General features: G+C 66.6%; 50 protein-coding genes. 24 read left to right on the plus strand and 26 right to left on the minus strand.

Annotated features, from left to right (window positions below; all coding sequences use genetic code 11):
* The 5 genes from DQP56_RS07080 to DQP56_RS07100 all read right to left on the minus strand — a co-directional run.
* The coding region (locus tag DQP56_RS07080) for an MCE family protein (protein WP_112684295.1) at positions 1–1,154 on the minus strand (1,154 nt) is incomplete at its 3' end.
* Positions 1,151–2,179 carry a virulence factor Mce family protein gene (locus tag DQP56_RS07085; protein ID WP_112684254.1) on the minus strand — a complete coding sequence of 343 codons (1,029 nt, stop codon included), beginning with the start codon at positions 2,177–2,179 and terminating at the stop codon, positions 1,151–1,153. The genes DQP56_RS07080 and DQP56_RS07085, both read right to left, overlap by 4 nt.
* A gap of 31 nt (positions 2,180–2,210) precedes the next feature.
* Positions 2,211–3,590, minus strand: a complete 1,380-nt coding sequence (locus tag DQP56_RS07090; protein WP_112684255.1) for an MCE family protein — start codon at positions 3,588–3,590, stop codon at positions 2,211–2,213.
* 4 nt (positions 3,591–3,594) lie between these two features.
* A complete protein-coding gene (locus tag DQP56_RS07095) occupies positions 3,595–4,449 on the minus strand; it encodes an ABC transporter permease (RefSeq protein WP_165824928.1) in 855 nt (284 codons plus the stop codon).
* Between the two features lie 9 nt (positions 4,450–4,458).
* Positions 4,459–5,232 (minus strand): MlaE family ABC transporter permease, encoded by a 774-nt coding sequence (locus DQP56_RS07100; RefSeq protein WP_112684296.1) that lies wholly within the window; start codon positions 5,230–5,232, stop codon positions 4,459–4,461.
* A 493-nt stretch (positions 5,233–5,725) separates the two neighbouring features.
* On the opposite strand from DQP56_RS07100, the gene DQP56_RS07105 reads away from it, so the two are divergent.
* Positions 5,726–6,259 carry a TetR/AcrR family transcriptional regulator gene (locus DQP56_RS07105; protein ID WP_286167720.1) on the plus strand — a complete coding sequence of 178 codons (534 nt, stop codon included), beginning with the start codon at positions 5,726–5,728 and terminating at the stop codon, positions 6,257–6,259.
* 194 nt (positions 6,260–6,453) lie between these two features.
* On the opposite strand, the gene DQP56_RS07110 is transcribed toward DQP56_RS07105, so the two are convergent.
* The 3 genes from DQP56_RS07110 to DQP56_RS07120 are packed head-to-tail and all read right to left on the minus strand — an operon-like array spanning position 6,454 to position 8,540.
* The gene (locus DQP56_RS07110) at positions 6,454–6,900 is read right to left on the minus strand and encodes a limonene-1,2-epoxide hydrolase family protein (RefSeq protein ID WP_112684258.1); all 447 of its coding nucleotides are present in this window, start codon (positions 6,898–6,900) and stop codon (positions 6,454–6,456) included.
* Positions 6,901–6,906: 6 nt separating this feature from the next.
* Positions 6,907–7,728: a hypothetical protein gene (locus DQP56_RS07115; protein WP_112684259.1), complete on the minus strand. Its 822-nt coding sequence runs from the start codon at positions 7,726–7,728 to the stop codon at positions 6,907–6,909.
* The gene (locus DQP56_RS07120; RefSeq protein WP_112684260.1) at positions 7,725–8,540 is read right to left on the minus strand and encodes a hypothetical protein; all 816 of its coding nucleotides are present in this window, start codon (positions 8,538–8,540) and stop codon (positions 7,725–7,727) included. The genes DQP56_RS07115 and DQP56_RS07120 overlap by 4 nt, the downstream gene beginning before the upstream one ends.
* 263 nt (positions 8,541–8,803) lie before the next feature.
* Here DQP56_RS07120 and DQP56_RS07125 point away from each other — a divergent pair, with 263 nt between their 5' ends.
* On the plus strand, positions 8,804–9,859 hold the full coding sequence (locus DQP56_RS07125) for an LLM class F420-dependent oxidoreductase (RefSeq protein WP_112684261.1): 1,056 nt from the start codon (positions 8,804–8,806) through the stop codon (positions 9,857–9,859).
* Here DQP56_RS07125 and DQP56_RS07130 read toward each other — a convergent pair.
* The gene (locus DQP56_RS07130) at positions 9,834–11,093 is read right to left on the minus strand and encodes an acyl-CoA dehydrogenase family protein (RefSeq protein WP_112684262.1); all 1,260 of its coding nucleotides are present in this window, start codon (positions 11,091–11,093) and stop codon (positions 9,834–9,836) included. The genes DQP56_RS07125 and DQP56_RS07130 overlap by 26 nt on opposite strands.
* A 278-nt stretch (positions 11,094–11,371) precedes the next feature.
* Between DQP56_RS07130 and DQP56_RS07135 the strand changes: the two genes are divergently transcribed.
* Genes DQP56_RS07135 through DQP56_RS07160 form a run of 6 tightly spaced genes read left to right on the plus strand, consistent with a single transcriptional unit; the run spans position 11,372 to position 16,559 of the window.
* Positions 11,372–11,833 (plus strand): ketosteroid isomerase-related protein, encoded by a 462-nt coding sequence (locus DQP56_RS07135; RefSeq protein WP_112684263.1) that lies wholly within the window; start codon positions 11,372–11,374, stop codon positions 11,831–11,833.
* Between the two features lie 20 nt (positions 11,834–11,853).
* On the plus strand, positions 11,854–12,369 hold the full coding sequence (locus DQP56_RS07140) for a ketosteroid isomerase-related protein (RefSeq protein WP_112684264.1): 516 nt from the start codon (positions 11,854–11,856) through the stop codon (positions 12,367–12,369).
* Positions 12,370–12,401: 32 nt separating this feature from the next.
* Entirely contained in the window at positions 12,402–13,973 is a 1,572-nt protein-coding gene (locus DQP56_RS07145; protein WP_112684297.1) for an AMP-binding protein, read from the plus strand.
* A 17-nt stretch (positions 13,974–13,990) separates the two neighbouring features.
* The gene (locus DQP56_RS07150; RefSeq protein WP_112684265.1) at positions 13,991–15,493 is read left to right on the plus strand and encodes an aldehyde dehydrogenase family protein; all 1,503 of its coding nucleotides are present in this window, start codon (positions 13,991–13,993) and stop codon (positions 15,491–15,493) included.
* A 2-nt stretch (positions 15,494–15,495) separates the two neighbouring features.
* The gene (locus DQP56_RS07155; RefSeq protein ID WP_133258896.1) at positions 15,496–16,041 is read left to right on the plus strand and encodes a hypothetical protein; all 546 of its coding nucleotides are present in this window, start codon (positions 15,496–15,498) and stop codon (positions 16,039–16,041) included.
* Positions 16,038–16,559, plus strand: coding sequence for a flavin reductase family protein (locus DQP56_RS07160; protein ID WP_112684267.1), 522 nt, complete (start codon positions 16,038–16,040; stop codon positions 16,557–16,559). The genes DQP56_RS07155 and DQP56_RS07160 overlap by 4 nt, the downstream gene beginning before the upstream one ends.
* Before the next feature lie 4 nt (positions 16,560–16,563).
* On the opposite strand, the gene DQP56_RS07165 is transcribed toward DQP56_RS07160, so the two are convergent.
* Together DQP56_RS07165 and DQP56_RS25180 are read right to left on the minus strand one after the other, a co-directional pair.
* Entirely contained in the window at positions 16,564–17,742 is a 1,179-nt protein-coding gene (locus DQP56_RS07165) for a LuxR C-terminal-related transcriptional regulator (protein ID WP_112684268.1), read from the minus strand.
* Positions 17,739–18,728, minus strand: coding sequence for a LuxR C-terminal-related transcriptional regulator (locus DQP56_RS25180; RefSeq protein WP_234825540.1), 990 nt, complete (start codon positions 18,726–18,728; stop codon positions 17,739–17,741). Before DQP56_RS25180 ends, DQP56_RS07165 begins: the two co-directional genes overlap by 4 nt.
* Before the next feature lie 425 nt (positions 18,729–19,153).
* Between DQP56_RS25180 and DQP56_RS07175 the strand changes: the two genes are divergently transcribed.
* From DQP56_RS07175 to DQP56_RS07195, 5 genes are all read left to right on the plus strand, one after another.
* Positions 19,154–20,089 (plus strand): NAD(P)H-dependent flavin oxidoreductase, encoded by a 936-nt coding sequence (locus DQP56_RS07175; protein WP_112684269.1) that lies wholly within the window; start codon positions 19,154–19,156, stop codon positions 20,087–20,089.
* A gap of 126 nt (positions 20,090–20,215) precedes the next feature.
* Complete coding sequence (locus tag DQP56_RS07180) at positions 20,216–21,814, plus strand: acyl-CoA carboxylase subunit beta (protein WP_112684270.1); 1,599 nt, start codon at positions 20,216–20,218, stop codon at positions 21,812–21,814.
* Between the two features lie 8 nt (positions 21,815–21,822).
* On the plus strand, positions 21,823–23,829 hold the full coding sequence (locus DQP56_RS07185) for an acetyl/propionyl/methylcrotonyl-CoA carboxylase subunit alpha (RefSeq protein ID WP_112684271.1): 2,007 nt from the start codon (positions 21,823–21,825) through the stop codon (positions 23,827–23,829).
* Positions 23,829–24,626, plus strand: a complete 798-nt coding sequence (locus DQP56_RS07190; protein WP_112684272.1) for a TIGR03084 family metal-binding protein — start codon at positions 23,829–23,831, stop codon at positions 24,624–24,626. Before DQP56_RS07185 ends, DQP56_RS07190 begins: the two co-directional genes overlap by 1 nt.
* On the plus strand, positions 24,626–25,780 hold the full coding sequence (locus tag DQP56_RS07195) for an acyl-CoA dehydrogenase family protein (protein ID WP_112684273.1): 1,155 nt from the start codon (positions 24,626–24,628) through the stop codon (positions 25,778–25,780). Before DQP56_RS07190 ends, DQP56_RS07195 begins: the two co-directional genes overlap by 1 nt.
* Before the next feature lie 22 nt (positions 25,781–25,802).
* Here the strand turns inward: DQP56_RS07195 and DQP56_RS07200 are convergent, their stop codons facing one another.
* Both DQP56_RS07200 and DQP56_RS07205 read right to left on the minus strand, forming a co-directional pair.
* Positions 25,803–27,230 carry a wax ester/triacylglycerol synthase domain-containing protein gene (locus DQP56_RS07200; RefSeq protein WP_112684299.1) on the minus strand — a complete coding sequence of 476 codons (1,428 nt, stop codon included), beginning with the start codon at positions 27,228–27,230 and terminating at the stop codon, positions 25,803–25,805.
* 180 nt (positions 27,231–27,410) lie between these two features.
* Positions 27,411–27,731: a GYD domain-containing protein gene (locus DQP56_RS07205; RefSeq protein ID WP_112684274.1), complete on the minus strand. Its 321-nt coding sequence runs from the start codon at positions 27,729–27,731 to the stop codon at positions 27,411–27,413.
* A gap of 266 nt (positions 27,732–27,997) precedes the next feature.
* On the opposite strand from DQP56_RS07205, the gene DQP56_RS07210 reads away from it, so the two are divergent.
* Genes DQP56_RS07210 through DQP56_RS07220 form a run of 3 tightly spaced genes read left to right on the plus strand, consistent with a single transcriptional unit; the run spans position 27,998 to position 30,663 of the window.
* Positions 27,998–29,041, plus strand: coding sequence for an enoyl-CoA hydratase/isomerase family protein (locus DQP56_RS07210; RefSeq protein ID WP_112684275.1), 1,044 nt, complete (start codon positions 27,998–28,000; stop codon positions 29,039–29,041).
* Positions 29,042–29,050: 9 nt separating this feature from the next.
* The gene (locus tag DQP56_RS07215) at positions 29,051–29,824 is read left to right on the plus strand and encodes an enoyl-CoA hydratase (RefSeq protein ID WP_112684276.1); all 774 of its coding nucleotides are present in this window, start codon (positions 29,051–29,053) and stop codon (positions 29,822–29,824) included.
* Between the two features lie 23 nt (positions 29,825–29,847).
* On the plus strand, positions 29,848–30,663 hold the full coding sequence (locus DQP56_RS07220; RefSeq protein WP_112684277.1) for an enoyl-CoA hydratase/isomerase family protein: 816 nt from the start codon (positions 29,848–29,850) through the stop codon (positions 30,661–30,663).
* Positions 30,664–30,751: 88 nt separating this feature from the next.
* Here DQP56_RS07220 and DQP56_RS07225 read toward each other — a convergent pair whose 3' ends face one another.
* The 4 genes from DQP56_RS07225 to DQP56_RS07240 are packed head-to-tail and all read right to left on the minus strand — an operon-like array spanning position 30,752 to position 35,587.
* Positions 30,752–31,396 (minus strand): CoA transferase subunit B, encoded by a 645-nt coding sequence (locus DQP56_RS07225; RefSeq protein WP_112684278.1) that lies wholly within the window; start codon positions 31,394–31,396, stop codon positions 30,752–30,754.
* On the minus strand, positions 31,393–32,139 hold the full coding sequence (locus DQP56_RS07230) for a CoA transferase subunit A (protein ID WP_112684279.1): 747 nt from the start codon (positions 32,137–32,139) through the stop codon (positions 31,393–31,395). The genes DQP56_RS07225 and DQP56_RS07230 overlap by 4 nt, the downstream gene beginning before the upstream one ends.
* A 2-nt stretch (positions 32,140–32,141) precedes the next feature.
* Complete coding sequence (locus tag DQP56_RS07235) at positions 32,142–34,043, minus strand: 1-acyl-sn-glycerol-3-phosphate acyltransferase (RefSeq protein WP_165824929.1); 1,902 nt, start codon at positions 34,041–34,043, stop codon at positions 32,142–32,144.
* Complete coding sequence (locus tag DQP56_RS07240) at positions 34,040–35,587, minus strand: bifunctional HAD family hydrolase/lysophospholipid acyltransferase family protein (protein WP_234825542.1); 1,548 nt, start codon at positions 35,585–35,587, stop codon at positions 34,040–34,042. The genes DQP56_RS07235 and DQP56_RS07240 overlap by 4 nt, the downstream gene beginning before the upstream one ends.
* A gap of 221 nt (positions 35,588–35,808) precedes the next feature.
* Between DQP56_RS07240 and DQP56_RS25185 the strand changes: the two genes are divergently transcribed.
* From DQP56_RS25185 to DQP56_RS07250, 3 genes are read left to right on the plus strand one after another with little or no spacing between them, the layout of a single operon-like run.
* On the plus strand, positions 35,809–35,958 hold the full coding sequence (locus tag DQP56_RS25185) for a hypothetical protein (RefSeq protein ID WP_234825543.1): 150 nt from the start codon (positions 35,809–35,811) through the stop codon (positions 35,956–35,958).
* Complete coding sequence (locus tag DQP56_RS07245) at positions 35,955–36,896, plus strand: alpha/beta fold hydrolase (protein ID WP_234825544.1); 942 nt, start codon at positions 35,955–35,957, stop codon at positions 36,894–36,896. Before DQP56_RS25185 ends, DQP56_RS07245 begins: the two co-directional genes overlap by 4 nt.
* 8 nt (positions 36,897–36,904) lie before the next feature.
* Complete coding sequence (locus tag DQP56_RS07250; protein ID WP_112684283.1) at positions 36,905–37,798, plus strand: alpha/beta hydrolase-fold protein; 894 nt, start codon at positions 36,905–36,907, stop codon at positions 37,796–37,798.
* A 122-nt stretch (positions 37,799–37,920) separates the two neighbouring features.
* Here DQP56_RS07250 and DQP56_RS07255 read toward each other — a convergent pair whose 3' ends face one another.
* Together DQP56_RS07255 and DQP56_RS07260 are read right to left on the minus strand one after the other, a co-directional pair.
* Entirely contained in the window at positions 37,921–38,568 is a 648-nt protein-coding gene (locus tag DQP56_RS07255; protein ID WP_112684300.1) for a L,D-transpeptidase family protein, read from the minus strand.
* Between the two features lie 43 nt (positions 38,569–38,611).
* Entirely contained in the window at positions 38,612–39,145 is a 534-nt protein-coding gene (locus DQP56_RS07260; RefSeq protein WP_112684284.1) for an HAD family hydrolase, read from the minus strand.
* Between the two features lie 303 nt (positions 39,146–39,448).
* On the opposite strand from DQP56_RS07260, the gene DQP56_RS07265 reads away from it, so the two are divergent.
* The gene (locus DQP56_RS07265) at positions 39,449–40,099 is read left to right on the plus strand and encodes a response regulator (protein ID WP_112684285.1); all 651 of its coding nucleotides are present in this window, start codon (positions 39,449–39,451) and stop codon (positions 40,097–40,099) included.
* Positions 40,096–41,382: a GAF domain-containing sensor histidine kinase gene (locus DQP56_RS07270; protein WP_112684286.1), complete on the plus strand. Its 1,287-nt coding sequence runs from the start codon at positions 40,096–40,098 to the stop codon at positions 41,380–41,382. The genes DQP56_RS07265 and DQP56_RS07270 overlap by 4 nt, the downstream gene beginning before the upstream one ends.
* A 79-nt stretch (positions 41,383–41,461) precedes the next feature.
* On the opposite strand, the gene DQP56_RS07275 is transcribed toward DQP56_RS07270, so the two are convergent.
* The 4 genes from DQP56_RS07275 to secY are packed head-to-tail and all read right to left on the minus strand — an operon-like array spanning position 41,462 to position 44,692.
* A complete protein-coding gene (locus DQP56_RS07275; RefSeq protein ID WP_013830225.1) occupies positions 41,462–41,968 on the minus strand; it encodes a MarR family winged helix-turn-helix transcriptional regulator in 507 nt (168 codons plus the stop codon).
* A 55-nt stretch (positions 41,969–42,023) separates the two neighbouring features.
* Positions 42,024–42,812, minus strand: coding sequence for a type I methionyl aminopeptidase (gene map / locus DQP56_RS07280; protein WP_112684287.1), 789 nt, complete (start codon positions 42,810–42,812; stop codon positions 42,024–42,026).
* On the minus strand, positions 42,813–43,364 hold the full coding sequence (locus DQP56_RS07285) for an adenylate kinase (protein ID WP_112684288.1): 552 nt from the start codon (positions 43,362–43,364) through the stop codon (positions 42,813–42,815). It abuts the gene before it with no gap.
* A complete protein-coding gene (secY, locus tag DQP56_RS07290) occupies positions 43,361–44,692 on the minus strand; it encodes a preprotein translocase subunit SecY (protein ID WP_112684289.1) in 1,332 nt (443 codons plus the stop codon). Before secY ends, DQP56_RS07285 begins: the two co-directional genes overlap by 4 nt.
* Before the next feature lie 310 nt (positions 44,693–45,002).
* Here secY and DQP56_RS07295 point away from each other — a divergent pair, with 310 nt between their 5' ends.
* Entirely contained in the window at positions 45,003–45,959 is a 957-nt protein-coding gene (locus tag DQP56_RS07295) for a class I SAM-dependent methyltransferase (protein ID WP_112684290.1), read from the plus strand.
* The gene (locus tag DQP56_RS07300; RefSeq protein WP_112684291.1) at positions 45,959–46,885 is read left to right on the plus strand and encodes a class I SAM-dependent methyltransferase; all 927 of its coding nucleotides are present in this window, start codon (positions 45,959–45,961) and stop codon (positions 46,883–46,885) included. Before DQP56_RS07295 ends, DQP56_RS07300 begins: the two co-directional genes overlap by 1 nt.
* Positions 46,886–46,887: 2 nt before the next feature.
* Here the strand turns inward: DQP56_RS07300 and DQP56_RS07305 are convergent, their stop codons facing one another.
* Positions 46,888–48,312 carry an alkaline phosphatase family protein gene (locus tag DQP56_RS07305; protein WP_112684301.1) on the minus strand — a complete coding sequence of 475 codons (1,425 nt, stop codon included), beginning with the start codon at positions 48,310–48,312 and terminating at the stop codon, positions 46,888–46,890.
* Between the two features lie 139 nt (positions 48,313–48,451).
* On the opposite strand from DQP56_RS07305, the gene DQP56_RS07310 reads away from it, so the two are divergent.
* On the plus strand, positions 48,452–49,684 hold the full coding sequence (locus DQP56_RS07310; RefSeq protein WP_112684292.1) for a serine hydrolase domain-containing protein: 1,233 nt from the start codon (positions 48,452–48,454) through the stop codon (positions 49,682–49,684).
* An 11-nt stretch (positions 49,685–49,695) separates the two neighbouring features.
* Here DQP56_RS07310 and DQP56_RS07315 read toward each other — a convergent pair whose 3' ends face one another.
* Together DQP56_RS07315 and sppA are read right to left on the minus strand one after the other, a co-directional pair.
* Positions 49,696–50,001: a DUF732 domain-containing protein gene (locus DQP56_RS07315; RefSeq protein ID WP_205868815.1), complete on the minus strand. Its 306-nt coding sequence runs from the start codon at positions 49,999–50,001 to the stop codon at positions 49,696–49,698.
* An 87-nt stretch (positions 50,002–50,088) separates the two neighbouring features.
* Positions 50,089–51,861, minus strand: coding sequence for a signal peptide peptidase SppA (sppA, locus tag DQP56_RS07320; RefSeq protein WP_112684294.1), 1,773 nt, complete (start codon positions 51,859–51,861; stop codon positions 50,089–50,091).
* Positions 51,862–51,981: the final 120 nt, after the last annotated feature.

Here is a 51,981-nt window from a genome sequence, read left to right on the forward strand (position 1 = left end):
TGGGCGGGCAGGTTGGGGTCCTGGTTGCCGGTGATCGCATCGGGCAGGGTCAGCCGGGGCTCGCCGCCCTGGCCGGTCCGCGGGTAGGGCACCGGCAACGGCGGGGTCGCGGGCTGCCCGGTAGGCGGATCGCTGCGCTGCGAGGGCAGCAATACGTTCGGGTCCAGCCCGAGGTCGGAGAATGCGGCGTCGACGAACGGCTGAACGAACTGGCCCGGCAGCAGGTTCACCACATATGCCATGAAAAACGGCCCGTTGGCGACGCATTCACCCAGCGACATGGCGAAGCTGTTGAGCAGTTTGATCGCCTTCTGCACCCGCTCCTTGCGGTTGTCGACGATCCCGAGGACCACGTTGAGTTTGTCCAGCGCGGGCTTGAGCTGCTGTTGGTTCTCGGCGATGAAGCCTTTCAGTTGCTGCGCCGCGGCCGACATGTTGCCCCAGATGTGGTCGAGGGCGGCGTTCTGTGTCCGCAGCTGCTCCAGCAGTGCGTTGGAGTCCTTGACCAGGCTGACCACCTGGTCGGTGCGCTTGGCGAGCACCCCGGTGGCTTTGGCCGCGTTGTCGAGCAGGTTGCGCAGCTGCGCGTCGCGGGTGTCGAGGGTGCGGGCGAACCGCGCCACGCCCTGCATGGCGTTCTTGAGATCCTCCGGGGTGTCGGCGAAGGTCTCCGCGAGGGTGGCCAGCGAAATCGAGAGCTGGTCGGTGTTCAGCCCGCTGATCGTGGTGGTCAGATCCCCCAGAGCGTCCGGGAGCTGATAGGGCGAGACCGTCCGGTCCAGCGGTATGGCGCTCTCGAGCCGGCCGGCGCCCCGGGGCCTGATGTCGAGGATCTTGGTGCCCAGGAAGCTCTTGGTCTTGATCGCCGCCTCGGTGCGCTCCCCCAGCTGGATGTTCTTGGCGACGTTGAACGTGACCCGCACGCCCGGCCCTTCGAGCTCGATGGCCGACACCTTGCCCACCCCGTAGCCGGACACCTCTACACCGGCACCGCTGAACAACCCACCGGCGTCGGCGAAATATGCTGAGTAGGTTTTGTTTTGGTTGAAGATCGGCAGCCTCTGGTAGTTCAGCGCCGTCAGCACCAGCGCCGCCACGGCGGCGATCCCGATCATGCCGATGAGGACGGGGTTGCGTTTGGAGAACGATTTCATTTCGGCGCGCACCGCCCGGTGTCCTGGCCGACGACTTTGACGTACACCGGCTGGCCCCCTTTTCCGTTCACCTTGAGTACGACGTTGCAGATGTAGAACGAGAACCAGCCGCCGTCGGTCGCCTGGCGGTTGAGCACCTGGTACTTGTCCGGCAGCGTGTTGATCAGGTTGTCGAGGTACTCGTGGTCGTCCGCGGCGATGGTCGCGGTCCGGTCGGTCTCGTTGACGACCTTGCGGAACGGCTCGCGAGCCTGAGCCAGCAGGTCGGCGACCGAGCCCGCCGCGGCGTTGGTGTAGGCGACCGCGTTGGAGATGTCGGTCTTGCGTTCGGCCAGGCCGCGGACCAACTGGGACAGCGACGTCACCGCCTTGTCGAACTGATCGGTCTGGTTGCCCAGCGAACCCAGCACCACATTGAGGTTGTCGATCACCTGTCCGATCAGCTGATCCCGGTCGGCCAACGTGTTGGTCACCGCCGCCGCCTGGTCCAGGAACATCCCGATCGTGGGCCCCTGGCCCTGAAAGGCCTTGATGAACACCTCGCTGAGCTCGTTGACCTGCTCGGGGTTCAACGCGCGGAACAGCGGACGGAAACCGCCCAGCAGCGCGTCCAGATCGAGGGCGGGTTTGGTGCGCGCCAACGGAATCGTCTGGCCGGCGTGCAGCGGCTTGACTCCCCCGGTCCCTTCCTCCAGTGCCACGTAGCGCCCGCCGAACAGGTCGTCGTAGCGGATCGCGACCTGGGTTCCCTCGGTGAGGATCACCGAGTTGTCGGCGGAGAAGGCGACCCGGACGGTCGCGTCGGGATTGACCGAAATCTCTTTGACCTTGCCGACCTCCACACCGGCGATCCGAACGAGGTCGTCCTTCTTCAGCCCGGTGACGTTGCTGAACTCGGCGTTGTAGGTCGTGCCGGCACCGAACCGGAACTCCCCGAAGATGGTCAGCAGCACGAACGAGCCGAACAGGCAGACGGTCAGGAAGACAGCCAGGCGCCACATCACGCCTTTGATGTTTTCCTGCACGGCTGTTCTCCTGTCTCGAGGTCGTCGGCGATCACGGTGGCGGTGGTGGACCCGGTTCGGCGGGCGGGGGCGGTGGGCCGGGCTCGGCCGGCGGCACGCCCGGCCACAGTGGGACACCACCCGGCCCGTACAGCGGCGCGCCGTAGGGCGGGGCCCCCGGGTAGGGGATCGGTCCGGGTGCCGGCCCGCCGAAGTAGCGAATGCTCGGCGGCTCCGGCACCGCACGGGTCACCGGGAAGTAGTCGGCCCAGCCCGGGAAACCGATGCCCCAGTTGGGTCGGAGGTCCAGGCCGGTACCCCAACCGACATTCATGATTTGCTTGCGGACCGGCCAGTTCTGGGTCGGGTCGGGCAGCGATCCGCACCCCGGCTTGCCGCCGGGGCCGCCCTTGGCGGCGACGATGGGCAAGTTGTCCGGATACTTGTAGGGTTCGTTGCCCCCCAGCAGCCCGATGTCGAACTCGAACCCCTGGCCGCTGGTGCCGCCGCCGAACCCTCGACGCCCACCGTTGTCGAGGAACCACTGGGCGCCCTGCATCATGCAGGTGTATGCCGGGCTGTACTTGTGCAACAGCTCGGTGGTCGGTTCCAGGGTGTTGACCGCGGAGACCAGATTGTCCTTGCTGGCGCCGAGCAGGTCGGTGCCGGCTCTGGAGAACCCGATCGTGTGGAGCAGCAGGCTGTCCAGCGAGTTTGAGTGGTCCACAATCGTGGTGCTGGTGGTGCTGGCGGCGTTGAGGATCGTCACGATGTCCTCGGCGGCCGCGGCGTAAGTGTCGCTGAGCTTGCCGAAGGCCCGCCAGTCCTGCCGGAAGGTCTCGTTGCGCGAGTTCAGCGCCTGCAACACCTCGTTGAGGTCGGTGGTGGCCTGACCCATCCGCTCACCTTGTCCGCGCACGCCATCGGCCACCGCGGTCAGTACGGCGTTCAGCTTCAGCGGGTCGATCATCTTGAGCAGGTCGACCACGTTCTCGAAGACGGTGTTGACCTCGGTGCTGGCATTCTTCGAATGCAGCACCGCGCCGGCGGCCAGCCGGGCGGGGCTCGGCTTGTCGGGATAGACCAGCTCAACGAATTTGGCGCCGAACGCCGTGGTGGCCTTGACCCGCGCCTCGATGTTGGCCGGGATGTAGCGAATCTGGTCGGGGTCGATCTCCAACGTCAGGCTGGCAGATTCCTTGCCGCCACTGATCGCAGCGACCCGGCCCACCTGGACCCCGCGCAGCGCGACCTTGGAGCCGGGCTCCATCACCAACCCCGCCCGATCCGATTTCAGGGTCACCGGGACAACGGACTGGAAAGTGTTGTTGAACGTTGCCGCCGTGACGAACAGGAACACACCGATGGCCGCGAGCAGGATCAGCGTCCACCATGCGGTGTGGATGCGATGCTCTCCGGGACGGGTTTCCATGTCGCTAGCTCGCCAGGTGGAAGTTGCCGGACTGGCCGTACACAGCGAGCGTGATCATCACGATCACCATGGCCGCGATCACCATCGAGGTGCGCACAGCTCGACCCACTGCCTCTCCGACGCCGGCCGGTCCGCCGCCGGCGGTGTAGCCGTAGTAGGTGTGCACCAGCATGATCACGACGGTGATCGCAACCGACTGGAAGAAGGACCAGATCATGTCGCGGGAGCTGAGGAAGGTGTTGAAGTAATGGTCGTAGACACCGGATCCCTGCCCGTAGATGGCTACGGTGCCGGCACGGGATGCCAAGAACGCCATCATGATCGCCACGCAGTACAGCGGGATCACCACCACCACGCCGGCCACCACCCGGGTAGAGGCCAGGTAGCTGACGCTGCGGATGCCGATCACCTCCAGCGCGTCGATCTCCTCGTTGATCCGCATCGCCCCGATCTGGGCGGTGGCTCCGGCACCGATGGTGGCCGACAGTGCGACCGAGGCCGTTCCGGGAACGATGAGCCGGACATTGAAGTATGCCGACGCGAAGCCCGTCAAAGCCTCAAGCCCGATAGAGGCGAACTGGTTGTATCCCTGCACTGCCACCAGCGCTCCGGTAGTCATCGTCAGGAAACCAACGATCACGATGGTCCCGCCGATCATCGCCAACGCCGCTGTGCCCATACCCATTTGGGCGATCAGGCGCAATAGTTCGCTCGGGTAACTCCGGACGGCGTCGGGAATCGCCTGCAACGTGGTGGCATAGAACCGGGTCTGCGATCCGACCCTGTTCCACTCGTGCACCAGGTTGTCGATTCTGCGCCGCACTTGCGGATGGAGACTGCTGGGGATGGAAAGCGTCATGGGTTCGCCTCACTGCACCGTGAACTGAATGCCGACGGCGGTCACGATGATGTTGATCAGGAACAACACCATGAAGGTGAACACCACGGTCTCGTTGACCGCGTTGCCGACACCGGCTGGGCCGCCACCGACGGAAATGCCCTTGTAGCAGGCGATCAAGCCCGCTGCCATTCCGAACAGTGTCGCCTTGACCATCGAGACGATGACATCGCCAGCTCCGGTCAACGTCGTCAGTCCGGTCACGAACGCTCCCGGCGAGATGTGCTGGATGTAGACACTGAACAGGTACGAGCCGGTCAGTCCCATCATGGTGACTGCCCCGCCCAGCGCCAGGGACACGGTGGTCGCGGCCAGCACCCGCGGAACAACAAGCGATTGAATCGGATTGACGCCCATGACACGAAGCGCGTCGAGTTCCTCGCGGATGGTCCGCGCCCCCAGGTCGGCGCACATCGCCGTGGACCCGGCCCCAGAGACCACCAAAACCGTTACTACCGGGCCGATCTGGTTCACCGTCGCGATCGCCGAACCGGTTCCGGAGAAGTCCCCGGCGCCGATATCGGTCAGCAGGATGTTGAAGATGAACGTCAGCAACACCGCGTACGGGATGGTCATCATTACCGCCGGCAGCACCGAAACCCTTGCCACGAACCAGGTCTGCAGCAGGTATTCGCGCCAGGCGAAGGGCGGCCGCACCATCAATACGAAGGTGTCAAGTGTCATCGCGAAGAAGTCACCCACCGCACGCAGCGGTTTGGCCAGCGGATCCAGCGTCGGCAACATCGTCGACAACGCGCCGCCGGTGTCGTCGGGGCATGGCCCCGCCACTTCGATCGCCGCGGTGGTGTGGATTGCGGCGTCCGTGGGTATCGGGCCGGTGGGGGCATCCTCACCCGCGGCTACCGTCAGAGAGTCACGCTCGGTCAATGACACATTACGAGACGCTATCGGCGCGCGCAGACCGTAACCACATACCAAAGGAGGAGGTTCGGCTACCGTTGGAGATAACTTCTTCGATGGTCTCCGGATCCGCGCGTAGGCGGTCGGCTGCTTGACCTCAGATTACGGCACGCGCCGCTGCCGTGGCGACATCGTTCGGCGTAACCTTCGTCACCAGAGTGCATCGTGATTCACAGACTGACTCGTTAACACGCAGGTGGTGTTCGGTGCATAATAAGCGTCGAACCACTTAGGAGGTGTAACCATCGTCGCTGCACCGCGGGGCACCCACGAGCCCCACGCCCGCATCCGCGATCCGGAGCGCAAGAGTCGGATACTGGCCGCGGCAGCAGATCTGGTTGCCCGCAAGGGCTTTCACACCGTGTCGATCGCCGAGATCGGTGCCGCCGCGGGGATCACCGGCTCAGGGGTATACCGACACTTCGACAGCAAATCGGCGGTGCTCGTCGCGCTGTTCGATCAGGTGATCGATGATTTGCTCCGCGAGGAGCAGGAGATCCTGGACACCACCAGCGATCTAGGCCAGGCGCTGGACCGGCTCATCGCCGGTCAGGTCGAATTCGTCGTGGGCGATCGCGAACTGGCCCAGGTCTACCATCACGAGATCAACAACCTGCCCGAGGAAGACCGCCGGCGGCTGCGCCGCAAGCAGCGACTGTACCTGGAGGAATGGGTTCACCTGGCCAGCGAGCTGCACGGCGACCTGTCCGACAGTGACGCACGCGTCGTGGTGCACGCCGCGATCGGGGCGATTCAGTCAACGCTGTTTCATGACAGCGGCCTGGCTCCGGAGCGGCTGCGGGTGTTGCTCACCGCGGCCGCCCGCACGGTCCTCGGCGTTACCGGCTGACGGTGCGACCCGAAGCACCGCGTCGCACACATGGCGGGAAGTTGCGTTGCACAACGGCTTGCGACGCCGAAACGTACGGACCAGCAGCGGTTCCCGTGACCGCGAAGTCGACCCGCACGTTCGCCAGGTTGAGGCGAGGCCCCCGCTTCGGCCGAACAGTTTGTACTGTCGACCTGCATCACCCAATGCCTAATTCAGCAATGCCTGGGCAAAGCCAGAAATTCACGCATATCCCAGTAGTCACGCCAGTAGGCGACTCGGTTGTCGTCATCGAGTCGCATCACGCCGGCCACCGGCAGAGAGATGAATCGGTCGCCGTGCGAATTGACTAGATGATCGATGCGTTCGCTATACGCGAAGGGGCCGCAGCGGCCTAGGTTAAGCACTTCGACCTCAATGGTTGCCAAGCCGTGGCTAGCACGGAACCCCTCGAGCAACGCGATGGCTTCCTCTGCGCCATGCGCGGTGGCGATTGGTTCGGGTCCGGCGATCCACACTCCGGAATCGCCCAGCAATGCGCGAAAGGACTCGCACGTCTCCTCGAAGCTGATCGACCAGCGCTGGAACAATGCCAAAATATGCGGATCATCAGAGTTTTGCGCGGGCTTTGCGTGGTTCATCGTGACGTCCTCCTTAACCATGGCTCGTTAATGGGTGCTGCTCAGAGTGGCATCGACAGCTTCTCGACGACGCTGTGCGGCAAGCAGAGACTGAGACGACCACCAAAGTCCTGTCGCTGCTAGTCCGACGCTGGCGAATGCACTCAGGAACAGCAACATTGTGTCGGGGTTCGGTGACGAGTTTTGCAATATCAGTGTGGGGAACCCTGCGCCGAGCGTCTCGAATGCAAAGTTGCACGGGAAGATCGCAAACAACGCGAGGCAATGGGCCTGCTTAGTGGCGTAGACGCTGAGCAGGGCCGCCAATACTGCAAAGCCAGTGATCTGGACACCTTCCATGAAACCGATGAACAGCGGGTAATTGAACAGTCGCCACGGCGATTCGCCGTAGTAAACGTATAAACCGAGGTTGATAGCGGTTGTTTCGAACATCGTCGTAGTCAATGCCGTCAGCCCGGCAAACTTGAACACCTGCACCAGCGTGACCGCTTTCGCCAACGACCTGTACATCAACAGGGCGGGCATTCCGAACACCATCACATAGGCAGGCATCACCCAAACGGGTTGCGGCAGGCCGAAACTGGTGAACAGCGTCCACTGCTGGCCGGCGTCGAGCCAGAGCAAATGGTAGGTGATGTCATACATCGGTTCGATCAGGCTGCCGACCGCGACCGCGAGGACCAGCACGACGGGGAAGATCGTCCGCTCTCGGCGTGCCATTGAAACCGCATATATGGACAACAGGGCGGTGCCACCCCACAAGACAAACGTCGCAACCGCCTGCATCGTCGTGTTGAGAGGTAGGTCGTATGGGGGGCTCGGCGGCTGGGGCGGGACGAACTCGCTCATGATGCAACCGCCGGAATGCGCTGCTCGGCGGGTTCGCTTGCCTCAGCGGCCAACGTCTTTGGCACGAAGCTGCATGCACCACGAATGAGGACCAGAGCCAGGCAGATGCTCAGCACCGTTGCCACGGCCACCACGCCAGGTTGCGGGTTAGGCAGATGAAGGCTGATGATCATCGGCCAGCCAGCTCCGAAGTTGGTTCCGTAGAACGTAACCGGGAATAGCGCCAACAGGCCGACGAGCTGATATGCGTTGCTGACCCGTTTGCGCAGGATGGTTGCGGCCACCGCGAATAAGATGATTTGCGCCGTCTCGAGGATTGCAATAGCGAACGGGTAGTTGAGGATTCGCAAAACGTGCGGCCCGTAGTAGCTGTAGGCGTTGCCATTGATGCCGTACATCTCGAATATGCAGGACATCACGAACCCTGCGCCGGCTAGCTTGTATAGCGCCTGGCGCGTCATGATGCCATGGTATAGCCGGTGGGCGATCACTATGGCAGCACTGGCGTACAAGACGGCGTAGCCACTGTGGGTCCAGATCGGCTGTGGAGTCCCGAAGGACTCAAAATGAGTGACCATGCCTTCGGTGGAGTAAAAATATAAGGCGGTAGCCACGTCATAGAGCGGTTCGGCAAACGCCCCAAGCATCGCCGCGACAATCATCAAGGGATAGAAGGGCGTTCGCTCCCGAATGCCCATTCGGACTGCGATCACGAAGAATATCGCAGTCAGTCCCCAACTCGCGCAGATGAGCACAGCTTGCGTCGTGTGGTTCAGTTCGTGGTTCACAATCTCGGGCGGAATGTACTGCATCTAGCTGACCCCTTGTCGTTTCCAGCGGACTGTTTTTCCGCGGTCCGGTTCGATAGGTATCGATCATCGCGTCGTTATGACTTGCAGCACATCTCTCCAGCCGAGGAACCACCTCCCCATTTCGGGTCATCAGCCGCTGGGGCCGGCGGACGGCCGCGCCCTGCGGTCGAGGCACTCGGACACGTTTCCGCCGAGGGGATTTTCCTCCCCCGGTCGAGGGTGATATTTACGATCACGGGCTCCGGCTGTGCGAATCTGAACCGATGTACGTTGACAGCAATATCGGCGGCGGGATCGACGGGACCAGCGGAGCCGATCTGGCTGTCCTGAGCGACCAGATCAGGACCGCGGAACAGATCGGTTTCGACGGCGTGTGGTCCACCGAGGTCAGCCGCGACCCGTTCCTGCCGCTGGTAATCGCGGCCGACCGATCCGCCACGCTGCAACTCGGAACCGCCGTCGCGGTGGCGTTCGCCCGCAACCCGATGAGCATGGCGGTAGCCGCCAATGACCTGCACGCGATCAGCCACGGCAGATTCGTGCTGGGGCTGGGGACGCAGATTCGGGCGCATGTCACCCGGCGCTTCAGCATGCCCTGGTCGGCGCCGGCCGAACGGATGCGGGAATACATCGAAGCGATGCGGGCGATATGGCGTGCCTGGGAGTCCGGGGAGAAACTCGACTTCCGCGGCGAGCACTACCAGCACACGTTGATGACCCCGATGTTCACCCCGGAGCCGCATCCTTACGGGCCGCCCCGGGTGGTGGTCGCCGCGGTGGGACCGAAGATGACCGTGGTGGCGTCCGAAGCCGCGGACGGTCTGCTGGTGCACGGCTTCACCACCGCCCGCTACCTGCGCGAGGTGACCATGCCGGTGATCGACGCGGGCCTGGCCGCCACCGGACGCGTCCGCGGGGATTTCACGATCTCGTATCCGGGACTGGTCGCTACCGGCTCCGATGAGCGCTCGTTCACCGAGGCGCTGCGCCAGGTGCGCCGCCAGATCGCCTTCTACGGTGCGACCCCGGCCTACCGGGCAGTGCTCGACCTGCACGGGTGCGGCGACTTGCACACCGAGTTACACAGGCTGTCGAAGTCCGGCGATTGGGCAGCCATGACCGGGCTGATCGACGATGAGATCCTGGGGATGTTCGCCGTGGTAGGCGAACCGAAAACCGTTGCCGCCGAGGTCGTTCACCGCTTCGACGGGTTGGTGGACCGGTTCACCCTCTACACCCCTTTTCCCCTCGATGACACCGTACGGGCCGGCATCGTCGAGGGGATCAAGACGGCTAGTCCTGCGTTGCCGCGGCGTTGAGCAGGAACTCGCCGATGTAGGTTCGGGACTGGTCACCGTTGAGCGGCTGGAACATCGATGCCGCGGAATCCCGGTAGAGGCGCTCGAAGATGGTGCCCTTACGGAACGACGAGCCGCCCACCATGCTCATCGCATGCCGCGACATGTGCAGCACGTTGTCGGCGATGAAAGTCTTGGCCAAGCCGATGTAGGGGAAGCGCAGCTCCGCCGGCCACTTGGCGTCGTTGCTGTCGATCAGATCCTGACAGGTTTGGTAGAGCACCCGCCGGGACACCTCGACGCGGCTGGCGAAATCGCCGATCCCGTCGATGATGTGGCCGATCTTGGCCACCTCGACGTCGGCGGCGGCGATGGCGCCGAAGGTGGCGCCCAGATGCTTCTTGGAGAGCGCCTTGATCGACTCCTCGAGGATCCGCTGCTGCATGCCAAGGTAGATGCTGGCGAACATCAGTGAGGCCCATTCCAATACCCCGAACGCGCCGGTGCGCCACTGGCAGATGTATCCGTCCTCGGGGATGTAGTAGCCGTCGAAGTGGATCACCTGGGTGCCGGTGGCGTGCATGCCCAGTGCGTTCCAGGTCTTCTCGATCCGGATACCGTCGCCGATGCCGTTCTCATCGACCTTGAAGTCGCCGATGAAGAATTTCTCGGCGGCGAGCCGTTCGTCGAACGTCTCGGGCAGGTTGCCGTCCGCGTCGGTGACCGTCGCGTTGGTGGTGATGATGTCGGCGGCCTCGCACAGCGTGCCCCAGGTCTTCTTGCCGTACACCTTCCAGCCTCCGCCCGGTTGCGGCACGGCTTTCATGTCAGCCAGCCCGGAGAAGCCGGCACGCTGTTCGGAGAACGGGCCGAACATCAACTCACCGTCGACGACGCGTTTCAGCCAGTACTCGTTCTGCTCGGGCGACATCAGGTTCCCGGCGATGCCGACCATGATGTAGTGCATGTTGTAGGCCAGGGCGATGGCGGAGTCCCCCCGCGACATCTCGCTGACCACCTTGGAGACGTGCAAGATATTGCCGCCCGGGCCGCCGAACTCCTTCGGCACCTGCAGGGCGCCGAGCCCCGATTTTTTGAACACCTCGATCGAGGGGTACGCGAACGTGTTTTCCTGATCGTACTTGGGGCCGATCTCGCGGAAGAATTGCGAGATTTCCTGCGCCTTTGCGAAGTACGGCTCGAATTCCTCCTCGGTCATGTCCTCGACAAGAGTGGCGAACTCGGTGGTGGTCATGTGCGTAACACTCCTTAGTTTCTCTACGGCCCCGTCCGGCGGTCGATCCTCCGATTCTGGCCAGCACGGGCGATGGGCAAACCCCCCTCAGGAGGTATGTGCGTCCAACATTGGGGGAGACAAATTCGCAGGCCCGGCAGGGGCGGAGCTCGCCCCGGGGTGGGCGCATCCCCCCATGGGGCGGTCCGTTTCCTCCCGGGGGTAGTGGCTGGCCACGGTGTCGCTCCATACCGTCGGTGGTGACCTCAATAATTCGCGCAAACGCTTAGGAGAGAGAGATGTCGCCAAGTCGCCATCATTTCGCCGTCAAATGGCTGAAGGCCTTCCGGGAAAGCGCGGAGGCTGTCGTCGCGCTCTACGCCGACGACTTCTTGTTCGAGGATCCGATCCTCGGCCAAACCATCACCTCCAAGGACGAGCTGCTGCGCGTTTTCGCGCCCTATGCCAACGCCGATACCGCGAACGGCATCGGGATCAACAACTTCCGCATCGATGAGGTGGTCGGCGACGACAAGGCGGCGATCTATCGCTGGACCTGGAATGCGCCGACGGCAGCCGCCTTCGTCGGCATCCCAACGGGCGGAAGGGTTCCCGGTACGCGCGGCATCACCTTCCACATCTATGACGCCGACGGGCGCATCAAGCGCGAGGCGAGTTTCTGGGACGTGGTGACCGCGGTCCGCGACTTGGGCCAACCCACCGACCCGTCCTCGGTCAGCCGTCCGGCCGCACTGGTCTGAACCGAAAGGAATCACCCGAAATGACACTGGGCACCACACTGGCCGTCGACCACGCGCGGCGCTGGGCGGCCGCACTGACCACGGACACCGCCGCCGCCGTCGGCTTGTACGCCGACGACCTGGTCTACGACGATCACATGGACTCCGACCATGTGCTCGACACCGCGATCACCAAGGCCGAACTCGAGCCAAAATTGGCGCCGTTCGCGAACAAGAACGCCGACAACGGGATCGGTGTGCACACCTTCGTCGCCACTGAGGCGTTCCAGCTGGCCGGCGTCGGCGGCAACCCGGCCGTGGTGATCCTGTGGGACTGGGTCGGCGAGCAGCTGGACAATTTCCGCGGCGTGCCGGCCGGGCGTAAACGGTTGGCCACCAGGGGCATCACCTGGCACCAGCTGGATGCCGACGGCAAGATCGAACGCGAGACCACCTACTGGAATGACACGCCGGTGCTGCAGGAGCTCGGCGCCCCGATCGTCACTCCGCCGTATTGGGTCGAGGGCTTCGACCCGTCGTCTCTCGTCGGATCCTGACCACCGGCGCCATGCACAGCAAAGTCAGCGGAATGTGGGGCATCCTGCCGGATGTCTTCGACCGCGCCTGCACCTACTACCGGGACTCGGTCGCAATCATCGACGGTGAGCGCTCGCTGACCTACGGCGAGATGCGGGCGGTGCGCAACCAGATCGCCAACGGGTTGATCGGGCTCGGGTTACAAAAGGGCGACCGGGTGGGTCTGCTGATGCCCAACGTCTTGGAGTTCATCCCCTGCCAGCACGGAATCTGGGCGGCCGGGGCGGTGATGGTGCAGATGACGGCTCGCGCGTCGGCCGGTGCCTTCCACTCGAATCTGCACCAAACCGACGCCACCACGCTGATCTACCACGCCAAGTTCGACGAGGCGGTCGCCGCGATCCGGGACGAGCTGCCCAAACTTCAGACCTTGATCCGGGTCGGCGGCACGCCCGGTGCTGCGGCGACCGCGCTGGCTGCGCTGGACTTCGATGACGTCGTCGGCAACCAGGCCACCACCCGGCCCGAGGTGGACATCGACGAACACGATGAGGCTTACATCATGTTCACCTCGGGTAGCACCGGCGAGCCCAAGGGTGTGGTGAACACGCACTTCACCTGGGGCTACACCGGTATCTCGGCAGGGTTGGACATCGGCGATATCCGGGCCGGGGAGGTATTCGCGCACGGTGCACCGCTGACGCACTACTCCGGCGGATTCGTGTTGCCGACATTCGTGCGCGGCGGCACCAACGTGATGCTGCCCGGCATGGATGTCGAGACGTTGCTGGCCAACATCCAACGTCACCGGGTGACCGCGACGGCCGTCGTGCCGACGATCATCTACCTGTTGTTGGACGACCCTCGGCGCTCCGAGTTCGACGTGTCGACGCTGCACACGATGATCTACGCCGGATCGCCGATCGCGCCGGAACGTCTTCGTGAGGCGTTGGACGTGTTCGGGCCTATCTTCGTCCAGACCTACGCCGGCACCGAACAGGGATTCGTGTCCTGCTTGCGCAAGCACGAGCACCACGGCACCGACGAAATGTGGCTGCGTCGTCTGGCGTCGGCGGGACGGCCGTTGTTCGCGGTGCAAGCCTCCATCCGGGACGACCGCGGAGGTGAACTGCCGCCGGGCGAGGCCGGGGAGATCTGCACCCGCCAGCTCGGCCAGTTGAAGACCTATCTCGATGCGTCACGCAACCCGGAGCTGCTCCGCGAGGGCTGGCTGCACACCGGCGACATCGCCCACGTCGACCGGGACGGCTTTCTCTACATCGTCGACCGCAAGAAGGACATGGTGGTCAGCGGCGGGTTCAACGTGTTCCCCCGCCAAGTCGAAGACATCCTGTCGACGCATCCGTCGGTGTCCCAGAGCGCGGTCATCGGTGTGCCACACCCGAAATGGGGTGAGTCGGTACTGGCCGTCGTCGTCACCAAGCCCGGGATACCGGTGACCGAAACCGAGTTGATCGACCACGTGAAAACCGCCCTGGGCAGTGTGGCGGCGCCGAAGTCGATCGTGTTCGTCGACACCTTGCCGGTCAACTCGACCGGCAAGGTGGACAAGAAGTCCATCCGCGAACCGTACTGGCGCGGGCGGGAACGCCAGATCGGCTGACCAGCAAGGAGTCTCACGTGAGCACCAACCACTACCCGTTGTATCTCGACGGCAACTGGATCGACACCGACGAGCAGTACGAGATCCGCAGCCCCGCCACCGAAGAGCTGGTTGCAACGGTGGCCAAGGGAACCACGCAGCATGTCGATGCCGCGGTGGCCGCGGCAAAGGCCTCGTTCGAAGAAGGGACCTGGCGGCGGACATCACCGGCTGAACGCGCGGCGCTGATCAACACCGTCGCCGAACGTCTGGCAGCCCGCAGCGACGAGCTCGCCGCGCTGCAGAGCCGCGAGAACGGCGCCACCATCCGGATCACCGGAGCCTTTCACCTCGGCCTGCCCATCGGCCAGTTGCAGTACCTGGCGGCCATCACCGCCGACTACGAATGGGAGACGCGCGGGCCGGCGATCGAGCCGGTTCCCGCCGAGGGCCTCGTGGCCCGGGAACCCATCGGCGTGGTCGCTGCGATCGTCCCGTGGAACATCCCGCTGCTGACCACGGTGTGGAAGATCGGGCCTGCCCTGGCCGCCGGCAACTCCGTCGTGCTCAAACCCGACGAGCACGCTCCCCTGCTGCCGCTGGAATTGGCCCGCGAGTTCGACGCCGCCGGCCTACCGGCCGGTGTCCTCAACGTCGTCACCGGAGACGGTGAGCCGGTGGGCGCCCACCTGTCCGGGCATCCCGACGTCCGAAAGGTCGCCTTCACCGGATCCACTGCGGTCGGCAAGAGCATCCTGCGTCAGTCCGCGGACAGCATCCGGCGGGTGACGTTGGAGCTCGGCGGCAAGGGCGCCAACATCATTCTCGACGATGCCGACCTGGATGCGGCCGTCGACGGCTCGTTGTTCGCCTGCATGGCCAACAACGGCGAGGCCTGCGAAGCCGGGACCCGGCTGCTGATCCCGTCGAACCGGCGCGACGAGATCGTCGACCGGCTGCTCAAAAGGGCCGCCACCCTGCGCCTCGGGGATCCGCTGCAACCGACGACCCATGTCGGGCCGATTATCTCCGCGACCCAGCGCGACCGCGTCCTGGACTACATCGGCATCGCCGAGGCCGAAGGCGCCAAGGTGGCGCTGGGCGGGCGGATGCCATCCGGACCGGGATTCGACAAGGGGTACTGGATCGAACCCACGATTCTGCTCGATGTCACCAACGACATGCGGGTGGCCCGCGAGGAGGTGTTCGGGCCGGTGCTGGTGGTGCTGACCTACGACTCGGTTGACGAAGCGGTCAAGATCGCCAACGACACGAACTACGGTCTGTCCGCCGGTGTTTGGGGCGGCGAAGAACGCGCGCTCGACGTCGCGCGCCGGCTCGAAGCCGGGATGGTCTGGGTCAACAACTGGCACGTCATCCATCCGGCCTACCCCTTCGGCGGGTACAAAGAGAGCGGCCTGGGCCGCGAAGGCGGACCGAACGCGCTCGACGAGTACGTCGAAGAGAAGTTCATCTCCCTGGATCGCTCGGGCGGGATCGCCAACACCGCGTTCGCGATCGTGATCGACCCCGAGGAATGACCGTGACCGCTTTCGCCGACATCACGCTCGCGCACCCGTTGCGCCTGGTACTGCAGCTACCCGACGGCTCGCTGGTCGACCTGACCTCGCCGATGGACGCCGGCAGGGCGTGCGTGTCCACGTCGGTGGTGCGAATCGAGGCGCCGGATCTGCGTGTGTGTTCGCGCAAGACCGCGGCGTTGCATGCCGAAGCCGCCGAACGCGGCGACGAGACATCCGTGCTCGTCGACCTCGAAGTCGTGATCGACCGGGACATGTGCGCGGCACGGAAAACCCTGGCCGACTTGAAGCGACCGGTAGCTCCGAACACGCTGAGATATGTGGGCACGGCGACCGGATTGGCCGGGCTGATCGCCGACATCCACACCCTGCAACTCACCGACGGCGTCACGCTGATGCCGCTGTCGCAATTGGCGCTCGACCTGATCTTGGACGAGGCGCTGCCCCAGCTTCGGACGATGGGTCTCGACGCCGTCGGCAACCCGCTTGCGACTGTGCGCCAGTCGCAGCCATCCGCCCGAACAACTGGAAGTCAGGAGCCGGCATGACCACCTCCATCTCCCACGCAGCCGTTACACCCGACGAATACCGCGCCGTCTGCCGACGCCACCCCGCCGGGGTCGCCATCATCACGCTGAACTCCGGCACCGGACCGGTCGGTTTCACCGCCACCTCGTTCGCGTCGCTGTCGGCGGACCCGCCGCTGGTGTGCTTCAACATCACGCACACCTCGTCCAGCATCGCCGCACTGCGGGGGGCGGACTCGCTGGTGATCCATCTGCTCGGCGAGCACCAGCTGGAGCTGGCGCAACGGTTCTCCCGCAGCGCCGAACACCGTTTCGCCGACAAGACATCCTGGAGCCTGCTGGAAACCGGTGAACCGGTGCTTGCGGGCACACCGGCCTGGCTGCGCGCCACACTGCAGCAGCTGATTCCCGCCGGTGATTCCACCCTGGTCATCGGGTACGTCACCCACACCCATTGCGAGCGGGACGTCGACGGCGCACCCGCACCGCTGATCTATCACGACGGCGCCTACCTGCGCACCACCCGTGTCGAGCGCTGACCGGTCAGTTCGCCTTGTCGCGCTGCTGCAACGCCCAGGCGATCGCTTGCGCGCGATTCACCGCTCCGAACTTGCGGAGAATGTGCTTGACGTGCGACTTCACCGTGCCCTCGGTGATCACCAGCTGCTGCGCGATCGCCTGGTTGGTCGCCCCGGTGATCATCAGGTCGAAAACCTCGGCCTCGCGGTCGGTCAACTCCTGTGACGGCAGTGCGACTTCGGATCCCGCTCCGTCACCGTCGTGGCCGCGCCGCACGCTGTCCATTCCGGCCTCACACAGCTGGTCGATGCGGTCCACGGCGCCGAAGAAGAGCTCGCGCACGCTGTCTCGTTGAGCACGCAGCCGCTCCAGCAGCACCGTGCGTTCGTAGATGTGCCCGAACCCGTCGGCGAAAGCCCACAGCACTTCGCGGTCCGACTCGTCGGCCCGTCGATCCAGCGGGTAGTGGTCGGTGTGCAGGAATCCCACCACGTCGTCGCCGTGCTGCAGCGGAGCCACCACATAGGATCGGGAATTCCCGGATTGCACGATCAACGGGCGGTACACCGGCGCGCTCTCGGTGTCGTACACCAGCGACGGGCGCCTGCGGGACCGCACCTCCGATTCCGGACTGCTGTGCGTAATCGGCACGGTCTGGTTGATCCACGTGCTGAACCACGAACCCGACTCTGCAGCGCTGCGCTCGTGCAACATCAGCGGCTTCCAATAGGAGTTCTCCACCCGGGACAGCACCGCCCGGTGGAAGCCACAGCGCGACACCAACTCCTCGCAGGCGCTTTCCAGCAGCGCATCCGAGGTCGGGATACCACGCAGTCGGCTCAGCGCCGCGGCGCAGCCGGCCAGCCGTTGTCCCCGCATCGCGGTGTCGTGCAGATATATCTCCATCGCCAGCTGCTGCAGATCCAGGATCAGCGCGCACAGCCGGTGGGCGGTTTCGAGTTCGGTGCCCTGGGTCTGGCGGAGCCGGTCGATGCAACGGTGGGTCAACGCGGAGACGGTCTCCGCGGACTGCCACGGTGCATCGCGTTCGATGACCGGCAGCGCCGGTTCAGCGCCCACCTCGGCGAGCACACGATCGCGCAACGCGCCGAGACGGTCGGCCAATTTGACTTCGCTGCACCACCATTCGTCCTTCAATACCGGGACTACCCGGGTGCGGTCGGGTGCGATCGATACCGTCATCGTGGCGACCGTTCGTCGTTGTGGGTTTCGCGCAGATAGCAGGCGATCGCGGCGGCGCGGTTCCCGGCGCCGAGCTTGTGCAGGATGTGTTTCACATGGGACTTCACGGTGCTCTCCGCAACGGTCAACCGGTCCGCCAGCTGTGAATTCGTCGCGCCACTGGCCAACAGCGCCAGTACTTCACGTTCGCGAGCAGTCAAGCGAGCCAGCCTGCTGGACATTCTCGGCTCGCCGGCCGCCGGCCGGGTCATGGCGATCGCGGTGCGACTCTTCGCCGCGGCGGAGCGCACCGACGGCCTGGTGTCGGGTTCCTGCAGCGAGCGCACCGCGGCCTCGCAGACCTCGGCGACCTTGGCTCGTTGCCGCTCGATCCGCCCGGCGAGGCCGGCACGTTCGCAGATCAACCCGACGCCGTCGGCGAAGATCCGCAGCAGATCCCGGTCGATGGACGACAACGACCGGCCGAGGGTATCGGCGTGGATGAGGCCCATCACCAAGGACTCGGCCACCACGGGAGCCACGATGTACCCCGGTGTCCCGGTCCGCTCGATCAGCGGCCGGTACAACCGCGGCTCGGCTTGCGCATCGGCGACCAGGGCGGGCAGCCGCCGCCGCACCACCTCCGCCTCCAACAACGGCGAGGCGAGCGGAACCTCCAGGTCGTCGATCAGGTGGTCCAGCTCACGGGTCACCTCACCCGTCGGGCCGTACCGGTACAGCGCCTGCGGGCGCCAGGTGGAACCCTGGACCAGGGAGAACATCACCCGGTCGAAGAGCCCGGTTTCACACAACTCGCGCGGCGCGTGTTCGATCACTCGCGACAGCGACGGTTCGCTGCGCAGCCTTCTCAGCGCCTCCAACACCTTGTCCAGCGCCACACCGGGCTGGTCGCCGGAGAGCGCCGGCGTCGCCGCGCACGCATCGCGCAGATGGTCACACAATTCAGCGAAGCCGGCCGGCGTTTCGGGTAACGCCTGGCGCAGCACACGGGCTGCCGGCGTATCGGGTAACGCCCGACCTAACACAGGGGCTTGCGCCTGCGCACCGGTACTGATCGGTCCGTCTCCCCTCGAGAAGAATAAAGATTCCCCACCCACGATGCTGATCGCGATTTACTAGTGGCTACATGATTGGTGATCGCTATCACTTTGTCAACAGCTGCGCCGCAAATCGCCCGGGCCCCGCGCCGCACCGGCCCAGGGGGCGCCCCGCGACTGCCGCCAAAGGCCCGAGGGCCCATCGTCTTTCGCGCATCTACCTGGCGCATCACCGATTGCGGCGGCGGCTCGCGACCTCAGCGTCCCGCTGGACGACTGCGCCGCTCGACCGCCATATCGTGGGGCGACCGATCGCCGCCCGGAACCCGGGGGCCCTTCCCTGGCGACACGGTATTAGTTATTCTCAATTCACTATGCCAGCTCGTCATCCCTGGTTGGATCGACTCCGACTTCCGGTCATCGCGGCGCCGATGACCAGCGTTTCCGGCCCGGACCTGGTGATCGAGGCCAGTCGGAACGGTGTGATCGGCGCGTTTCCGACCCACAACGCCGCCACGGTCGAGCAGCTCGACGCGTGGTTGCACCGGATGGCCCGGGAACTGCCGCCCACCGCGGCGCCGGTCGCGCCGAACCTGGTGGTCCATCGCAGCAACCGGCGCCGGGACCGCGACCTCGACCTGCTGATCCGCCACCGGGCCGAATTGGTCATCACCAGCGTCGGCTCCCCCGCGCCAGTGGTCGGCCCATTGCACGACATCGGCTGCCAGGTGTACGCCGACGTCTCCAGCCTCGCGCACGCCGAGCGGGCGCTGGAGGCCGGTGTCGACGGATTGGTGCTCCTGACCGCCGGGGCGGGCGGTCAGACCGGTTGGGCCAACCCGTTCGCGTTCGTTCGGGCGGTGCGCGACTTCTTCGATGGCCCGATCACGCTGGCCGGCGGGATCAGCGATGGTCAGTCGGTGCTGGCGGCAGAGGTACTCGGCGTGGATTTGGCCTACCTGGGCACCAGGTTCATCGCGACCGACGAGAGCATGGCCGATGACGGCTACCGCGCCGCCCTGGTCAGCTCGACTCTCGACGACGTCACCCTGTCCAGCCGGGTTGGCGGGATACCCGCCAGCCTGCTCCGCAGCTGGCTCGACGTCCACAACGACGCGGATCCCGGCGAGCCGGGCGGCTTCGAACAGGATCGGCTGATCCGCAACCGCACGGCATGGAGCGCCGGCCACAGCGTGTCCGGTGTGCATGCGATCGCCCCGGTGGCCGAGGTGGTGCGCACGGTCGCCGAGCAGTACGCGGAAGCCAGCGGACGGCTACGGCAACGGCTCACCGAGACCGCCACCAGGTAGTGATTGTTGGCCAACTAGCAGCCCAGGTTCCCGGGGCAATCGCTGTATAGACTGGGCCTTTCGCTGAGCCCACCCATGCGTTAGTGTATTGCCATTCACTAACTGATAATCCTGGAAGGCAACCGCATGGGTGTGCTCACATCGGAAGTCGATGCGTCCTCGGAGACCTATCGCTGCAACTACGAGGTGCAATCCGCCGCCGTCGCCGCACTCAACGAACAGTTGGCCCTGGTCGCTGCCGGGGGCGGCGAGCGTTACGTCAAGCGGCATCACGATCGCGGCCGACTGCTGGTGCGCGAGCGGATCGAACTGCTCATCGACCGTGACGCCCCGTTCATGGAGCTGTCCCCGCTGGCCGCCTGGGGCACCGAGTTCAACGTCGGTGCCGCGATCGTCACCGGCGTCGGTGTGGTGTCCGGGGTGGAGTGCATGATCATCGCCCACGACCCCACGGTGCGCGGCGGCACGATGAATCCCTATACGCTGCGCAAAAACCTGCGGGCCCTGGAAATCGCGCGGATCAATCGGCTGCCCGTGGTGTACCTGGTGGAATCCGGCGGTGCCGACCTGCCGACCCAGTCCGAACTGTTCGTGCACGCCGGCAGGATCTTTCGCGACCTGACCGAACTGTCCTCGATGGGCATCCCGACGGTCGCGCTGGTATTCGGCAACTCCACCGCCGGCGGCGCCTACGTGCCCGGCATGTGCGACTACGCCGTCCTGGTCGACAAGCAGGCCAAGGTGTTCCTCGGCGGCCCGCCCCTGGTCAAGATGGCAACCGGTGAGGACGCCGACGACGAGGCCCTCGGCGGTGCCGACATGCACACCCGGGTGTCGGGTCTGGGCGACTATTTCGCCGTCGACGAGGTGGACTGCATCCGTATCGGGCGGGACATCGTCGAACACCTCAACTGGCACAAGCTCGGCCCGGGCCCCACAATGCCGGCCGACGACCCGCTGTATGACGCCGAGGAACTGCTCGGGATCGCCTCCGGGGACTCCCGGGTGCCGTTCGATCCGCGCGAGGTGATCGCCCGAATCGTCGACGGTTCCCGCTTCTCCGAATACAAGCCGCGCTGGGGTACCAGCATCGCCACCGGTTGGGCGTCCATCCACGGTTTCCCGGTCGGAATCCTGGCCAACACCCGCGGTGTGCTGTTCAGCGAAGAGTCCAAGAAGGCCACGGAATTCATCTTGCTGGCCAACCAGATCGACACCCCGCTGATTTTCCTGCAGAACGTCACCGGCTACATGGTGGGCACCGAATACGAACAGGGCGGCATCATCAAAGACGGCGCCAAGATGATCAACGCCGTCACCAACAGCACCGTGCCGCACATCACGATCAACATGGGCGGATCGTTCGGCGCCGGCAACTACGGGATGTCCGGCCGCGCCTATGACCCGCGGTTCATGTTCAGCTGGCCCAACGCCAAACTCGCGGTGATGGGCGCCCAACAGCTCGCCGGTGTGCTCTCCATTGTCGGGAAGGCCTCGGCCGCTGCGGCCGGAAGACCGTTCGATCACGACGCCGACGCGAAACGAACGGCGGAGATCGAGGACCAGATCGAGCGTGAATCGCATCCCTTCTTCGTCTCGGCGCGCATCTACGACGACGGGGTGATCGACCCTCGCGACACCCGCGCGGTGCTCGGTATGGCGCTGTCGGCGGCGCACTCCACCCAAGTGACCGGCCGCCGCGGCTTCGGCGTGTTCAGAATGTGAGGACTGTCATGGCATCGATCACCAAGCTACTCATCGCCAATCGCGGCGAGATCGCATCGCGGATCATCCGCACCGCCCGCGAGATGGACATCAGCACCGTCGCGGTGTTCTCCGACGCCGACCGCGACGCGCCCTATGTGTTGCAGGCCGACGAATCCGTCCACCTGCCGGGCACCGCGCCCAGCGACACCTACCTGCGGGCCGACCTGGTGCTGGACGCCGCCCGGCGCACGGGCGCCGACGCGATTCATCCCGGTTACGGGTTTCTTTCTGAGAACGAACAATTCGCCCGGGCGTGCGCCGAGGCGGGCGTGACCTTCGTCGGCCCCAGCCCGGAAGCCATCGCCGCGATGGGTTCCAAGATCGAAGCCAAGGCGATGATGCAGGCGGCCGGGGTACCGGTGCTGCCGGGCGCCACCGTCGAAAGCGACGACGACGAGCAGCCCGAACGCCTGCTGGCTGCCGCCGAACAGATCGGGTTCCCGATCCTGGTCAAAGCGGCCTTCGGCGGCGGCGGACGCGGCATGCGTATCGTCACCGACCAGGCCGATCTCGTCGAAGCGGTGCACAGCGCGCGCCGCGAGGCGGCCTCGGCGTTCGGCGACGGCACGGTGTTCTTGGAGAAGTTCGTCGAATCGCCGCGACACATCGAGGTGCAGATCTTCGGGGACAGCCACGGCACCGTGGTGCACCTCGGCGAACGCGAATGCTCAATCCAGCGCCGCTATCAGAAGATCGTCGAGGAGGCGCCGTCGACCGCCGTCGACGAGTCGCTGCGCGACGAGTTGGGCCGCGCCGCGGTCGCCGCCGGAAAGGCATTGTCCTACCAGGGGGCGGGCACCGTCGAATTCGTGATGGCCCCGGACGGTTCTTTCTACTTCCTGGAGGTCAACACCCGGCTGCAGGTCGAGCACCCGGTGACTGAATTGGTCACCGGAATCGACCTGGTGCGCGCGCAGCTGCTCGTTGCCGGCGGCGAGCCGCTGCCGCCGGAAATGCTGCATACCGCCCCGGACGGCCACGCCGTCGAGGTCCGGCTCTACGCCGAAGACGTTGCCGGCGGTTTCATCCCGGTGGCCGGAACACTGACCACCCTGGAGTTTCCCGACCTGCCGGGAACCCGGGTGGACAGCGGATTCACCTCCGGCTCCACGGTCAGCACGTTCTACGACCCGATGCTGGCCAAAGTGATCGGGTACGGCCAGACCCGCGCCGAGGCCTGCAGCCGGCTGGCGCGAGCGCTGCGCGAGACCGTGATCCACGGTGTCAACACCAACCGCGACCTGCTGGTCGGCATCTTGCGTGAACCCGAATTCCTCTCCGGGGCCATCGATACCGCCTACCTGCAGCGCCACGATCCAGCCGTGCTGATGGCCGGCCGCTCCGATGCGGCCGAGGTCGCGAGCGTCCACGCCTTGGTCGCTGCCATCGCCGCTCAGGCCGAGCGCCGCAGCAGCACCCCGACCCTGCCGGGGCTACCGTCGGGCTGGCGCACGTTGCCCAGCGCGCCGCAAGCCATCTCGTTCACCGTCGACGAGAACCGGATCGACGTGACGTATCGCTTTGAGCGCGGCCGGCTCGACGCGACCGTCGGTGATTGGCGACCCGAATCGGCGCGGATCAACCGGTCCTCCGGCACCGTGGTGGACGCCGAGCTCGATGGGGTCCGCCGTCGCTACCGTGTTACTCGCTGCGGCCCCGCCCATTTCGTGGACTCGACACTGGGATCGACGACCTTGCGCGAGGTCGAACGCTTCCCGGATCCGAGCACCCTGCAGGAGGCCGGCTCGCTGCTGGCACCGATGCCTGGTTCGGTGGTGCGAGTCGAGGTGACCGAAGGTCAACACGTCGCCGCCGGCACCACGGTACTGGTGTTGGAGGCGATGAAGATGGAGCACGCGGTACGGGCCCCGGTCGACGGGATCGTGTCCAGCGTTCAGGTCACCGCCGGTGAGCAAGTCGACTCCGGTCAGGTGCTGGCCGTTGTCCAGGACGCAGAGGCGGGAGACGCCTGATGGCTTTGGATTTCACCAAGCTGCTCAACGAGTTGCAGCACGAATCCGACCGGCTGCTGGCTTGCCTTGATGGCCTGCACGCCGAGCAGTGGGAGGAGCCCACACCGGCTGCGGGCTGGGCGATCCGTGATCAAATCTCGCACCTGGCCTACTTCGACGACGTCGCGGTGCTGGCCATCACCGATCCGTCGGAATTTCGCCGGGTCGCCGACGGTCACATGTCGGGAGGTATGGACTTTCCGGATCGCGTTGCCGAGCAGTTCCGTTCGCACAACGTCGCGGAACTGTTCGAATGGTTTTCGCGTTCAAGGGCGACGCTGGTGACGACGTTCACCGGTGAGGACCCGCGCCGCCGGATCCCGTGGTTCGGCCCCGAGATGAGTGTGGCGTCCTCGGCGACGGCGCGACTGATGGAGACCTGGGCACACGGCCAGGACGTCTACGACGCGCTCGGACGGCCACACCCGCCATCGACCGGCCTGCGCAGCATCGCCCACTTGGGTGTCAGCACGTTCGCCTTCACGCATCGGTTGCACGACCGCACCGTCCCCGACGAGCCGGTTCGCGTCGAACTGTGTTCGCCGGACGGCAGCGAAGTCTGGACATGGGGCCCCGCCGACGCCGCCAACCGCGTCCGGGGCCGAGCCGTGGATTTCGTCGGCGTGGTGACCCAGCGGCGGCACTGGGCCGACACGGAGCTGGTCGTCAAGGGCGACGTCGCCGGCGGGTGGCTCGACATCGCTCAGGCGTTCGCCGGCGCACCCGGTACCGGGCGCCCCCGAACTGTGGTGCGGTAGTGGACTTCCTCGAATCCCCCGAACACCGGGATTTGCGGGCCGCGGTCGCCGCGGTCACCGACCGCTACGGTCCCGACTATTTCGCCGAACGCGGAGTGGCGGGCGAGCCCACCGACGAACTCTGGAAGGAGCTGGCGCAGCACGGCTTCATCGGCATCAATTTCGCCGAGGAATACGGCGGTGGCGGCGCCAGCATGACCGAGCTGGCCATCGTCTGCGAAGAAACCGCCGCGCGTGGCTGCCCGCTGCTGCTGCTACTGGTGTCCAGTGCCATCTCGGGCGAACTGCTCGGCAAATACGGCAGTGCCGAGCAGCGGCGGCAGTGGCTGCCGCGGATGGCCGACGGATCCACCAAGGTGGTGTTCGCGATCACCGAACCCGACGCTGGTTCCAACAGCCATCGGATCTCCACCACCGCCCGGCGCGACGGCGACGACTATGTACTGACCGGCACCAAGTACTACATCTCCGGCGTCGACGAAGCCGGCGCGCTGATCGTCGTCGCCCGTACCGGCCACGATCAGGGCACCGACAGCTCGGCGCTGTCGCTGTTCCTGGTGCCCACCGATGCCGCAGGCCTGGTGAAACACCACCTTCCGGTGGGTATTCCGCTGCCCGAGAAGCAATTCACGCTGCACTTCGACGAGGTACGGCTGCCGGCCGATGCGCTGATCGGCGAGGAGCACGCCGGATTCCGTCAGGTTTTCGACGGCCTGAATCCAGAACGCATCACCGGTGCTGCGCTTTGCGTCGGTATCGGCCGCTACGCCGTCGGCAAGGGTGCGGACTATGCCCGAAGCAGGTCGGTCTGGGGTCCGGCCATCGGCTCCTACCAGGCCATCGCGCACCCGTTGGCCAAGGCCAAGATCGACGTCGATCTGGCCGCGATGATGACCGCCAAGGCGGCCTGGCTCTACCAGCACGGCCTGCCGGCCGGTGAAGCCTCCAACATCGCGAAATATGCTGCCGCCGAAGCCGCCCTGGGCGCGGTCGACCATGTCATTCAGCTGCACGGTGGCAACGGGCTCAGCGCCGAATACGGGCTGGTTCCCCAGTGGGGAGTGGCTCGCCTGCTGCGCATCGCGCCGGTCAGCCGCGAAATGATTCTCAACTACGTCGCCCAGCACAGCTTGCGGCTGCCCCGCTCTTACTGACAAGGCCTGCCCGCGCAGTCAGTCAGGTGCGACGTATGGTGTGTTCACCCGCAAGGTCGAGCACTTCGTCGAAGCCCTCGTGCAGGCAGCGGGAGAACACCGAGACATCGGTGATCACGTCGGGATCGAAATTGACACCGACGCAGCAGGTCCCCTCATAGGACAGCATCGTCACCATCGCCGCCACCCCCGGTCGCGGTCCGACCACGTAGAGCCGTGACACTTTGGCCCCGGCAAGATAGAGGGTACGGGCTACGCCACCGAGGTTGGAGGCCTGCAGATCGTTGGCCGCCGTCAGCTGCGCAGCGATCTGGGTGAGTGCCCGGCCGGGTAGCACGCTCAGCAGCGGGGCGATCAGATCGACGAAACCGAGTGCGGGTTCGGTGCGGGCATCGGCCACAAACCGGTGGATTGCCGCCACCCGCTTCCGCGGATCCGCTTCGCCCACCGGAGCGGCGAACTGTGCGGCGGCAAATCGGTTGCCCCCCAGCGGATCGTCAGCGGTGCGCAGGCTCATCGGAATGGCCATCGGAAGGTGCTCCAACCTGATATCACGCGTCTCGTGATAGCGGCGCATCCCGCCGAGCAGTGCGGCCAGGAAAGCGTCGTTGACCGACCCGTCCGCTGCTCGCGCGGCGGACTTCAAGCCGGCCAGCGGCACCTCCACCGTGGTGAACCGATACGCGGTCCCGCCATCCCGAAGAATCGGGGAACGCTCCGCGCCGGACGGAGTCAACATCCGGCGCAACGAATTTCCGAAACGAACGGCGTCTGTCAACGTCTCGACCGGGTCGGCGGCGAGGCGGGCGGCCACCCGCACGGCCCGGCGGACAAGCCCGGCCGGCGTACCGGCGGTGTGGGACAACAACCGCCTGACCAACAGGCCCGACGGTGACTCAGTGCGATTCGGGGGCGGTGTGGAGAGCGGGTACACCTCCCCGGTCTCGGGACCATGACCGTGGGTGGCATCGATCAACTGCATCATGCCCAGCCCATCGGTGAGACTGTGATGTCCCTTGAACAGATAGGCGGCCCGGCCTTCTGGAAGACCCCCGACCAGCATCGCTTCCCACGGTGGGCGCTGCACGTCCAGGGGGCGCGCCGCCAGCACCGACACGATCGCGTAGAGATCGTCCAATGCGGCGCCCTCCGGCAGCCGGACATGCTGCAGGTGGTAGTCCAGGTCGAAGTGCGGATCGGGGGACCATGCCGGCGTCACGACCGGCAGCGACGGTGCCACCACCCGCTCGCGGAGCCGTGGGATGCGCTGGATCCATCGGTCGTGGGCGGCCACCAGCCGGCCCCACTCGGGTTCGGCCTCGAGGATCTCGACCACCACCCCGGCTGACCGGGTGCGGTGGTCCCCCTCGGCGCGCCACATCACCGCCTCCCAGGCGCTCATGTCGGCCGGCCCGCCCCACGATGCCAACGAGTGACCGCTAGACACCATCGACATCGCTCCTCCCGGTTGCGCCGAACGCGTGATCGCGTCGGTGTGTCCGCGGGCGTCCAGCGCAACGCCGACGGTGCACCCATGCAATCACTTGCAACCGGTGCTCGTGAGCTCCAAACGGGGCATGTTGGTGTCCCGAAAGGGGTACCTGCGGCCACGTTTCGCCGACGCGGGCTCCTAAACGCGGGGCGGGCGATACCGGATGTCGAGCTTGGTCGCCTCGTCAACCTGCTCGGGTGTCAGCAGTGGGGTGGCGCGCGACACGGCGCCTCCGGAGGCGGCCGTTTGAACACTCAGCGCCTCCGCGGTCACCTCGTTGGGCACCTCGCCGATGACGATCAGGTCATCGGTACCCAGAGCGAAGTAACACGATTCAACCCGGCCGCCAGCACCTTCGACCATCGCGACGATGGCGTCACGTCTCGCGCTGCCACCCTGCGCGAGCAATCCTCGCGCGCCCTCGGCCGAGTAGCGCACCTGCCACAAATAGCGCCCCATCGAACATCCTTCGATCGTCGAACACCGCCATCGACATCATCCACCCGAGACGCGGTTCGGCGGCGGGGTTTCGCCGATCTGGCGGCGACTGCCGGGGGCTCGGGCCGCAAAGATCTCCCCTCAGGGGGATGACTCCCCCACCAACCGCAAATTACCGTGGAAGTCGGCGACGCCAGTCGCCATTTCGCCCGATGAATCCGGGCGCGGTGCGGCGCAACGCAAGTGCGGTTGCGTCAATCTCGAACCAGACGAATCGATGGAGATGTATGCAGACGACTGGTGTCGCCGACGAGGTTTTAGCTCGTGTTGTGGACGGGGTGGGGTTTTTGACCCTGAATCGTCCGAAGGCGATCAACTCGCTGAACCTGCCGATGGTGACCGCGATGAGCGCGGCACTGTCTGCCTGGGTCGACGATCCGGCGGTGCGCGCGGTGGTGTTGGCCGGGGCCGGCGAGCGCGGACTGTGCGCCGGCGGTGACGTGGTCGCGATCTATCACAGCGCCAAAGCCGACGGCGCCGACGCGCGACGCTTCTGGTACGACGAGTACCTGCTCAACGCGGCCATCGGCGAGTTCCCCAAACCGTACGTGTCGCTGATGGACGGCATCGTGATGGGCGGCGGCGTCGGAGTCGGCGCACACGCCAACACCCGGGTGGTCACCGACACCACCAAAATGGCCATGCCCGAAGTCGGCATCGGCTTCATCCCCGACGTCGGCGGCACCTACCTGCTGTCGAGGGCCCCGGGCCAACTCGGCCTGCACGCCGCCTTGACCGGTGCCCCGTTCACCGGCCCCGATGCCATCGCACTGGGTTTCGCCGACCACTACGTGCCGCACACCGCGCTGCAGGGCTTCACCACGGCGATCATCACCGACGGCGTCGACACCGCCCTGGCCGCCCACGCGGTCGAAGCGCCGCCGAGCCCACTGGCCGCACACCGGGACTGGATCGACGAGTGCTACGCCCACGACACCGTCGCGCAGATCGTGGACGCGCTGGCCGGCCACGCCAGCCCCGACGCCAACGCCGCGGCCGAACTGATCGGCACCCGGTCCCCGGTCGCGTGCGCGGTGACGTTGGAGGCGGTGCGTCGGGCGGGCCCGCTCGCCACCCTGCAAGACGTGCTGCTCCAGGAATACCGAGTGTCGTGCGCGTCGCTGCGCTCCCATGACCTGGCGGAGGGCATCCGCGCCCAGTTGGTCGACAAGGACCGCAATCCGCAATGGTCTCCGGCGACGCTGGCCGAGGTGACCGCCGCCGACATTGAAACGTATTTCGTCCCCGCCGAACCCGATCTGTCCTTCTAAGGAGAACCCATGACTTACGGAACCATCCTCGTCGACCGCGACGGTCGCGTCGGCACCATCACCCTGAACCGGCCGCAGGCGCTCAACGCCCTTAACAGCCAGGTGATGAACGAAGTCACCCCCGCCGCAGCAGAATTCGATGCCGACCCGGGCATTGGGGCCATCATCATCACCGGGAGCGCCAAGGCGTTCGCCGCCGGAGCGGACATCAAAGAGATGGCCGATCTGAGCTTCGCCGAGGTGTTCGCCGCGGACTTCTTCGCCGCCTGGTCCAAGCTGGCCGCGGTACGAACCCCAACCATCGCCGCGGTGGCCGGGCACGCCCTGGGCGGCGGCTGCGAACTGGCGATGATGTGCGACCTGCTGATCGCCGCCGACACCGCCAAATTCGGCCAGCCGGAGATCAAGCTGGGTGTGCTTCCGGGCATGGGCGGCTCCCAGCGCCTGACCCGGGCCATCGGCAAAGCCAAGGCGATGGACCTGATCCTGACCGGCCGCACCATCGACGCCGCCGAGGCCGAGCGGTCCGGCTTGGTGTCTCGTGTGGTGCCGGCCGACGACCTGCTGGCCGAGGCCGGCAAGGTCGCCGCCACCATCGCCGGGATGAGCCTGTCCGCAGCCCGAATGGCCAAGGAAGCCGTCAACCGGGCCTTCGAATCCACCCTGGCCGAAGGGCTGCTCTACGAGCGCCGCCTGTTCCACTCGGCGTTCGCGACTGACGACCAAACCGAAGGCATGACCGCGTTCACCGAAAAGCGCGCACCCAACTTCACCCACCGCTAGACCGACGTCTAGGAGAAACCACCATGAGCACGCCCGCCGAGCTGGTCGGTTACCGACTCGAGCCCACCCACCCGAAAACACCCGACGATGTGCTGGCCGCCTACCTGATCCTGGACGATCCCGCGCGGCGTAACGCGTTGTCTGATGCGCTGCTGGATCAGCTGACCGCACTGTTGCAGCGCGCGGCATCCGATCCGCGGGTCAGGGTCATCGTGCTCACCTCATCGCATGAACGGGTCTTCTCTTCCGGCGGCAACCTCGACGCCTTTACCGATGAGCGAGCCACAATCGTGAAATACGCTGGCCTGTCCCGATTCCCGACGCTTTTCCGCACACTCACCAGCATTGACAAACCGGTGATCTGCGCCGCAAACGGTGACGTGCTAGCCGGCGCGCTGGGCATCGCGTTGGCCTGTGACCTGGTCATCACCAAAGAATCGGCCCGGTTGGGCTGCCCGGAGATCAATGTGGGCGCATTCCCGTTCATGATCTCCGCGTTGATCTTCCGCGCGACCGGACGGCTCGTCGCCAACGAGCTGCTGATGACCGGCCGGCTGCTCACCTCCGCCGAGGCGGCGGCCGCCGGTCTGGTCAACAAGGTGGTCTCCGATGCCGGGTTTGACGGTGCTGTGCGCGATTGGGTCGCCGAGATTGCCGGCAAGTCACCACTTTTGCTCGGCATGGGCAAGAAGGCGCTGGCCGCAACCCGGGACCTGTCCTTGGATTCAGCCTTGGACTACCTGCAAGCCCAGCTTGCGTTGGCGTTCACCACCGACGACCTTGCCGAAGGGGTGTCCGCTTTCAAGGAGAAGCGGTCGCCGCAATGGCGCAACACCTGATCACCGATCAACCTCGTTTCGTCGTCAACCAGCTCTGACCGCGCCGCTGTGCGCGGCCATCGCCGACGACGGAACGAGGCTGCGGGTGTCAACCGACCGTGATCGGAAGAATCAAGGGCGGTTCGGTTTTCGCGACGACCTCGTCGACACCGACACCGGGGGCGGTCTCGATCAGACGCAACCCGTCGTCGGTGACGTCGATGACAGCAAGATCGGTGAAGATGCGGTTCACGCATCGCTTGCCGGTCAGCGGCAGCGTGCAGCGCTCTACGATCTTGGCGCTGCCGTCCTTGGCGGTGTGTTCCATCATCACGAAAACTCGCTCCACACCGTGCACCAGGTCCATCGCCCCGCCCATACCCTTGATCATCTTGCCAGGGATCGCCCAGTTAGCCAGGTCCCCCGCCGCCGAAACCTGCATTGCACCCAGCACCGCGACGTCGAGGTGTCCGCCGCGGATGACCGCAAACGAGGCCGAGGACGGAAAGAACGAGGCGCCAGGCGCAGTGGTCACCGTCTCCTTGCCGGCGTTGATCAGATCGGCATCGAGATCCTCGGGCCGTGGGTAGGGCCCAATTCCCAGGATTCCGTTCTCCGAATGCAGCACGACGGTGACGTCGGCCGGGATGTGACTCGGAATCAACGTGGGCAACCCGATGCCGAGGTTGACATACTGCCCGTCATGCAGTTCGGCTGCCACCCGGGCAGCCAACTCTTCGCGGCTCCAACTCATCGGCGCACGGTCTCCTTCTCGATTCGCTTGGGCGGGTTGGGAACGTGCACCACCCGGTGCACATAAATCCCGGGCGTATGCACTTGGGCAGGGTCGATCTCACCGGGTTCGACCAGATGCTCGACCTGTGCGATGGTGATGCGGCCCGCTACGGCGCAGTCCGCATTGAAGTTTCCGGCAGCCCGGCGGTAGACCAGGTTGCCGTGTCGGTCGCCCTTGAAGGCGTGCACTAGGGCGAAGTCGGTACGGATCGCCCGTTCTAGAACGTGCGTGGCACTGTCGAATTCGCGGGTCTCCTTCGCCGGCGAGGCGACAGCGATTGTCCCGTCCGGGTGGTACCGAAAGGCCAGACCGCCGTCGGCCACCTGAGTCCCGACGCCTGTCGGCGTGTAGAACGCGGGGATGCCGGCCCCGCCGGCACGCAACCGTTCCGCCAACGTTCCCTGCGGGGTCAGCTCCAGCTCCAGCTCACCGGTCAGATATTGTCGCGCGAACTCCTTGTTCTCCCCCACATAGGAGTTGACGGTTCTCCGGATCCTTTTGTGCTGCAACAGCAGCCCTAAGCCGATCCCGTCTACCCCCAGGTTGTTGGACACGGTCTCCAAATCCCGGACTCCGAGGTCGAGCACCGCCTGGATCAACGCCTCGGGAATGCCTGACAACCCGAATCCACCCACCGCCAGCGACGACCCGTCCGTCACGTCGGCAACGGCCTCCGCGGCAGTCACCACCACCTTGTCCATCGTCACAAGCCTCCTCGTCGCAGGGGTTCGGTTGGTTTCCGATAAAGCGTCACATCCGGCCTCGTTCTCTCGCGTCGCATCCGGCCCAGCTCACTGATCGACTGCTGCAGCTCATCGAGCTCTCCCACCAAGAAAGCTCTGCGGTCTGTGATTTCGTCCAGCCCGCCCTCGGTGTCGAGAAGCCCGCGATGGCGTGCCATCTTCACCGCGGTCGCGAACATCTCCGCCGACACCGATTCCTCGGTGATGCGGTGCTGTAGCGACCATTGCCGCCCCAGCCGAAGGCACCGCATGAGCAATTCCTGTTCCCGCAGCTGGCGATCCGGTCCGAGGGTCAGCAGTTCCTCGGCCACCACGCGATAGGCGTCGACGAATGGCCGAAGCACCAGATGAGCGACCAGCAGGTCACTGTCTTCCAGCAGCCGCGCGGCCTGGACGGCATCGACCGGACTAGCCGGGTCGGGTTCGCGTCCGGTCATAATGGCGAACTCGTTCCACAGCTCCTCGGCGAACCCGGCGCGGCCGGCGAAGAAGAAGTCGAACTTGAGCAGATCACGTGCCGCCAGGGCCCTTTCCCAGCCGGTGCGTTTGGTGGCTCCCGGTGTCCGCACGATGGCCAGCAAGGCCAGTTCGGCGATCGCCCTCATCACCAGGACATGGATCGCGCTGTTGCGATAGACCCCGGCGATCAGATGCTGATCGGCGCCCATGCCCCACACCGTCTTGGGCCCACCGCGGTAGCAGGTCAATACCCCGGAGCCGACCAGATCGTGCAGTGTCTGGGTCACAGTTGCACGATCAGTGAGGTTGGCGCCGCCGGCGACCTGCCAGCCGCGGGCACGCAGGTAGCCTGCCAGCGGTGCGACCGTGGCGCACACCTCGTCAAGGGTCAGGGCACGATCTTCCCCCAGCATCGCGACACACACCGCGGCCGTCGCCGTCACCGGCGTGGCCTGGTTGAGGCGGTGGCAGACCTCCAGTGCGATGCGCTCGACCACCTGTCTGCCGGACAATCCCTCGTCACGAAGGGCGCCCATCCGCTCGTATAACGGGACCGGCGCCCCGAAGTCGATGTAGATCCGTCCCAGCCGATGCCGCAGGCCACGCGCGTAGCTGAGCAGCCAGCGTACGTTCTCGGGCTTCTTGGGAAGCCCGCGCGACTCCGACGTCATCAATTTGACTTCGTGTAACGGCAACTGGTCGAAGAGGATTGATACGGGAACGGCAAGAGCAGACCGCGACTGCAGAGATTCGACTGCGTCGGTCACGTAGCGCAACAGCCCGTATCGGGGAGGCCGCAGCTTGCCGCTGCGGGTCCGGCCCCCTTCGATGGACCACGCCAGGTTGCGGCCACGGGCCACGATCTGGCCGACCAGGGCACGCAACGCCAACCGGTACACCGGAATGTCTGCCGTCGCACGCCGCAATGGGATGAATCCGTTGCGCCGGGCCAACATGCCCAGCGGAAAGAAGTTGAGGTTTGCGCCGGCAAGCCCGAAGGTCGGTGATATACCGGCCTGCGTCAGGCGAAGGGGGAAGGAGAACTGGTCCAGGTAGGAGCGGTGCGAGATCAAGAAGATCAGGGCGTGGTCGCGGTGGAGTTCGCGCAGTTCGGCCAGATCGTCGTCATCGACGACTACCCGGAACCCTCGGAGCATCCACGCGGACCACACTTGCCAGGCTCGCACCACGAACGGAACGTGGGTGGCCGCCATCTCGTGCACGTAGCCGGCCGCCTCGGCCCGCACATCGGCCACATCGCGACCCAGTCGTGCTGCCAATTGCGCTGCGGCCCGAAGGAATTCATCGGAGTTCAACAGTGCTTCAGCCTGTTCCCGCGACCTCGCGGTGACAGACTCGTCGACTCGGAGCAGTCGCGCCAAACGATCCGGCAGCACGGTCATGGTCGCCTGTTCGCCCTGGCCTGCACGATCGCCTCCGACCATGCCTTCCCGGCGTCGCCGCCCGGCCAATCGTCGAGAGTGTCGATGTAGAGCTGACGCATGCGGGCCACCCACTCGTCAAGCTCGCGGCGAGACCAACCGGCGGTGGGTACCGGCTCGTGCACGACAACCTCGATGGTGCCTTCCTGCGCGATTTTCGCGTGCCGCCACATGATTTCGCCCGCATTGCGGATGACGATCGGGACGATCGGAACGCCCGCGTCGCGGGCCAGGTGAAACCCGCCCTTCTTGAACTCACCGATTCGCGGACTGAACGAGCGCGTGCCCTCCGGCGACATGGCGATTGACACCCCGGCGCGCAGCTTGTCCACCGCGGGTTGCATCGCCGAGATCGCTTTCGACGTGTCGGAACGGTCCACGAATGCGACATCGGCCAGCGCCAATAGCGGTCCGAGCAGCGGAATCTGCTTGACTTCCGCCTTGGCCACCAGGGTGAATCCGCGTTGGATGACCCTCGAGGCGACCAGCGCGTCGATCAGCGTGCTCTGGTGGTTGACGAAGAAAACCGCCGGGCGGCGCGCGGTGTGCCTCTGCCCGATGACCTCAAACCCGATATTGCCCACACGTGAGCCGACCCGACCGAACACGGACGTGGTCAGGTCCATTCCACCCCGACTGTCCCTGGTCAGGGCCCCGACGACTGCGCCGGCGCCCACGGCTGTCACAAAGCTGCCGTACAACGCCGCCGTCCGGGCCAGCGCCACCGGATGCAGTTGGGTGCGGTTGGCTGGCAACCGCAGGACATCCCAACCGCGCTCGCCGGCACAGCGCGCCAGCGCCGGCGCCGGGTTGACCGGATGCGGAAACCCGACCGCGTCGAGCAGTGACACGTCTTCCCCGCCGTCAGCGTAGGCGTGGCTGGCGTTCAGCGTGATCCCCTTGCACCGGGCGAAGTTTTGGACCGCTGAGAGTTTTTCCGCACCCCACAGCGGCCGGCCGGCCAAACGGCCGGTGAGCACGCCGTCGCGAGTCTCCAGCTCGGTGCACAGCATGTGACCGATACCCAGTTCGCGGGCCGTCGGCGCAGCCTGGTCCCGGGTCGCCGAAGTCGCGATGACCACGGTGTGGCCGCGGTTCTGGTGGGCTCGCACCAGCCGCCAGGCGCCGTGAAACAGTGCGCCGGCAAGGTGCTGGGCGAACAATTGCTCGCCGAGTGCCATCAGCTCGTTCTCGGTGCGACCCGCCCAGCCGCGGATTTCTTGCAGCATGAGATCGGTGAACGCGTCTTCGTCGAGCGGCCCGGCGGGCGCTACTCGCAGCGTGCGCATCAACTCGTCCAGTTCGAAGTTGCGCGCGCGGTGGCTATACCGAGATCTGATCGAATGTGCCGCGATCAGTGTCCCATCGAAGTCGAAGAAGGCGGCCACCTTTGGCCCGCCGGGCCCCGCTTTGATCCCGGCAATGATGTCGTCGACCCCGATCACCGAAGGCGCGGCCACACCACCGCTCATCGCAGTGGTACCCGCGTCAACGCGGGCCCGCACACCACGCCACCCCGTGGTGTTTCGGGTGATCTGCCACAAGTTTCATTCCAGCTCCTCGCTGCCTCGGCAGGTCTCACTATGGAGCGTCGACGCGGCGGGGCCAAGAGCACGGGGGCGAAATACCTCCATCGCAGAGCAAGTACCACCCTATGTGGTGAGGCGGCGCGAGAGACCGCTCGGCCAGACTCGCTATACCGGCTCAACGCATGAAGGGGCAGCGAATGCAGATCCCAGCCGTGGTCGGCCGGCCGGCCGACGTGGGCGCATCGGATCAGCGCGGTGTGACCCCCAAATACCGGGCCCAGCGCCAACGGCGTCGTCGGGCCAGCGGCGGGACCACCGAAGCCCTACCGGCACCGGGACATCGGTGAACATACCGAGTTCGCGGAATGCCACCCTGGTCTCGGCGCTGCTGGCCGGCAGCGCGGTCGCGGCGGCAGCCAGGATCGCGCGGCGGGCCGACGACGGGCCGCGTTCGGCCCTGCCCGCACTGGACTTGAGTGCCGGCCACCGCGCCGGTAGCGGAACTCCGCTGCTACTGCTGCACGGCATCACCGCGATCTGGCGTGTGTGGTCCCCCGTGCTGCCGCATCTGGAGCCGCACCACGACGTGATTGCGCTGACGCTGCCGGGCCACGCCGGTGGCCCTGCGTTGGGCGGGCGGGTCGGGCCACCGGTTGACGCGCTTGCCGACGGCATCGAAGCTGAGCTCGGCCGGCTGGGCCTGCAGCGGGTGCACGTGGTCGGAAATTCCCTGGGCGGGTGGCTGAGTATCGAGCTGGCGCGCCGCAACCGGGCGCGTTCCCTGGTGTTGTTCAGCCCGGCAGGGGCCTGGGTGTCCCAGCGCCGGATCGAGACGCTCGCTGCCACGATCCGGGGCTCCGCCAGTGTCCTCAGTCGCTGCGCGGGGCGCGCCGACAGCATCGCTTCCAACGGCGCGCTGCGCCGGCTGCTGTTGGCTTCCCAGGTCGCCCATCCTGATCGCGTCGCCCCCGAGATATTGGCGGCACTAATCCGGGCCAACGCCGAAGCCCCCGCCGTCGCGTCGCTGGCCCGAGCCCTGCCACGACATCAGGTCAAGCTGTTGCCGGCCGACCGGGACTATCCGGTGCGGGTCGTCTGGGCAGAGCGCGACCGGGTGTTGCCGTTCAAGCACTTCGGTGTCCCGATGCTGACGCGGCTCCCGGGCGCGGAGTCGGTGTGGCTGCGTGGGGTCGGACATGTCCCGATGTCCGACGACCCCGCAGCGGTGGCCGCGCTGATCCGAGAAGTCACCGCCGAGGTCGACCGAACCGCGGCTTCGAGATGAGGTGGGTAATGAAAAGTTTTGTCATGATGTTGCGGCCGGTGTTCGCCGCCGTGTTGGCACTGACGATCTGGGGCGCTACCTCTGCGACCAGTACAGCCCAGGCCGACGTCGAGACCCTGATGGTGCCGTCGGCGGCGATGGGCCGCGACATCCCGGTGGCGTTCCGGGGCGGCGGGTCGCATGCCGTGTACCTGTTGGATGCGTTCGACGCCGGCCCCGATATCAGCAACTGGGTCACCGCCGGCAACGCGATGAACACCCTTGGTGGTAAGGGAGTCTCGGTGGCAGCGCCCGCGGGCGGTGCGTACAGCATGTACACAGACTGGGAACGCGACGGCTCCAAGCAGTGGGAAACCTTCTTGTCCACGGAACTGCCGGACTGGTTGGCCACCAACAAGGGCCTGGCACCGGGTGGCCACGCCGTGGTCGGCGCCGCGCAGGGCGGCTACGCCGCCGTGGCGCTGGCCGCGTTTCACCCCGACCGATTCCGTTACGCCGGCTCGATGTCCGGTTTTCTCTACCCCTCTCAGACCGCAATGACCGGCGCGATCAACGCCGGCATGGCGCAGTTCGGTGGCGTCAACTCCGATGACATGTGGGGGATGCCCCAGTTGGGGCGATGGAAGTGGCGTGACCCGTACGCGCATGCGGCCTTGCTCGCGCAGAACAACGCCCGGTTGTGGGTTTTCAGCCCGCAAACCCTGACCGCCAGCAACCCGGCCGCGATGCTCGGAGTCGCCGACCAGGCGCAGGGTAGCAACCGGATGTTCTTGGCCCAATACCGCAGCGTCGGCGGGAGCAACGGGCACTTCGACTTCCCCGTCAGCGGTGACCACGGCTGGTCGACCTGGGGCTCGCAGCTCGGTGCGATGTCCGGCGACCTAATCTCTACCATCCGGTAGCGCAGACCCACGCGCTCGCGCCTGGGGCAGTCATGCCGCGGCGATCTACGCCGAGTTCGCCGCCGAGCACGGCGCGCAGGACTTCAGCGCGGTGATCAACCTGCTGCGGGAGAGCTGAGCGGCTACTTCGCGATTGCCATCACCGCGCCCGGCCTCAGCCAGCCGATGATCCTCACCAGCGTGGCGTCATCGATCGCTACGCAGCCCGCCGTCGGCCCGCCGTCGGTGCTGTGGAAGAAGTAGGCGGAGCCGTCACCGGGTGTGCGAGTTTTATTGACGCCGATGACCACCGCATGCCGGTACTGCGGGATGTTGAGGTTCTCACTGGCCGCCGTGTTGAACGGGCACTGGGCTTTCTTGCAGACCTGCATGGTGTTGTAGGTCGGGCTGTTGGAGTCGCTGTCCCACCAGTGGTCGGATCCGACCTGCACATACGGCAGGCCGCCGCCGGGGTTCGGCGCGGTGCCAAACGCCGAATCGAGCGTGTAGAACCCCATCGGGGTCGACGGCTCGCCTTCTTTGGTTTGCGGGGTGATGCCCGCCGAGCCGACATACGCCGGAATCCCGGCCGCGACCGGTTCCCAGCCCGCGGCAGTCCGCTGATAGACATCGATCTTTGCGGTCGAATGGCCTACTCCGACAACCGAAACCACCTGGGTGGCGTTGCCGACCGCATTGCCGAACCATGGTTCGACGACTGCCGCGGCCGGTGGCGCGGTCACGCCCATCGCACACAGCGCTGTGCACAGCAGAACTACCAGTCGACGCACCACGTCATGGTCGGTGACCGCTGCCGTCAGCGTCAAATAGTGATCAGCCTGCTTCGCGGCAGCTGAAGCGGGCCACCACCCGCTGCGCCTGCAGCTCCCGACAGCCGTTGGCCGACAACCCGTCGTAGCCGCCGGTGTCGGCGAAGATCGCCGGCAGGCCGATGGCCGCGGCGGTCCGGGCACCGGCCTCGGATCCGGCGATCACCAGCGACTCACCGGCGACAATGCCCAGCTCCCACAGCGCCAGCCGGTAGAGCTCGGCGTCACCGGAGGGACCGATGAGGTCCTCGGCGGTCACGATGGTCTCGGTCATGCCGTCCCCGATCAGTTCCCGCACCCGGGCCTGCACCGCGTCGCGCGGTCCGGCGCCGACCACGGCCACCCAGAGACCATTGGCGAACAGGCTCAGCACCAGGTCCACCAGCCCGGAGCGGGGCTCGCCGTCGGCGTCGGCAAGGGCGTCGATGTCGAAGATCACCGCTTGCAGGGGGTACACCTCGGCATCGGGGTGCACCTGGTCCCACCAGAACGGGCGGCCGGCACTGGTCCATGTCGCGAGCTCGGTTGTGATCTGCATAACAGCAGGATGCCGAAGATCGGCTCGGTCGTCCTCCCCCATCCGGGGGAACCGTCCGGGTAATCGCCGGAGGGTCTGAGCGGGGGCACTGAACCGGCTGAGTTTTTCGTCGGTCCACCGCCCTCCGGGTCGGCTCCGCCGAGCCTCGCCGAACCGCCGAGCCAATGCGGCGGCCCCGGCGTCGGCTCACCTCCACCGCCCCTTCGGGCCGGCTCCGCCGAGCCTCGCCGAACCGCCGAGCCAATGCGGCGGCCCCGGCGTCGGCTCACCTCCACCGCCCCTCCGGGGCCTTATTGTCTTGCTATGCCCGTGCGACTGGTCCTCGTCGACGATCACGAGATGGTGATCGAGGGCCTGCGTGCCATGCTCACCGCGTTCTCCGACCGCATCGAGGTCGTCGGGCAGGCGATCAGCGCCGAACAGGCCCTCGCCGTGGTCGCCGACACCGATCCCGACATCGTGCTGTGCGATGTGCGGATGCGCGGTGAGAGCGGCTTGGACCTGTGCCTGGCGCTGCGCGAACGCGATCCGGAACGCAAGATCGTGATGCTGTCGGTCTATGACGACGAGCAGTACCTGTTCGAAGCGCTGCGGGTCGGTGCGAGCGGCTACCTGCTCAAGAGCATCAGCAGCGACGACCTGGTGCACCAGATCGAGTTGGCCCATCGCGGCGAGACGGTGATCGATCCGGGCCTGGCCGCCCGGGCGGCCGGCACCGCGGCGCGACTGCAACGCGACGAGTTCTGGCCGGGCGCTCGCCAGGGCCTGACCCAGCGGGAGAGCGAGATCCTGGCCTGCATGGTCAGCGGACTGTCCAACCGGGGCATCGCCACCAAACTGGTGATCGGCGACGAGACCGTCAAGAGCCATCTTCGCTCCATCTACCGCAAGCTGGGGGTGTCCGACCGCACCGGCGCGGTGGCCACCGCATTGCGCGAGGGCATCTACCGGTGAGTGCCGCCGGCAACAACCGGTCCCGCGCCCGCAAGCGGGGCGCGGTACGCGATTTCCGTGATTTCGTCGATGCCAACCACGAGCTGGCGCTGCTGCGGGAGCTCATCCAGGCCGCTTCCAGCGGACCGGGGGTGGAACCGCTGGCCGCCGCGGCGGCCCGGATGATCACCGCGGCCACCGGCACCGACGTCTGCTTTGTGCACGTCCTCGATGACACCGAACGCTCGCTGACCCTGACCGGCGCCACCCCGCCGTTCGACACCGAAGTGGGGAAGATCCGGCTGCCCCTGGGATCCGGGGTGTCGGGCTGGGTCGCCCGCCACCGCGAGCCGGTGGTGATCAGCGACGACAAGGAGTCCGACCCGCGCTATCTGCCGATCGAGTCGCTGCGCGGGCGCGAGTTCACCTCGATGGTGTCGGTGCCGATGGAGACCGATCCGGGCGGGCTGGTGGGCGTGCTCAACGTGCACACCGTGGAGCGCCGCGACTTCACCCCCGGCGACGTCGAATTGCTGCGGGTGATCGGCCGGCTGATCGCCGGCGCCATGCACCAGGCCCGGCTGCACCGGCAACTGGTGGCCCGGGAACGTGCCCACGAGCTGTTCGTCGAGCAGGTGATCGAGGCGCAGGAGATCGAGCGGCGCCGACTGGCCGGCGACATCCACGACGGCATCTCGCAGCGACTGGTGACCCTGTCCTACCGACTGGATGCGGCCGCTCGGGCGGTCGGCAACGACCCGGACGAGGCGTCGCAGCAACTGGAGGCCGCCCGGGAGCTGGCCGGGCTGACACTGCAGGAGACCCGGGTGGCGATCAGCGGGCTGCGGCCGCCGGTGCTCGACGACCTGGGCCTGTCTGGCGGGCTGGCCAGCCTGGCCCAGTCGATACCGCAACTCAACATCGAGCTGGATCTGGCCGAGATCCGGCTGCCCGAGCACATCGAGCTGGCGCTGTACCGGATCGCGCAGGAGGGCCTGCAGAACGTCGTCAAGCACGCCGCCGCGACGACGGTCCGGCTGAGATTCACGGTGACCGCCGACCTCGATGTCGCGCGGCTGGAGATCGTGGACGACGGCGTGGGTTTCGACACCTTCGAGCACCCGGTCGGCGGCGATGACATGGGCGGCTACGGGGTGTTGTCGATGGCCGAGCGCGCCGAGCTGGTAGGCGGCCGGCTCAACATCCGCTCGCGCCCCGGTGCGGGCACCGCCGTCACCGCCACCATCCCGGTGCCGTCCCCCTCCGCGCGAGCGGGCGCGTCCCCGGCCGACACACCGGACTGATCACCGGGATTGCGCACCCTCGCGCCCGAAAAAACGCATCCCGGACCACCCCGGAACACCAAGTACGCCACTACGCCCGTCAGAAATCCCCGGCGTTGCGCCGCAGCGTCTCGATCGCCGACGACAGCATCCGCGACTCCTGCCCCGACATCCCGATGTCGGAGAACACCTCGCTGTTGAGGCTGGCCGTCGCGTCGGCCACCGTCGAGCGGCCCGCGTCGGTGATCGACACCAGCGTGGTGCGGCCGTCGGTGGGGTGCGGCAGCCGCTCCACCAAGCCGGCGGCCTCCAATCGCCGGATCGCGTGCGTGACGCTGGTGACGTGGACCTGCAGCCGGTCGGAGGCCTTGGTGATCGGCAGTGCCCCGGACCGGCTGAACGCCAGCAGCCGCAGCAGCTCGAATCGGGAGAAACTCAGGTCGTAGGGCCGCAGCGTCGCCTCCACCCGCGCCAGCAGAATCTGATGCGCCCGCATCACCGACGTCACCGCCACCATCCCGTCGGCGACCTCGCCCCAGCCGGCCCGCTCCCAATTGGCGCGGGCCAGCGCGATCGGGTCGGCATCATCGGGAGGGTGGAAGTCCACGCCCGTTCTTATCACTTTTGGCTGCGACCGCGTGGGAACTGACGTGTTCGGACCGCTAGGCCACGGTCAGGATCCGCGGCCCGTCATCGGTGACCGCCACGGTGTGTTCCCAGTGCGCCGCGCGGGAACTGTCGGTGGTGACGACCGTCCACTCGTCGTCGAGCACCACGGTCTGGTCGGTGCCCAACGTCAGCATCGGCTCGATCGCCAGCACCGACCCGGCCACCAGCAGCGGTCCGCGGCCCGGCGCCCCTTCGTTGGGCAGGAACGGGTCCATGTGCATCTGGCGGCCGATGCCGTGCCCGCCGTAGCCGGCCACGATGCCGAACGAGCGGCGGAACTCAGCCGAGGCCGCGCGCGCCCCGGTCTCGATGGCATGGGAGACATCGCTGAGCCGGTTGCCGGGAACCATCGCGGCGATCCCGGCCCCCAGCGCCTTGCGGGTTGCCGCCGACAGGTCCTCGTCGGCCTGCGCCAGCTTCCCGACCCCGAAGGTGATCGCCGCATCGCCGTGCCAGCCGTCCAGAATCGCACCGCAGTCGATGGAGACCAGGTCACCTGGCTCGAGCACCTCGGTCGACGACGGGATGCCGTGCACCACCCGATCGTTCACCGAACTGCAGATCGAGGCGGGAAAGCCGTGATAGCCCAGGAACGATGGCGTCGCACCCGCGTCCCGGATCACCGATTCGGCGATCTCGTCCAACTGCAGGGTCGAGGTACCCGCCACGGCGGCCTCACGCACCGCGGCCAGTGCCGCAGCCACGACGGCGCCTGCCGCGGCCATCGCGTCGAGCTCCCCCGGGCTGCGATGCGGCACCCGCCGCTTCGGCAGTCCGATCACTTAGCGTCCCAGCGCCTTCAGCAGCCGGCCGAAGACCTCGTCGACGGTGCCGAGCGCATCCACGACATGCAGCTCGTGCTCGTGCTGGTAGAAGTCCAGCAGCGGCGCGGTCTCCTCGCGGTAGACGATCATCCGGTTGTGGATGACCTCGGCGGTGTCGTCGGCGCGGCCCCGCTCCCGCAACCGGGCGAGCAACTCGTCCTCGCTGACCCGCAGCTCCAGCACCGCGTCCAGCTTGGTGTTGCGCTCCTCGAGCATGTCGTGCAGCGCCTGGGCCTGTTCCACCGACCGGGGAAAGCCGTCGAGGATGAACCCCTTGGCGGCGTCTTCGGCGTCGATGCGGTCGGCGACCAGCGCGTTGGTCAGCTCGGAGGGCACCAGGTCACCGGCGTCCAGGTACGCCTTGGCCTTGCGGCCCAGTTCGGTGCCCTGGGCAATGTTGTTGCGGAACAGATCGCCGGTGGAGATCTGCGGGACACCCAGCTCTTCGGCCAGTTTGACGGCCTGCGTGCCCTTGCCCGCCCCGGGCGGTCCCAGCAGGATGACTCTCACTTGAGGAACCCTTCGTAGTTGCGCTGCATGAGCTGGCTCTCGATCTGCTTGACCGTGTCAAGGCCGACACCGATCATGATCAGCACCGCGGTTCCGCCGAACGGCAGGTTCTGCACCGTCCCGGAGTTGCCCATCTGCAGGAACAGGTTGGGCAGCACGGAGATCACACCCAGGTAGATCGAGCCCGGCAGCGTGATCCGGTTGAGCACGAAGCGCAGGTAGTCCGCGGTCGGGCGTCCCGGCCGGATCCCCGGAATGAACCCGCCGAACTTCTTCATCTCATCGGCGCGCTCGTCGGGGTTGAACGTGATCGACACGTAGAAGTACGTGAAGAAGATGATCAGGCCGAAGTACACGCCGATGTAGACCAGGTTGGACGGATCCGACAGGTAGGTGCTGACGGCCTTGTCCCACCAGCTGTTGCCGACACCGCCACTGCCGCTGCGGACCAGCTGGGTGACCAGCTGAGGGATATAGATCAGCGACGAGGCGAAGATGACCGGGATGACGCCGGCCTGGTTGACCTTGAGCGGCAGGTACGTCGAGGTGCCGCCGTACATGCGCCGGCCGACCATGCGCTTGGCGTACTGCACCGGGATGCGGCGCTGCCCCTGCTCGACGAAGACCACACCGACGACGATGACCAGCGCGGCCAGGCAGACCATGGTGAAGACCAGGCCGCCGCGGGAGTCCAGGATGGTCTTGCCCTCGATCGGGATACGAGCGGCGATACCGACGAAGATCAGCAGCGACATGCCGTTGCCGATGCCGCGCTCGGTGATCAGCTCACCGAGCCACATCACCAGCACCGCGCCGGCGGTCATCACCATCACGATGACGACCAGGGTGAAGATGCTGTGGTCGGCGATGATGTCGTGGCGCAGGCTGCAGCTCTGCAGCAGCCCGCCATTGGCGGCCAGCGCCACGATGGACGTCGCCTGCAGCACGGCCAGTGCGACCGTCAGATAGCGGGTGTACTGCGTCATCTTGTTCTGGCCGGACTGGCCCTCTTTGCGCAGCTCCTCGAAGCGCGGGATGACCACCGTCAACAGCTGCACGATGATGCTGGCGGTGATGTAGGGCATCACGCCGATGGCGAACACCGTCAGTTGCAGCAGCGCGCCGCCGGAGAACAGGTTGATCAGCGAGTAGACCTGCGCCGCGTCGCCGCCGCTGACCTCCTTGATGCACTGCTGCACGTTCTGGTAGTCGACGCCGGGCGACGGGATGGCCGCTCCGAGCCGGTAGATGATGATGATGCCCAGCGCGAACAGGATCTTGCGCCGTAGGTCGACCGTCCGCAGTGATGAGATGAAAGCCGAGAACACTCTTCTCCTCCTGCGCAGCCGAGGTCCGGTCGCGGCGTGCCATTGGGCTGGTTTCTTCCGGCCCGTGTTAGTCCTGGGGTGGTCCTGCGCTTTCGCGTCGACGCGCCGACCGGTCATGATGCGGCCACACGTGTCTTCAGGCGCGTCAGCAGTCTACGAGACTAACAGCTCAGCGCCGCGGGCCGGGCAGCCGCAGGGACACCCGCCTGCCAGCGGAAGACCAGCGAACCGGCGTACAGTCATCGATAGCTCATTAAATACGCTAACTAACTATCGGGTCGTGTTCCCGGCCCAGATTAGGAGTCTTGCGATGGCACGAACCGGCCGATTTCCTGGAGACACCTGGGACCTGGCCTCCAGCGTGGGCGCCACCGCGACCATGGTAGCGGTGGGCCGCGCGGTGGCCAGCCGCGGAAACGGCATCGACCGGCCGCTGATCAGCGATCCCTACGCCGAGCCGCTGGTTCGCGCGGTGGGCGTGGACTTGTTCAGCAAGCTCGCCAGCGGCGAGCTCAGCCCGGCCGACTTCGACGACGGCGAGGCCGAAGACGGGGCGACGATGCTGTCCCGGATGTCGGACAACATGGCGGTGCGCACCCGGTTCTTCGACGAGTTCTTTTTGCAGGCCGCGGCCGACGGTATCCGGCAGGCCGTCATCCTGGCGTCCGGGCTCGACGCCCGCGCCTACCGGCTCGACTGGCCGGCCGGCACCACCGTCTTCGAGATCGACCAGCCCGACGTGATCGAGTTCAAGACCCGGGTGCTGGCCGCCCAGGGCGCCGAGCCGGCCGCCGATCGCCGGCCGGTCGCCGTCGACCTGCGTGACGACTGGCCCGCCGCGCTGCGGGCGGCGGGTTTCGACCCGTCCGCGGCGACCGCCTGGAGCGCCGAGGGCCTGCTGGCCTACCTGCCCGCCGACGCCCAGGACCGGCTGCTGGACACCGTCACCGCACTGTCGGCGCCGGGCAGCCGGTTCGCCGTCGAATGCACCCCGCCGCTGGACCCGTCCGACGAGGACACCGCGCGCAAGCGGATGCGGGAGGCCGCGGAGCGGATGCGCAGCCGCGGCCTGGATCTGGACCTCACCGAGCTGGTCTACTTCGGTGATCGCAATGCGGCCCCCGGCTACCTCGCCGAGCGCGGCTGGCGTCTCGACAGCCGCACCATCAACGAGCTGTTCGCCGCGCACGGACTCCCCCAGCTCGAGGAGGCCGACAGCTACGGCGGGCTGACCTACGTCACCGCGATCCTGGAAGGAGGACACTGATGACACGCAGCGGCGGCGCACGATCACCTGGGGACAGCTGGGACCTGGCGTCCAGCGTGGGCACCACCGCCACCATGGTCGCGGTCGGCCGCGCGCTGGCCAGCCGGCAACCCGACGCGCTGATCGACGACCCGTTCGCCGCGCCGCTGGTGCGCGCGGTGGGGATCGAGTTCTTCAACCGGCTGCTCGATGGTGAGCTGGAACCGGCGGTCGCCGAGGACGCCCACGCCACCGCCGGGCCGATGACCGAGGTGATGGCGGTGCGCACCCGGTTCTTCGACGACTTCTTCCTGCAGGCCGCGGCCGCCGGCATCCGGCAAGTGGTCATCCTGGCCGCCGGACTGGATTCGCGGGCCTATCGGCTGGGGTGGCCGGACGACAGCGTCGTCTACGAGATCGACCAGCCGGAGGTAATCGAGTTCAAGTCCCGAACCCTGGCCGAGCTCGGCGCCGAGCCGACCGCGGAGCGCCGGACAGTCGCCGTCGACCTGCGCGACGATTGGCCGGACGCGTTGCGCCGCAGCGGATTCGACGAGACAAAGCCGACCGCGTGGAGCGCCGAGGGCCTGCTCATCTATCTGCCCCCGGAGGCGCAGGATCGGCTGTTCGACAACATCACCGCGCTCAGCGCGCCCGGCAGCCGGCTGGCCACCGAATACCACCCCGACGGCGCGGCGGCGCTCACCGATTCGAATCAGTCGGTGGGCCGGCGCTTCGCCGACCAGGGCCTGGACCTGGACATGGCCGACTTGGTCTTCGCCGGCGAGCGGCGACCCGCCGGCGACTACCTGGTCGAACATGGGTGGCAGGTCAACGGTCGCACCCGGACCGAAGTCTTCGCCGCCTATGGCCGCAGCTTCCCCGACGAAGCGGAAATCGTTGCGGGATTGCGCAATTCGGTGGCGATCGAGGCGATTCGCAGCTAGCGCTAGGCTACGTCGAAGTCCGGCAGCGCCAGGTCGGGCGCCGCGAAGCCGTGGTCGCCACCGAGCAGTCCCCACACGTCGCTGAAATCCGCGGAGCCGGCCGGCGGCAGCGGCGGGTCGGTCGGTGCGATAACGCCCGATCCGGTCAGGTAGGCGATACCCCGGGCCAGCGTGTCGGTGGTATCCACCACCAGGCCACCGGTGAATTGGACGACCTGCTGGAGGAATTCGGCCAGTCCGCTGACCAAGAAGATGTCCTGGTCGACGATCGACTGTAGGAATTTGTCGATTTCGGTGACGACGAGGTTGAGCCCGTAGGGGATGGAGGTGACGATCGTCCGGATCCCCAACATGATGTCGTTGCCGATGTTCGGGTAGCCATACATCGCTATCGCGTCGGTGAGCGCCTGTTTGAGGTCCACGGGCGAGACGACGCCGTTGAGGACGGTCGGGTCAAACGCCATCGAGACACCGTCGAAATCCGAGCGCATCGGGACCCCGAACAGCGACAGGATCGTGGGCGTGATGTCGGCGATGGAGTAGTTCAGATTCTGGCTGCCGTCGGTGGCGTGATCGCCGGCCTGATCGAAGATGACGAACTGCGTCGTCTCATTCGGCGACTGGAAGCCATGACCGAAGCCCAGCGACTGCTGGTGGCCGTGGTCGGTGGTGATGAGAATCGACCAGTCGTCGCCGGTGATCGCCTTGACCGCGGCTATCGCGTCCAGGATCTCCTTGATGTTGGCTCCGGTATTCACCACGGCCTGCGCATACTCGGCCGAACCGCCCCCGAAGCTGTGCCCGGCCTCGTCCACTTGCACCTGGTAGGAGAACAGGAAGTTCGAGATGTCATCGGGGTTGTTCGCAGTGGCCATGATCTGGGCGATGGTCTGCGCGGTGACCTGCGCGTCGGTGGTGGCCCAGTCGTCCTGGAACGGGACGAAGATGTTGTGGTCCACCGGGTGGCCGCCCGCGCCGGCGATGCCGTTGATGTAGTCCCAGTCGGCGATCACCGAAGTGTTGACCTCCGGCTTGTAGTACTCGAGCATGTTGAACACCGTCGGCCACTTGTCGTACGGCTCGGGCCGGAACAGGTTGTTGACCACACCGTGCTTGTCGTCCCAGACCCCGGTGAGAATCGTCGACCACGACGGCCCGGAGATCGTGGTGTGGTTCACCTCGGTCGCCGCGCCGGTGATGCCCTGGTCCATCGCGATCTTGAACCCGCTGTCGTCGTTGTAGGTGTACTCCAGGATCTTGGACAGGTTGGTGCCGTCCACCCCGATCAGCAGCACGTGCTCGGCGGCCAGCCACCAGTCCAGCGCTGCGGGGCCCACATGACCGATCGGCACGCCGACCGCGGCCCCCGTTCCGGCGACCACACTCGCGAGGGCGGTACCGCACACAAACTGCTTGATTGATGTCACGATCGATTCCCTCATCGAAGTTCCGCCCAATAGCGGCGACACTAGCAGGACACCCAGGGAAAACTCAGATTTCCTTACTATGGTGCTAACTTTTTCTATATCGGCGGTGAAGAAAAGCCGGTCCGGTATAACTGCATCGATGGTGCTCAAAGTCAAGGTGTCGCCCGATCTGATCGACGGGGACGTCGACGAGGGCTACGGCAAGATCGCCGACGCGTTCCGCGCCAACTTCGCCGGCGGCCGCGAGGTGGGTGCCGCGGTCTCGGTATACCGCGACGGCGTCAAGGTGGTCGACCTGTGGGGCGGCTACCGCGACGGCGTCACCATGGCGTGCTGGCAGCGCGACACCATGGTCAACGTCTTCTCGACCACCAAGGGTGTCGCCGCCCTGGCCGTGGCATTGGCGGTCTCGCGTGGACTGTTCGGCTATGACGACAAGGTGGCCGACCACTGGCCGGAGTTCGCCCAGGCCGGCAAGGGCGAAATCACCGTCCGCGAGCTGCTCGGTCATCAGGCCGGCTTGTGTGTGCTCAAGCCGGTGCCGTCCCTCGCCGACGTCGCCGACCCTCAGCGGCTGGCACCGATACTCGCCGCCCAGCGGCCGGTCTGGCCGCCCGGCACCCGGCACGGCTATCACGCGATCACACTGGGCTGGTATGAGTCCGAGCTGATCCGTCGCACCGACCCGGCCGGCCGCACCCTGGGCCGGTTCCTCGCCGACGAGATCGCCATGCCCCTCGGCTTGGACTTCTGTATCGGACTGCCGAAATCGGTGTCGCGCCAGCGCGTGGCGCTGTTGCACCACTGGAAGCGGGCGGAGGGGCTGCTGCACCTCAAGGCGATGCCGATGCGGCTGGTGGCCGCGTCGTTCAATCCGGTCGGCTTGCTGACCCGAGCGGGGTGCCTGCCGAGCAATGTCACCCCGTGGGACGGGGACTACAACCGTGACGACGTGCGTGCGATCGAGATCCCCTCGGCCAACGGAATCGGCACCGCATCGTCGATCGCATGCCTTTATGGTGCTGCGGCAACCGCACATCCGGCGCTGCCGCTGAGCGCACCGGTGCGCGATGCGCTCGCCGCGATGCCGGCGTCACCAAGCCGCGGTGAACGCGACAAAGTGCTGGGGGTCAAGGTCCGCTTCTCGCTGGGGCTGTCCAAACCGGGGTTCGGCGGCGTCTTCGGTTCCTCGGATGCCGCTTATGGCACACCGGGTCTGGGCGGGTCTTTCGGCTTCGCCGATCCCGATACCGGTATCGGTTTCTCCTACGTGATGAACCGCCTGGGATTTCACCTCTACAGCGATCCGCGCGAGCTCGCGCTGCGCCGCGCGCTGTTCTGCGACGTGCTGGGTGCCAGACCGCAGACCTGACCGCAGGGTGCCTACATGTGCTCCGGGCAGTAGTGCGCGGTCGAGATGGCGGCGAACTCCCCCGCCTTCTGGATGGTGAAGCCGGGGTTGGTGGCCTGCACCGCGACGACGGTGTCCATCGGGGACAGCCCGGCGTCCATCAGTTGGCACACGGCGCGGCCGGCCGACACCGCGGCCTGGTCGTTTCCGGAGTGGCTGAGCCCGGCGCCGGTCAGGGTGGCGAGGAACTGCCCGTCGACACCGGTGGGTGCGGCGTGGGCAGGCGCCGCGAGGCCGACCATCGCGCTCAGACCCGCCAGCAGCAGTAACCGTTTCATGCTCCCCAGCATGGGCGGCACTCGTTAAGCGCGCGTTACCGAGCTTTTACTGTCGCGGAAGCAAAATGTTGAATCTGTGTTACGCGCTCACCAGCGCGATTCGCCCAGCCACAGCACCTGGGCGCCGTTGACCGACCGCCCCGCCTGCTCGACGATCCCGGTCAGCGACCGCACCAGCAGCGCCCCGACCGCCTCCGACAGCGCCGCCGCCGGCTGCGACGACGGACGCGGCCGGACGAACTCCCACAGTGATGAGCCGGGATAGCGCACCGTGCGGACCTGCGCGTCGGGGTCGAGCCCGGCCAGCACCTTGGCGCGCCGCACCGCGGTGCGCAGTCCGCCCAGCTCGTCGACGAGGCCGCGTTCGGCGGCGTCGGCGCCGGTCCACACCCGCCCCCGGGCCACCGCGTCGACCGCCTCGGTGGACAGCTTGCGGCCTTCGGCGACCCGCGCCACGAAGTCGGTGTAGAACAGGTCGGCTTCGGTCTCGACTTGTCCCTGCTGTTCGGCGGTGAACGGGGCGTTGATCGACCAGGCGTCGGCGTTGGCACCGGTGCGCACGGTGTCGGTGCCGACTCCCAGGCGGTCCTTGAGCTCGCGGGCGACCAACTTGCCGGTCACCACGCCGATCGACCCGGTGATGGTGCCCGGGTTGGCCACGATGGCGTCGGCGCCCGCCGAGATGTAGTAGCCGCCGGATGCGGCGACCGCGCCCATCGAGGCGACCAGCGGTTTGCCGGCGTCCCGGGCCTGCTGCACCGCGCGCCAGATGGTTTCCGAGCCGGTGACCGAACCGCCCGGGCTGTCCACCCGCAGCACGATCGCGGCGACGTCGTCGTCGGCGGCGGCCTCGCGCAGGGCGGCGGCGATCGTGTCGCCGCCGACACTGCGGTTGCCAAAGGGCGACAGCTGCGGTCCGCCGGAGCCGCTGACGATCGGCCCGGCCACCGTCACCACGGCGATCGCCGGCTTGGGTTTGCGTCCGGGCAGGCCCGGCCGGGCCCCCTCGGCGGTGGCGTTCGCGTAGCGCGACAGGTACAGCCGAGGCGGCGCGTCGTCATCGTCGGCACCTGAGATTCCTTCGGCGCCAACGAGTTCAGCGATGCGGTCGTAGGCCTCGTCGCGAAAACCGATCCGGTCGATCAGGCCCGCCCCGATCGCGTCGTCACGCAGCAACGGCGCCCGGTCGGCCAGCTCGTCGACGACGCCGCCGTCCAGATTCCGAGATTCGGCGACGGCCCGGCGCACCTGCGCGTGCAGGCTTTCCACCAGCGCGGTGTCGGCCTCGCGGTGCGCGTCGGTGTAGGAATCCTGGGTGAACAGGTTGGCCGCCGACTTGTATTCGCCGCGGGCGACGAACTGCGCTTCGATGCCGGCCTTGTCCAGGGCGGTGCGCAGGAACGTCGCATTGGTGGCGAAGCCGATCAGTCCGAGCGTCCCCGAGGGTTGCATCCACACCTCGCCGAACGCCGACGCCAGGTAGTAGGACAGGGTGCCCGGGTAGGTCTCCGCCCACGCCAGCGACGGCTTGACCGCGGTGAAGTCGGCGATCGCGGCCCGAAGCTCCTGGACCGGGCCGGCAGCCGCGGACGAAAGCTGCACCCGCGCGATCAGTCCGGCGACTCGCGGGTCTGCGGCCGCGCGGTGGATCGCACCCACCACGTCACGCAGCACCGGCGGCTGGCTTCCGGAACGGAGCAGCGCCAGCGGGTCGAAGCCGCCGGTCTCGTGCGGCAACGACTGCAGGTCGAGTTCGAGCACGACACCGTTGGGCACGCCGTGGTGCCGGGCGGTGTCGATACGACGGGCCACGCCACGCAAGTCATCCAGGCCGGGCACCCCGGGCAGCAGGGAGAACATGGATTTCAGCCTACCGGCGTGGCCTCGCTCCGTTTCTCAAGCTCGGGCCCGCTACCCCACGAGGCTTCCGGGGGCGCCGGCACCTCCCGCGCCGCCCGTGCTTCCGCTGGGTGCACTCCC

It is taken from the genome of Mycolicibacter senuensis (assembly GCF_003284925.1).
Taxonomy (GTDB): Bacteria; Actinomycetota; Actinomycetes; order Mycobacteriales; family Mycobacteriaceae; genus Mycobacterium; species Mycobacterium algericum_A.

Bases quoted from the DNA above. Each gene is read 5' to 3' on its own strand.
- DQP56_RS07190 (WP_112684272.1), top strand. From the start codon at position 23,829: ATGGCTTTGGATTTCACCAAGCTGCTCAACGAGTTGCAGCACGAATCC.
- DQP56_RS07235 (WP_165824929.1), bottom strand. From the start codon at position 34,043: ATGACCGTGCTGCCGGATCGTTTGGCGCGACTGCTCCGAGTCGACGAG.
- DQP56_RS25185 (WP_234825543.1), top strand. From the start codon at position 35,809: ATGCAGATCCCAGCCGTGGTCGGCCGGCCGGCCGACGTGGGCGCATCG.
- DQP56_RS07175 (WP_112684269.1), top strand. From the start codon at position 19,154: ATGCCAGCTCGTCATCCCTGGTTGGATCGACTCCGACTTCCGGTCATC.
- DQP56_RS07145 (WP_112684297.1), top strand. From the start codon at position 12,402: ATGTGGGGCATCCTGCCGGATGTCTTCGACCGCGCCTGCACCTACTAC.
- sppA (WP_112684294.1), bottom strand. From the start codon at position 51,861: ATGTTCTCCCTGCTGCCCGGGGTGCCCGGCCTGGATGACTTGCGTGGC.
- DQP56_RS07130 (WP_112684262.1), bottom strand. From the start codon at position 11,093: ATGACCACCACCGAGTTCGCCACTCTTGTCGAGGACATGACCGAGGAG.
- DQP56_RS07265 (WP_112684285.1), top strand. From the start codon at position 39,449: ATGCCCGTGCGACTGGTCCTCGTCGACGATCACGAGATGGTGATCGAG.
- DQP56_RS07205 (WP_112684274.1), bottom strand. From the start codon at position 27,731: ATGGGGCGCTATTTGTGGCAGGTGCGCTACTCGGCCGAGGGCGCGCGA.
- DQP56_RS07095 (WP_165824928.1), bottom strand. From the start codon at position 4,449: ATGACGCTTTCCATCCCCAGCAGTCTCCATCCGCAAGTGCGGCGCAGA.
- DQP56_RS07185 (WP_112684271.1), top strand. From the start codon at position 21,823: ATGGCATCGATCACCAAGCTACTCATCGCCAATCGCGGCGAGATCGCA.
- DQP56_RS07100 (WP_112684296.1), bottom strand. From the start codon at position 5,232: ATGTTGCCGACGCTGGATCCGCTGGCCAAACCGCTGCGTGCGGTGGGT.
- DQP56_RS07220 (WP_112684277.1), top strand. From the start codon at position 29,848: ATGAGCACGCCCGCCGAGCTGGTCGGTTACCGACTCGAGCCCACCCAC.
- DQP56_RS07125 (WP_112684261.1), top strand. From the start codon at position 8,804: ATGTACGTTGACAGCAATATCGGCGGCGGGATCGACGGGACCAGCGGA.
- DQP56_RS07090 (WP_112684255.1), bottom strand. From the start codon at position 3,590: ATGGAAACCCGTCCCGGAGAGCATCGCATCCACACCGCATGGTGGACG.
- DQP56_RS07200 (WP_112684299.1), bottom strand. From the start codon at position 27,230: ATGGTGTCTAGCGGTCACTCGTTGGCATCGTGGGGCGGGCCGGCCGAC.
- DQP56_RS07315 (WP_205868815.1), bottom strand. From the start codon at position 50,001: ATGAAACGGTTACTGCTGCTGGCGGGTCTGAGCGCGATGGTCGGCCTC.
- DQP56_RS07115 (WP_112684259.1), bottom strand. From the start codon at position 7,728: ATGAGCGAGTTCGTCCCGCCCCAGCCGCCGAGCCCCCCATACGACCTA.
- DQP56_RS07210 (WP_112684275.1), top strand. From the start codon at position 27,998: ATGCAGACGACTGGTGTCGCCGACGAGGTTTTAGCTCGTGTTGTGGAC.
- DQP56_RS07260 (WP_112684284.1), bottom strand. From the start codon at position 39,145: ATGCAGATCACAACCGAGCTCGCGACATGGACCAGTGCCGGCCGCCCG.
- DQP56_RS07300 (WP_112684291.1), top strand. From the start codon at position 45,959: ATGACACGCAGCGGCGGCGCACGATCACCTGGGGACAGCTGGGACCTG.
- DQP56_RS07225 (WP_112684278.1), bottom strand. From the start codon at position 31,396: ATGAGTTGGAGCCGCGAAGAGTTGGCTGCCCGGGTGGCAGCCGAACTG.
- DQP56_RS07135 (WP_112684263.1), top strand. From the start codon at position 11,372: ATGTCGCCAAGTCGCCATCATTTCGCCGTCAAATGGCTGAAGGCCTTC.
- DQP56_RS07160 (WP_112684267.1), top strand. From the start codon at position 16,038: ATGACCACCTCCATCTCCCACGCAGCCGTTACACCCGACGAATACCGC.
- DQP56_RS07215 (WP_112684276.1), top strand. From the start codon at position 29,051: ATGACTTACGGAACCATCCTCGTCGACCGCGACGGTCGCGTCGGCACC.
- DQP56_RS07140 (WP_112684264.1), top strand. From the start codon at position 11,854: ATGACACTGGGCACCACACTGGCCGTCGACCACGCGCGGCGCTGGGCG.
- DQP56_RS07295 (WP_112684290.1), top strand. From the start codon at position 45,003: ATGGCACGAACCGGCCGATTTCCTGGAGACACCTGGGACCTGGCCTCC.
- DQP56_RS07120 (WP_112684260.1), bottom strand. From the start codon at position 8,540: ATGCAGTACATTCCGCCCGAGATTGTGAACCACGAACTGAACCACACG.
- DQP56_RS07165 (WP_112684268.1), bottom strand. From the start codon at position 17,742: ATGACGGTATCGATCGCACCCGACCGCACCCGGGTAGTCCCGGTATTG.
- DQP56_RS07110 (WP_112684258.1), bottom strand. From the start codon at position 6,900: ATGGTTAAGGAGGACGTCACGATGAACCACGCAAAGCCCGCGCAAAAC.
- DQP56_RS07230 (WP_112684279.1), bottom strand. From the start codon at position 32,139: ATGGACAAGGTGGTGGTGACTGCCGCGGAGGCCGTTGCCGACGTGACG.
- DQP56_RS07310 (WP_112684292.1), top strand. From the start codon at position 48,452: ATGGTGCTCAAAGTCAAGGTGTCGCCCGATCTGATCGACGGGGACGTC.
- DQP56_RS07250 (WP_112684283.1), top strand. From the start codon at position 36,905: ATGAAAAGTTTTGTCATGATGTTGCGGCCGGTGTTCGCCGCCGTGTTG.
- DQP56_RS07180 (WP_112684270.1), top strand. From the start codon at position 20,216: ATGGGTGTGCTCACATCGGAAGTCGATGCGTCCTCGGAGACCTATCGC.